The sequence below is a fragment of the Pseudomonas sp. Eth.TT006 genome (genome assembly GCF_054456575.1).
Genome location: NZ_JBTJEN010000015.1, coordinates 1 through 56,184, shown reverse-complemented (window position 1 = coordinate 56,184; position 56,184 = coordinate 1). Strand labels below are relative to the sequence as shown.

At 60.5% G+C, this 56,184-nt stretch carries 52 protein-coding genes and 1 riboswitch; of the genes, 39 read left to right on the top strand and 13 right to left on the bottom strand.

Annotation, left to right across the window (positions count from 1 at the left end; all coding sequences use genetic code 11):
- Positions 1-256: 256 nt before the first annotated feature.
- A complete protein-coding gene (gene gltA, locus ACXR0M_RS21765; RefSeq protein WP_003222994.1) occupies positions 257-1,546 on the bottom strand; it encodes a citrate synthase in 1,290 nt (429 codons plus the stop codon).
- A 363-nt stretch (positions 1,547-1,909) separates the two neighbouring features.
- Here gltA and sdhC point away from each other — a divergent pair, with 363 nt between their 5' ends.
- From sdhC to ACXR0M_RS21705, 12 genes are all read left to right on the top strand, one after another.
- Positions 1,910-2,284, top strand: a complete 375-nt coding sequence (gene sdhC, locus ACXR0M_RS21760) for a succinate dehydrogenase, cytochrome b556 subunit (protein WP_016773673.1) — start codon at positions 1,910-1,912, stop codon at positions 2,282-2,284.
- Positions 2,278-2,646, top strand: a complete 369-nt coding sequence (sdhD, locus tag ACXR0M_RS21755; RefSeq protein ID WP_003222999.1) for a succinate dehydrogenase, hydrophobic membrane anchor protein — start codon at positions 2,278-2,280, stop codon at positions 2,644-2,646. The genes sdhC and sdhD overlap by 7 nt, the downstream gene beginning before the upstream one ends.
- A 3-nt stretch (positions 2,647-2,649) precedes the next feature.
- Positions 2,650-4,422: a succinate dehydrogenase flavoprotein subunit gene (gene sdhA / locus ACXR0M_RS21750; protein WP_458833795.1), complete on the top strand. Its 1,773-nt coding sequence runs from the start codon at positions 2,650-2,652 to the stop codon at positions 4,420-4,422.
- An 11-nt stretch (positions 4,423-4,433) separates the two neighbouring features.
- Positions 4,434-5,138 (top strand): succinate dehydrogenase iron-sulfur subunit, encoded by a 705-nt coding sequence (locus tag ACXR0M_RS21745; RefSeq protein ID WP_003223007.1) that lies wholly within the window; start codon positions 4,434-4,436, stop codon positions 5,136-5,138.
- Between the two features lie 259 nt (positions 5,139-5,397).
- Complete coding sequence (locus ACXR0M_RS21740; protein ID WP_458833794.1) at positions 5,398-8,229, top strand: 2-oxoglutarate dehydrogenase E1 component; 2,832 nt, start codon at positions 5,398-5,400, stop codon at positions 8,227-8,229.
- A 44-nt stretch (positions 8,230-8,273) separates the two neighbouring features.
- Entirely contained in the window at positions 8,274-9,491 is a 1,218-nt protein-coding gene (gene odhB / locus ACXR0M_RS21735) for a 2-oxoglutarate dehydrogenase complex dihydrolipoyllysine-residue succinyltransferase (protein ID WP_458833793.1), read from the top strand.
- A gap of 103 nt (positions 9,492-9,594) precedes the next feature.
- Positions 9,595-11,031, top strand: coding sequence for a dihydrolipoyl dehydrogenase (gene lpdA / locus ACXR0M_RS21730; protein ID WP_041074385.1), 1,437 nt, complete (start codon positions 9,595-9,597; stop codon positions 11,029-11,031).
- A 181-nt stretch (positions 11,032-11,212) separates the two neighbouring features.
- A complete protein-coding gene (gene sucC, locus ACXR0M_RS21725) occupies positions 11,213-12,379 on the top strand; it encodes an ADP-forming succinate--CoA ligase subunit beta (protein WP_103521086.1) in 1,167 nt (388 codons plus the stop codon).
- Positions 12,379-13,260 (top strand): succinate--CoA ligase subunit alpha, encoded by an 882-nt coding sequence (sucD, locus tag ACXR0M_RS21720; protein WP_003223019.1) that lies wholly within the window; start codon positions 12,379-12,381, stop codon positions 13,258-13,260. The genes sucC and sucD overlap by 1 nt, the downstream gene beginning before the upstream one ends.
- A gap of 394 nt (positions 13,261-13,654) precedes the next feature.
- Positions 13,655-14,968 carry a branched-chain amino acid transport system II carrier protein gene (brnQ, locus tag ACXR0M_RS21715; RefSeq protein ID WP_458833792.1) on the top strand — a complete coding sequence of 438 codons (1,314 nt, stop codon included), beginning with the start codon at positions 13,655-13,657 and terminating at the stop codon, positions 14,966-14,968.
- A 263-nt stretch (positions 14,969-15,231) separates the two neighbouring features.
- Positions 15,232-15,969: a DUF599 domain-containing protein gene (locus ACXR0M_RS21710; protein WP_458833791.1), complete on the top strand. Its 738-nt coding sequence runs from the start codon at positions 15,232-15,234 to the stop codon at positions 15,967-15,969.
- Positions 15,969-16,370, top strand: coding sequence for an MAPEG family protein (locus ACXR0M_RS21705; protein WP_458833790.1), 402 nt, complete (start codon positions 15,969-15,971; stop codon positions 16,368-16,370). Before ACXR0M_RS21710 ends, ACXR0M_RS21705 begins: the two co-directional genes overlap by 1 nt.
- A gap of 89 nt (positions 16,371-16,459) precedes the next feature.
- Here ACXR0M_RS21705 and ACXR0M_RS21700 read toward each other — a convergent pair whose 3' ends face one another.
- Positions 16,460-16,696 (bottom strand): hypothetical protein, encoded by a 237-nt coding sequence (locus ACXR0M_RS21700; protein WP_007962865.1) that lies wholly within the window; start codon positions 16,694-16,696, stop codon positions 16,460-16,462.
- Between the two features lie 158 nt (positions 16,697-16,854).
- On the opposite strand from ACXR0M_RS21700, the gene ACXR0M_RS21695 reads away from it, so the two are divergent.
- The 4 genes from ACXR0M_RS21695 (at position 16,855) to ACXR0M_RS21680 (ending at position 20,563) form a co-directional block, all read left to right on the top strand.
- The gene (locus tag ACXR0M_RS21695; RefSeq protein WP_458833789.1) at positions 16,855-17,331 is read left to right on the top strand and encodes a PaaI family thioesterase; all 477 of its coding nucleotides are present in this window, start codon (positions 16,855-16,857) and stop codon (positions 17,329-17,331) included.
- On the top strand, positions 17,328-17,801 hold the full coding sequence (locus ACXR0M_RS21690) for a PaaI family thioesterase (protein ID WP_458833788.1): 474 nt from the start codon (positions 17,328-17,330) through the stop codon (positions 17,799-17,801). Before ACXR0M_RS21695 ends, ACXR0M_RS21690 begins: the two co-directional genes overlap by 4 nt.
- 60 nt (positions 17,802-17,861) lie before the next feature.
- Complete coding sequence (gene htpG, locus ACXR0M_RS21685; RefSeq protein ID WP_458833787.1) at positions 17,862-19,766, top strand: molecular chaperone HtpG; 1,905 nt, start codon at positions 17,862-17,864, stop codon at positions 19,764-19,766.
- 68 nt (positions 19,767-19,834) lie between these two features.
- A complete protein-coding gene (locus tag ACXR0M_RS21680) occupies positions 19,835-20,563 on the top strand; it encodes a dienelactone hydrolase family protein (protein WP_458833786.1) in 729 nt (242 codons plus the stop codon).
- A 382-nt stretch (positions 20,564-20,945) separates the two neighbouring features.
- On the opposite strand, the gene ACXR0M_RS21675 is transcribed toward ACXR0M_RS21680, so the two are convergent.
- On the bottom strand, positions 20,946-21,812 hold the full coding sequence (locus ACXR0M_RS21675) for a pirin family protein (RefSeq protein ID WP_458833785.1): 867 nt from the start codon (positions 21,810-21,812) through the stop codon (positions 20,946-20,948).
- A gap of 61 nt (positions 21,813-21,873) precedes the next feature.
- Positions 21,874-22,290 (bottom strand): OsmC family protein, encoded by a 417-nt coding sequence (locus ACXR0M_RS21670; protein WP_458833784.1) that lies wholly within the window; start codon positions 22,288-22,290, stop codon positions 21,874-21,876.
- Between the two features lie 128 nt (positions 22,291-22,418).
- Between ACXR0M_RS21670 and ACXR0M_RS21665 the strand changes: the two genes are divergently transcribed.
- The gene (locus ACXR0M_RS21665) at positions 22,419-23,474 is read left to right on the top strand and encodes an amidohydrolase family protein (RefSeq protein ID WP_458833783.1); all 1,056 of its coding nucleotides are present in this window, start codon (positions 22,419-22,421) and stop codon (positions 23,472-23,474) included.
- Positions 23,475-23,602: 128 nt separating this feature from the next.
- Positions 23,603-25,228, top strand: coding sequence for a methyl-accepting chemotaxis protein (locus ACXR0M_RS21660; RefSeq protein WP_458833782.1), 1,626 nt, complete (start codon positions 23,603-23,605; stop codon positions 25,226-25,228).
- Between the two features lie 154 nt (positions 25,229-25,382).
- Here the strand turns inward: ACXR0M_RS21660 and ACXR0M_RS21655 are convergent, their stop codons facing one another.
- From ACXR0M_RS21655 to purM, 3 genes are read right to left on the bottom strand one after another with little or no spacing between them, the layout of a single operon-like run.
- A complete protein-coding gene (locus tag ACXR0M_RS21655) occupies positions 25,383-26,096 on the bottom strand; it encodes a DUF3108 domain-containing protein (RefSeq protein ID WP_458833781.1) in 714 nt (237 codons plus the stop codon).
- An 8-nt stretch (positions 26,097-26,104) separates the two neighbouring features.
- Positions 26,105-26,755, bottom strand: a complete 651-nt coding sequence (gene purN / locus ACXR0M_RS21650) for a phosphoribosylglycinamide formyltransferase (protein WP_458833780.1) — start codon at positions 26,753-26,755, stop codon at positions 26,105-26,107.
- Positions 26,755-27,813 carry a phosphoribosylformylglycinamidine cyclo-ligase gene (gene purM, locus ACXR0M_RS21645; RefSeq protein ID WP_249484191.1) on the bottom strand — a complete coding sequence of 353 codons (1,059 nt, stop codon included), beginning with the start codon at positions 27,811-27,813 and terminating at the stop codon, positions 26,755-26,757. Before purM ends, purN begins: the two co-directional genes overlap by 1 nt.
- A 374-nt stretch (positions 27,814-28,187) precedes the next feature.
- On the opposite strand from purM, the gene ACXR0M_RS21640 reads away from it, so the two are divergent.
- The 5 genes from ACXR0M_RS21640 to ACXR0M_RS21620 all read left to right on the top strand — a co-directional run bounded on the left by ACXR0M_RS21640 (position 28,188) and on the right by ACXR0M_RS21620 (position 32,871).
- Positions 28,188-29,240 (top strand): DUF2066 domain-containing protein, encoded by a 1,053-nt coding sequence (locus ACXR0M_RS21640; protein ID WP_458833779.1) that lies wholly within the window; start codon positions 28,188-28,190, stop codon positions 29,238-29,240.
- Between the two features lie 34 nt (positions 29,241-29,274).
- On the top strand, positions 29,275-30,348 hold the full coding sequence (locus ACXR0M_RS21635; RefSeq protein WP_458833778.1) for an AI-2E family transporter: 1,074 nt from the start codon (positions 29,275-29,277) through the stop codon (positions 30,346-30,348).
- A gap of 220 nt (positions 30,349-30,568) precedes the next feature.
- On the top strand, positions 30,569-31,273 hold the full coding sequence (gene hda / locus ACXR0M_RS21630) for a DnaA regulatory inactivator Hda (RefSeq protein WP_025111852.1): 705 nt from the start codon (positions 30,569-30,571) through the stop codon (positions 31,271-31,273).
- Positions 31,274-31,500: 227 nt separating this feature from the next.
- Positions 31,501-32,118, top strand: a complete 618-nt coding sequence (locus ACXR0M_RS21625) for a C40 family peptidase (RefSeq protein ID WP_458833777.1) — start codon at positions 31,501-31,503, stop codon at positions 32,116-32,118.
- Positions 32,119-32,334: 216 nt separating this feature from the next.
- Complete coding sequence (locus tag ACXR0M_RS21620) at positions 32,335-32,871, top strand: C40 family peptidase (RefSeq protein ID WP_458833776.1); 537 nt, start codon at positions 32,335-32,337, stop codon at positions 32,869-32,871.
- Positions 32,872-33,030: 159 nt separating this feature from the next.
- Here the strand turns inward: ACXR0M_RS21620 and ACXR0M_RS21615 are convergent, their stop codons facing one another.
- Positions 33,031-34,344, bottom strand: coding sequence for a PQQ-dependent sugar dehydrogenase (locus ACXR0M_RS21615; RefSeq protein WP_458833775.1), 1,314 nt, complete (start codon positions 34,342-34,344; stop codon positions 33,031-33,033).
- 66 nt (positions 34,345-34,410) lie between these two features.
- Positions 34,411-34,995, bottom strand: coding sequence for a hypothetical protein (locus tag ACXR0M_RS21610; protein ID WP_458833774.1), 585 nt, complete (start codon positions 34,993-34,995; stop codon positions 34,411-34,413).
- A gap of 163 nt (positions 34,996-35,158) precedes the next feature.
- A riboswitch (cobalamin riboswitch) is annotated at positions 35,159-35,391 on the top strand.
- 81 nt (positions 35,392-35,472) lie between these two features.
- Between ACXR0M_RS21610 and cobO the strand changes: the two genes are divergently transcribed.
- The 14 genes from cobO to ACXR0M_RS21540 all read left to right on the top strand — a co-directional run bounded on the left by cobO (position 35,473) and on the right by ACXR0M_RS21540 (position 47,086).
- Complete coding sequence (gene cobO, locus ACXR0M_RS21605; RefSeq protein ID WP_458833773.1) at positions 35,473-36,084, top strand: cob(I)yrinic acid a,c-diamide adenosyltransferase; 612 nt, start codon at positions 35,473-35,475, stop codon at positions 36,082-36,084.
- Positions 36,081-37,481 (top strand): cobyrinate a,c-diamide synthase, encoded by a 1,401-nt coding sequence (locus ACXR0M_RS21600; RefSeq protein WP_458833772.1) that lies wholly within the window; start codon positions 36,081-36,083, stop codon positions 37,479-37,481. The genes cobO and ACXR0M_RS21600 overlap by 4 nt, the downstream gene beginning before the upstream one ends.
- Positions 37,478-38,128 (top strand): 5,6-dimethylbenzimidazole synthase, encoded by a 651-nt coding sequence (gene bluB, locus ACXR0M_RS21595; protein ID WP_458833771.1) that lies wholly within the window; start codon positions 37,478-37,480, stop codon positions 38,126-38,128. The genes ACXR0M_RS21600 and bluB overlap by 4 nt, the downstream gene beginning before the upstream one ends.
- Positions 38,125-39,033, top strand: a complete 909-nt coding sequence (gene cbiB, locus ACXR0M_RS21590) for an adenosylcobinamide-phosphate synthase CbiB (protein ID WP_458833770.1) — start codon at positions 38,125-38,127, stop codon at positions 39,031-39,033. The genes bluB and cbiB overlap by 4 nt, the downstream gene beginning before the upstream one ends.
- Complete coding sequence (gene cobD, locus ACXR0M_RS21585) at positions 39,026-40,018, top strand: threonine-phosphate decarboxylase CobD (RefSeq protein WP_458833769.1); 993 nt, start codon at positions 39,026-39,028, stop codon at positions 40,016-40,018. The genes cbiB and cobD overlap by 8 nt, the downstream gene beginning before the upstream one ends.
- On the top strand, positions 40,015-41,466 hold the full coding sequence (locus ACXR0M_RS21580) for a cobyric acid synthase (protein WP_458833768.1): 1,452 nt from the start codon (positions 40,015-40,017) through the stop codon (positions 41,464-41,466). The genes cobD and ACXR0M_RS21580 overlap by 4 nt, the downstream gene beginning before the upstream one ends.
- 137 nt (positions 41,467-41,603) lie before the next feature.
- Positions 41,604-42,125, top strand: a complete 522-nt coding sequence (gene cobU / locus ACXR0M_RS21575; protein ID WP_458833767.1) for a bifunctional adenosylcobinamide kinase/adenosylcobinamide-phosphate guanylyltransferase — start codon at positions 41,604-41,606, stop codon at positions 42,123-42,125.
- Complete coding sequence (cobT, locus tag ACXR0M_RS21570; protein WP_458833766.1) at positions 42,122-43,177, top strand: nicotinate-nucleotide--dimethylbenzimidazole phosphoribosyltransferase; 1,056 nt, start codon at positions 42,122-42,124, stop codon at positions 43,175-43,177. Before cobU ends, cobT begins: the two co-directional genes overlap by 4 nt.
- On the top strand, positions 43,174-43,749 hold the full coding sequence (gene cobC / locus ACXR0M_RS21565; protein ID WP_458833765.1) for an alpha-ribazole phosphatase family protein: 576 nt from the start codon (positions 43,174-43,176) through the stop codon (positions 43,747-43,749). Before cobT ends, cobC begins: the two co-directional genes overlap by 4 nt.
- 1 nt (position 43,750) lies before the next feature.
- Positions 43,751-44,482, top strand: coding sequence for an adenosylcobinamide-GDP ribazoletransferase (locus ACXR0M_RS21560; RefSeq protein WP_458833764.1), 732 nt, complete (start codon positions 43,751-43,753; stop codon positions 44,480-44,482).
- 201 nt (positions 44,483-44,683) lie between these two features.
- Positions 44,684-45,088 carry a MarR family winged helix-turn-helix transcriptional regulator gene (locus ACXR0M_RS21555; RefSeq protein WP_007950413.1) on the top strand — a complete coding sequence of 135 codons (405 nt, stop codon included), beginning with the start codon at positions 44,684-44,686 and terminating at the stop codon, positions 45,086-45,088.
- 53 nt (positions 45,089-45,141) lie between these two features.
- Complete coding sequence (locus tag ACXR0M_RS21550; RefSeq protein ID WP_458833763.1) at positions 45,142-46,350, top strand: MFS transporter; 1,209 nt, start codon at positions 45,142-45,144, stop codon at positions 46,348-46,350.
- Complete coding sequence (locus tag ACXR0M_RS21545; RefSeq protein ID WP_458833762.1) at positions 46,347-46,472, top strand: hypothetical protein; 126 nt, start codon at positions 46,347-46,349, stop codon at positions 46,470-46,472. The genes ACXR0M_RS21550 and ACXR0M_RS21545 overlap by 4 nt, the downstream gene beginning before the upstream one ends.
- A gap of 53 nt (positions 46,473-46,525) precedes the next feature.
- Positions 46,526-47,086: a glutathione peroxidase gene (locus tag ACXR0M_RS21540; RefSeq protein ID WP_458833761.1), complete on the top strand. Its 561-nt coding sequence runs from the start codon at positions 46,526-46,528 to the stop codon at positions 47,084-47,086.
- A gap of 178 nt (positions 47,087-47,264) precedes the next feature.
- Here ACXR0M_RS21540 and ACXR0M_RS21535 read toward each other — a convergent pair whose 3' ends face one another.
- The 3 genes from ACXR0M_RS21535 to ACXR0M_RS21525 all read right to left on the bottom strand — a co-directional run bounded on the left by ACXR0M_RS21535 (position 47,265) and on the right by ACXR0M_RS21525 (position 49,663).
- Positions 47,265-48,536: an OmpP1/FadL family transporter gene (locus tag ACXR0M_RS21535; RefSeq protein WP_458833760.1), complete on the bottom strand. Its 1,272-nt coding sequence runs from the start codon at positions 48,534-48,536 to the stop codon at positions 47,265-47,267.
- Between the two features lie 146 nt (positions 48,537-48,682).
- Positions 48,683-49,165: a hypothetical protein gene (locus ACXR0M_RS21530; RefSeq protein WP_025111983.1), complete on the bottom strand. Its 483-nt coding sequence runs from the start codon at positions 49,163-49,165 to the stop codon at positions 48,683-48,685.
- Positions 49,166-49,438: 273 nt separating this feature from the next.
- Positions 49,439-49,663, bottom strand: coding sequence for a hypothetical protein (locus tag ACXR0M_RS21525; protein WP_064586664.1), 225 nt, complete (start codon positions 49,661-49,663; stop codon positions 49,439-49,441).
- A 986-nt stretch (positions 49,664-50,649) separates the two neighbouring features.
- Here ACXR0M_RS21525 and ACXR0M_RS21520 point away from each other — a divergent pair.
- Together ACXR0M_RS21520 and ACXR0M_RS21515 are read left to right on the top strand one after the other, a co-directional pair.
- Positions 50,650-50,973 carry a sel1 repeat family protein gene (locus ACXR0M_RS21520; RefSeq protein ID WP_458833759.1) on the top strand — a complete coding sequence of 108 codons (324 nt, stop codon included), beginning with the start codon at positions 50,650-50,652 and terminating at the stop codon, positions 50,971-50,973.
- Between the two features lie 175 nt (positions 50,974-51,148).
- Complete coding sequence (locus ACXR0M_RS21515) at positions 51,149-52,513, top strand: DNA recombination protein RmuC (RefSeq protein WP_458833879.1); 1,365 nt, start codon at positions 51,149-51,151, stop codon at positions 52,511-52,513.
- A gap of 96 nt (positions 52,514-52,609) precedes the next feature.
- Here ACXR0M_RS21515 and ACXR0M_RS21510 read toward each other — a convergent pair whose 3' ends face one another.
- Complete coding sequence (locus ACXR0M_RS21510; protein ID WP_458833758.1) at positions 52,610-56,080, bottom strand: hybrid sensor histidine kinase/response regulator; 3,471 nt, start codon at positions 56,078-56,080, stop codon at positions 52,610-52,612.
- Positions 56,081-56,184 lie beyond the last annotated feature (104 nt).

Genomic DNA, 56,184 nt, shown 5'->3' with positions numbered 1-56,184 from the left:
GAGGGAACACTGAGCCTAAGCGAAGTGCCGTACGCCGGGGCATAGCCTTTTGGGTTACCTTTTCGGCGTTTGGAAAAGGTGACTCGCTGTAAGAGCGAAACCGCCAGCCGCAACACCCGAAGCAACGGATATGCCCCCAACCCCAAAACCCCAGTCGGCCCGAAGGCCGCTGCGACCAAGACCAAAACAAAAACGGCCCCTATATAAATAGGGGCCGTTCCCGATCCAGCCTCAAACCATCATCGCAATAAAAATCTTATTTGCGGTCTTCCAGCTTGGTGATATCACGCGACTCGTAACCCGTGTAAAGCTGGCGCGGACGGCCAATCTTGTACGGGCTGGAGAGCATTTCCTTCCAGTGCGAAATCCAGCCTACAGTACGTGCCAGGGCAAAAATCACGGTGAACATGCTGGTCGGAATGCCGATCGCCTTGAGGATGATCCCCGAGTAGAAGTCGACGTTCGGGTACAGCGAGCGTTCGATGAAGTACGGGTCGGTCAGGGCGATCTCTTCCAGGCGCATGGCCAGTTCGAGTTGCGGATCGTTGTTGATGCCCAGTTCCTTCAGCACTTCGTCGCAGGTCTGCTTCATTACAGTGGCGCGCGGGTCGCGGTTCTTGTAGACGCGGTGACCGAAGCCCATCAGCTTGAACGGATCGTTCTTGTCCTTGGCCTTGGCGATGAATTTGTCGATGTTCGACACATCGCCAATCTCGTCAAGCATGGTCAATACCGCTTCGTTCGCACCGCCGTGGGCAGGGCCCCACAGTGCGGCGATGCCGGCGGCGATACAGGCGAACGGGTTGGCACCCGAGGAGCCGGCCAGGCGCACGGTAGAGGTCGAAGCGTTCTGCTCGTGGTCGGCATGGAGGATGAAGATCCGGTCCATGGCCTTGGCGAGTACCGGGCTGATCGGTTTGATCTCGCACGGGGTGTTGAACATCATGTGCAGGAAGTTTTCCGCGTACGTCAGGTCGTTGCGCGGGTACATCATGGGTTGGCCCATGGAGTACTTGTAAACCATCGCTGCCAGGGTCGGCATCTTGGCAACCAGACGGATCGCGGAAATTTCGCGATGCTGCGGGTTATTGATGTCCAGGGAGTCGTGGTAGAAGGCCGAGAGGGCGCCGACTACACCGCACATGACGGCCATCGGGTGGGCGTCGCGGCGGAAGCCGTTGAAAAAGGTTTTCAGCTGCTCGTGAACCATGGTGTGGTTTTTCACGGTGCTGACGAACTGGGCCTTCTGTTCTGCGGTCGGCAGTTCGCCGTTGAGCAGCAGGTAGCAGGTTTCCAGGTAGTCCGACTTTTCAGCCAGCTGTTCGATCGGGTAGCCGCGGTGCAACAGAATGCCGTTGTCGCCGTCGATATAGGTAATCTTCGATTCGCACGAGGCGGTCGACATGAAACCCGGGTCGAAAGTGAAGCGGCCCGTGGCCGTCAGGCCCCGAACATCGATTACATCGGGACCAACGGTGCCGGTTAAAATGGGCAGCTCGACGGGGGCTGCGCCCTCGATGATCAACTGCGCTTTTTTGTCAGCCATGTGGCCTCCTATTTATGCTTGAACCATCAGACAGACCCCCCACGCAGGGCCCGCACCACTATAGTGAGATAAATTCGAATGTCAATTTGCCTAAAGTCTTGCTCCAGAAGGCTTTAAGCGCACTTTTTCCTCGAAATTGCCTGCCATTTACGCCTTTTATACGACTTGTGCAATCAGCTATTTGGGGTAGGTGATTGCGTTGTCATTAGTAGCCTAACTGTCTATACTCGGCCACCGACCGCCAAGGGCTTTTGGGCTTGCTTTCATTGGGGGTCGCATCCCTGGGTGGTGGTTACCTGACCAGTGCACTCCCCAACAACTTTGCCCTGATTGTTAGGGGCTCTTCAGTGTGAAAAAAAAGCCGTGAAAAGCCAACGACCTGTAAACCTAGACCTAAGGACCATCAAACTCCCAGTCACTGCTTACACGTCCATTCTTCACCGAATCTCCGGTGTCATCCTCTTTGTGTGCCTTGCCATCATGCTTTATGCATTGGACAAGTCGCTGAGCTCCGAGGAAGGCTTCGGTCAGGTGAAAGCGTGTCTGACCAGTCCGCTAGCCAAGCTAGTGATTTGGGGCATCCTGTCCGCTCTGCTGTATCACCTGGTTGCCGGTGTGCGCCACTTGATCATGGACATGGGCATCGGTGAGACGCTGGAAGGCGGCAAGCTGGGCTCGAAAATCGTTATCGCCGTTTCCGTGGTGGTAATCGTTCTGGCAGGAGTCTGGATATGGTAACTAACGTCACGAACCTCTCGCGTTCGGGCCTCTATGACTGGATGGCGCAACGTGTGTCTGCGGTCGTTCTCGCGGCTTACTTCATCTTTCTGATCGGATACGTCGTGGCCCACCCAGGCCTCGAGTATGCCCAGTGGCATGAACTGTTCGCCCACAACGGAATGCGTATTTTCAGCCTTCTGGCCCTGGTTGCCCTTGGCGCTCACGCCTGGGTCGGCATGTGGACCATCGCGACCGACTACCTGACGCCAATGGCGTTCGGCAAGTCCGCGACGGCTATACGTTTCCTTTTCCAGGCAGTATGCGGCGTTGCGATGTTCGCTTACTTCGTCTGGGGTGTGCAGATTCTCTGGGGTATCTGAGTCATGGCTAACATTCCAACGATTTCTTTCGACGCCATCATTATTGGTGGTGGCGGTGCCGGCATGCGCGCTGCGCTGCAGCTGGCACAGGGCGGTCACAAGACTGCGGTGATCACCAAGGTTTTCCCGACCCGTTCGCACACTGTATCCGCCCAGGGCGGTATCACCTGCGCAATCGCGTCCGCTGACCCGAACGATGACTGGCGCTGGCACATGTACGATACCGTCAAGGGTTCCGACTACATCGGTGACCAGGACGCTATCGAATACATGTGTCAGGAAGGCCCGGCTGCCGTGTTCGAGCTGGACCACATGGGTCTGCCGTTCTCGCGTACCGAGCAAGGCCGTATCTACCAGCGTCCGTTCGGCGGTCAGTCGAAAGATTACGGTAAAGGCGGGCAGGCTGCCCGTACCTGCGCCGCTTCCGACCGTACCGGTCACGCGCTGCTGCACACCCTTTATCAGGGCAACCTGAAAGCCGGTACCACGTTCCTGAACGAGTACTACGCTGTTGATCTGGTGAAAAACCAGGAAGGCGAATTTGTCGGTGTGATCGCGATCTGCATCGAAACCGGCGAAACTTCGTACATCCGCGCCAAGGCCACCGTACTGGCGACTGGCGGTGCCGGCCGTATCTACGCCTCCACCACCAACGCCCTTATCAACACCGGTGACGGCGTTGGTATGGCGCTGCGTGCCGGTGTGCCGGTGCAAGACATCGAAATGTGGCAGTTCCACCCGACCGGCATCGCCGGCGCCGGTGTACTGGTTACAGAAGGTTGCCGTGGTGAAGGTGGTTACCTGATCAACAAGCACGGCGAGCGTTTCATGGAGCGTTATGCTCCGAACGCGAAAGACCTGGCTGGTCGTGATGTGGTTGCCCGTTCGATGGTTAAAGAGATCATTGCCGGCAACGGTTGCGGTCCGAATGGCGACCACGTGATGCTCAAACTCGACCACCTGGGCGAGGAAGTGCTGCACAGCCGTCTGCCAGGCATCTGCGAACTGTCGAAGACGTTCGCACACGTTGACCCGGTGGTTGCTCCGGTTCCGGTTGTTCCGACCTGCCACTACATGATGGGCGGCGTTGCCACCAACATTCATGGTCAGGCAATCACCCAGAACGCCGAAGGCGTGGATCAGATCATTCCTGGTCTGTTCGCGGTCGGTGAAGTGGCTTGCGTATCGGTACACGGTGCCAACCGTCTGGGCGGCAACTCGCTGCTCGACCTGGTGGTATTCGGCCGCGCTGCCGGCCTGCACCTGGAAAAGGCGCTGAGCGACGGCATCGAATACGACGACGCGACCGAATCCGACATCGAAGCTGCCCTGGCACGTCTGAACGCGCTGAACGGCCGCACTGATGGCGAAGACGTGGCAACCCTGCGTCGCGAGCTGCAAAGCTGCATGCAGAACTACTTCGGTGTATTCCGTACTGGCGAATACATGCAGAAGGGTATCGCTCAGCTGGCCGATCTGCGCAAGCGCATCGCCAACGTGAAGATCAACGATAAGTCGCAGGCGTTCAACACCGCGCGTATCGAAGCTCTGGAACTGCAAAACCTGCTGGAAGTGGCTGAAGCTACCGCCATCGCGGCCGAAGTACGTAAAGAGTCCCGCGGCGCTCACGCCCGTGAAGACTTCGAAGACCGTGACGACGAAAACTGGCTGTGCCACACCCTGTACTTCCCGGGTGAGAAACGCGTCGCCAAGCGTGCCGTAAACTTCTCGCCGAAGACTGTTCCGACTTTCGAACCTAAAGTCCGGACTTATTAAGGGTGACCGCCATGTTGCAAGTCAGTGTTTATCGCTACAACCCTGATCAGGACGCTGCGCCGTTCATGCAGGAATTCCAGGTCGATACCGGTGGTAAAGACCTGATGGTGCTGGACGTGCTGGCCCTGATCAAAGAGCAGGACGAGGGTTTTTCCTATCGTCGCTCTTGCCGTGAAGGCGTCTGCGGCTCCGACGGCATGAACATCAACGGCAAGAACGGCCTGGCGTGCATCACGCCGCTGTCCGCTGTCGTCAAAGGCAACAAGCTGATCGTTCGTCCGCTGCCAGGTTTGCCGGTTATCCGTGACCTGGTCGTCGATATGAGCATCTTCTACAAGCAATACGAGAAGGTTAAGCCATACCTGCAGAACGACACGCCGGCTCCGGCCATCGAGCGTCTGCAGTCCCCTGAAGAGCGTGAAAAGCTCGACGGTCTGTACGAGTGCATCCTGTGCGCCTGCTGCTCGACTTCGTGCCCGTCCTTCTGGTGGAACCCGGACAAATTCCTGGGTCCAGCTGCGCTGCTGCAAGCCTACCGCTTCCTGGCAGACAGCCGTGACACCAAGACCTCCGAGCGTCTGGCTTCGCTCGATGACCCGTTCAGCGTGTTCCGCTGCCGGGGCATCATGAACTGCGTCAACGTATGTCCGAAAGGCCTGAACCCGACTAAGGCCATCGGTCACATCCGTAACATGTTGCTTTCGAGCGGCGTGTGATTCAGCTGCTGTAACCGTAGGACCGCTGTACCGAAGAGGCTGTGGCGCGGGCTTCAACCCGCGTCATGGTCATAACCAGAGCAGTAGCCACAAGCTGCCGCTCTTATTTTGAAGAAATGAGACAAGCAGGGGCATCCGGGCTGGTACCCGGACTATCAGCGTGATCCTAAGTGGCTTGTTTTGGTCGCTGCATTCGGACTTCTGCAAGTTTGCTCGGTATTGACGCCGATGGTGTTCCCCTAACCGAGGGTGACCAAGCATGCAAGAAAGCGTGATGCAGCGCATGTGGAACAGCGCCTACCTTTCAGGTGGAAACGCTGCCTATGTGGAAGAGCTCTACGAGCTCTACCTGCACGACCCTAACGCTGTGCCAGAAGAGTGGCGCACCTACTTTCAGAAGTTGCCTGCCGACGGCAACTCTGCCACTGATGTTTCGCACTCCACAATTCGCGATCATTTCGTGCTGCTGGCAAAGAACCAGCGCCGCGCCCAACCGGTTTCCGCCGGCAGCGTGAGCAGTGAGCACGAGAAGAAGCAAGTTGAAGTGCTGCGATTGATCCAGGCCTACCGTATGCGTGGCCACCAGGCAGCCCAGCTTGACCCGCTGGGGCTGTGGCAGCGTCCTGCACCTGCAGACCTGTCGATCAATCATTACGGCTTGACCAATGCCGATCTTGATACGACCTTCCGTGCCGGCGACCTGTTCATCGGCAAAGAGGAAGCGAGCCTACGCGAAATTCACGAAGCGTTGCAGCAGACATATTGCCGCACCATCGGCGCTGAGTTCACGCACATCACCGATTCCGAGCAGCGCCAGTGGTTCCAGCAGCGTCTGGAAAGCGTGCGCGGTCGTCCGACCTACTCGGCCGACATCAAGAGCCATCTGCTCGAGCGCGTGACCGCCGGTGAAGGCCTGGAAAAATACCTGGGCACCAAATACCCGGGCACCAAGCGTTTCGGTCTGGAAGGCGGCGAAAGCCTGATCCCGATGCTCGACGAGCTGATCCAGCGTTCCGGTTCCTACGGCACCAAGGAAGTCGTCATCGGCATGGCCCACCGTGGCCGTCTGAACGTGCTGGTCAACACCTTCGGCAAGAACCCGCGCGAGCTGTTCGACGAGTTCGAAGGCAAGAAGAAGGTCGAGCTGGGTTCCGGTGACGTGAAATACCACCAGGGCTTCTCGTCCAACGTGATGACCGCCGGCGGTGAAGTTCACCTGGCCATGGCGTTCAACCCGTCCCACCTGGAAATCGTTTCCCCGGTGGTCGAAGGTTCGGTGCGCGCCCGTCAGGATCGTCGTAACGATCCGACCGGTGAGAAGGTTCTGCCGATCTCCATCCACGGTGACGCTGCGTTCGCAGGTCAGGGTGTGGTCATGGAAACCTTCCAGATGTCGCAGACCCGCGGTTTCAAGACCGGCGGTACCGTGCACATCGTGATCAACAACCAGGTCGGTTTCACCATCAGCAACCCGCTGGACTCGCGTTCCACCGAGTACGCCACCGACGTTGCGAAGATGATCCAGGCGCCGATCCTCCATGTGAATGGTGATGATCCGGAAGCCGTGCTGTTCGTGACCCAGCTGGCCATCGACTACCGCATGCAGTTCAAGCGTGACGTGGTGATCGACCTGGTCTGCTACCGTCGTCGCGGCCACAACGAGGCCGACGAGCCGAGCGGCACCCAGCCTTTGATGTACCAGCAGATCACCAAGCAGCGCACCACTCGTGAGCTGTACGCTGATCGCCTGACTCAGGCCGGTGTACTGGACGCGGAACGTGTTCAGGCCAAGGTCGACGAGTACCGCAACGCGCTGGACAACGGTCTGCACGTCGTGAAGTCGCTGGTCAAAGAGCCGAACAAAGAGCTGTTTGTGGACTGGCGTCCGTATCTGGGCCACGCCTGGACTGCGCGTCACGACACGCGTTTCGATCTGAAGACCCTGCAGGAACTGTCCGCCAAGCTGCTGGAAATTCCGGAAGGCTTCGTGGTTCAGCGTCAGGTCGCGAAGATCTACGAAGACCGTCAGAAGATGCAAGCCGGCGGCCTGCCGATCAACTGGGGTTACGCCGAAACCATGGCGTACGCGACCCTGGCGTTCGAAGGTCACCCGATCCGCATGACTGGTCAGGACATCGGCCGCGGTACGTTCTCGCACCGTCACGCCGTGTTGCACAACCAGAAAGACGCGGGCACCTACATTCCGCTGCAGAACCTGTACGACGGTCAGCCACGCTTTGACCTGTACGACTCGTTCCTCTCGGAAGAAGCGGTACTGGCGTTCGAATACGGTTACTCGACCACCACGCCAAACGCGCTGGTGATCTGGGAAGCCCAGTTCGGCGACTTCGCCAACGGTGCACAGGTCGTGATTGACCAGTTCATCACCAGCGGCGAGCACAAGTGGGGCCGTCTCTGCGGTCTGACCATGCTGTTGCCACACGGTTACGAAGGCCAGGGCCCTGAGCACAGCTCGGCACGTCTTGAGCGTTACCTGCAGCTGTGCGCCGAGCACAACATTCAGGTGTGCATGCCGACCACCCCGGCCCAGATCTACCACTTGCTGCGCCGTCAGGTGATTCGCCCGCTGCGCAAACCGCTGGTAGTCCTGACACCGAAGTCGCTGCTGCGCCACAAGCTGGCCATCTCGACTCTGGAAGATCTGGCCGAAGGTTCGTTCCAGACCGTGATCCCGGAAATCGATGCCCTGGACCCGAAAAAGGTCGAGCGCGTGATTCTGTGCAGCGGCAAGGTCTACTATGACCTGCTGGAAAAACGTCGTGCCGAAGGTCGTGACGATATCGCCATCGTGCGTATCGAGCAGCTGTATCCGTTCCCTGAGGACGACTTGAAAGAAGTCCTGGCGCCTTACACCAACGTCAAGCATGCCGTCTGGTGTCAGGAAGAGCCGATGAACCAGGGCGCGTGGTACTGCAGCCAGCATCACCTGCGTCGCAGCATCGCCAACCTCGACAAGTCTCTGGTACTCGAGTACGCGGGCCGTGAGGCTTCTGCTGCACCTGCTTGTGGTTACGCATCGATGCACGCCGAGCAGCAGGAAAAACTGCTGCAAGATGCTTTCACTGTTTAACGCCTTCGCGCTGACTGAAACCGAATTTTAAGGACCTACAGATAATGGCTATCGAAATCAAAGCCCCGTCATTCCCGGAATCGGTTGCCGATGGCACCGTTGCCACCTGGCACAAGAAACCGGGTGAGGCCGTCAAGCGTGACGACCTGATCGTCGACATCGAAACCGACAAGGTCGTGCTCGAAGTGTTGGCTGAAGCGGACGGCGTGCTGGGCGCAATCGTTGCCGAAGAGGGCGCTACCGTTCTGTCGAACCAGGTCCTGGGCTCGATCGAAGAGGGCGGCGCTGCTGCCGCTGCTCCAGCCGCTGCTGCTCCGGCTGCTGCCGCTGCCCCGGCTGCTGCCGACGGCGAAGATGATCCTGTTGCTGCTCCGGCTGCGCGCAAGCTGGCTGAAGAAAACGGCATCAGCATCGCTTCCGTTGCCGGCACCGGCAAAGGCGGTCGTGTGACCAAGGAAGACGTGGTTGCTGCTGTGGCCGCGAAGAAAGCCGCTCCGGCTGCTGCGCCTGCCAAGGCTGCTGCTCCGGCCGCCGCGGCTCCTGTGTTCGCCGCTGGCGACCGCATCGAGAAGCGCGTGCCGATGACCCGCGTTCGCGCCACTGTGGCCAAACGTCTGGTTGAAGCGCAGTCGAACATGGCGATGCTGACCACGTTCAACGAAGTCGACATGACCGAAGTCATGGCCCTGCGTTCGAAGTACAAGGACCTGTTCGAGAAGTCCCACAACGGCGTACGCCTGGGCTTCATGTCGTTCTTCGTGAAAGCGGCCACCGAAGCGCTGAAACGCTTCCCGGCTGTGAACGCGTCGATCGACGGCGGCGACATCGTTTACCACGGCTACGCGGACATCGGCGTTGCCGTTTCCAGCGACCGTGGTCTGGTGGTACCGGTTCTGCGTAACGCCGAGCTGATGAGCCTGGCTGAAATCGAAGGCGGCATCGCCACTTTCGGCAAGAAAGCCCGTGACGGCAAACTGTCGATGGACGAGATGACCGGTGGTACCTTCACCATCACCAACGGTGGTACCTTCGGTTCGATGATGTCGACCCCGATCGTCAACCCGCCGCAGGCAGCGATTCTGGGCATGCACAACATCATCCAGCGTCCGATGGCCATCAACGGTCAGGTCGTGATCCGTCCGATGATGTACCTGGCCCTGTCCTACGATCACCGTCTGATCGATGGCAAAGAAGCTGTGACTTTCCTGGTGACCATCAAGAACCTGCTGGAAGATCCGGCTCGTCTGTTGCTCGATATTTAAAAAGCAGCGGCAAGCTGCAAGTGACAAGCCTCAAGCTAAAGCGAGGGGCTTCAAACTTGCAGCTTGCGGCTTGTAGCTTGTTGCTAAAAGAGGATTCTTTTACATGTCGCAGAAATTTGACGTAGTAGTGATCGGTGCCGGCCCTGGCGGCTATGTGGCTGCCATCAAGGCCGCGCAGCTGGGTCTCACCACTGCCTGCATCGAGAAGTACACCGACGCTGAAGGCAAGCAAGCCCTCGGCGGTACTTGCCTGAACGTCGGCTGCATTCCGTCCAAGGCGCTGCTGGACAGCTCCTGGAAGTACAAGGAAGCCAAAGAGAGCTTCAACGTTCACGGTATCTCGACCGGCGAAGTCAAAATGGACGTCGCTGCGATGGTTGGCCGCAAGGCTGGCATCGTCAAGAACCTGACCGGCGGCGTTGCCACCCTGTTCAAGGCCAACGGCGTGACTTCGATCCAGGGCCACGGCAAGCTGCTGGCTGGCAAGAAAGTCGAAGTGACCAAGCCGGACGGTTCGGTTGAAGTCATCGAAGCCGAAAACGTGATCCTGGCACCAGGCTCGCGCCCGATCGACATTCCACCGGCTCCGGTCGATCAGAAAGTCATCGTCGATTCGACTGGCGCTCTGGAATTCCAGGCCGTACCCAAGCGTCTGGGCGTGATCGGCGCTGGCGTGATCGGTCTGGAACTGGGTTCGGTATGGTCGCGTCTGGGTGCAGAAGTGACTGTCCTGGAAGCACTGGACACCTTCCTGATGGCCGCCGACACCGCGGTTTCCAAGGAAGCGCTGAAAACCCTGACCAAACAGGGTCTGGACATCAAGCTGGGCGCTCGCGTTACCGGTTCGAAAGTGAACGGCGACGAAGTCGTTGTGAACTACACCGATGCCAACGGCGAACAGACCATCACTTTCGACAAGCTGATCGTAGCCGTTGGTCGCCGCCCGGTGACCACTGATCTGCTGGCGGCCGACAGCGGCGTGACCCTCGACGAGCGCGGTTTCGTGCACGTTGACGATCACTGCGCCACCACCGTTCCGGGCGTTTACGCCATCGGTGACGTGGTTCGCGGCATGATGCTGGCGCACAAGGCCTCGGAAGAGGGCATCATGGTTGTCGAGCGCATCAAGGGCCACAAAGCCCAGATGAACTATGACCTGATCCCTTCGGTTATTTATACTCACCCGGAAATCGCGTGGGTTGGCAAAACCGAGCAGGCCTTGAAAGCCGAAGGCGTTGAAGTTAACGTCGGCACCTTCCCGTTCGCCGCTTCCGGCCGTGCCATGGCCGCCAACGATACCGGTGGTTTCGTCAAGGTCATCGCTGATGCCAAGACTGACCGCGTATTGGGCGTGCACGTGATTGGCCCGAGCGCTGCTGAACTGGTTCAACAGGGCGCGATCGGTATGGAATTCGGCACCAGCGCTGAAGACCTGGGCATGATGGTTTTCTCCCATCCGACCCTGTCTGAAGCCTTGCACGAAGCTGCTCTGGCAGTGAATGGCGGCGCCATCCACATTGCCAACCGCAAGAAGCGTTAAGACAATAAGAAACCACGGCGGTAACGGCCCGTCGTGAGCCTTGCGAGCAAGTCTCACCGCGGAATGTCCGCTGGACGCAGTCTTGCGTAGCTCAGCTACGCAAGCAGCAGTCACAGGTGGCGCGGCACTCATCAAGAGCGCAGCGCCGAATGCGCAGTACCTAACGAAGACGGTAAAAAGCATGAATCTTCACGAGTATCAGGGTAAGCAGCTGTTCGCTGAATACGGCCTGCCAGTTTCCACTGGTTACGCAGTAGACACCCCGGAAGCAGCAGCAGAAGCTTGCGACAAGATCGGCGGCAGCGAGTGGGTTGTCAAAGCCCAGGTCCACGCCGGTGGTCGCGGTAAAGCGGGCGGCGTCAAGCTGGTTCGCAACAGAGAAGACGCCAAGGCATTCGCTCAGCAGTGGCTGGGCAAGCGTCTGGTGACTTACCAGACTGACGCCAATGGTCAGCCAGTCACCAAGATCCTGGTTGAATCGTGCACTGATATCGCTAAAGAGCTGTACCTGGGCGCTGTCGTTGACCGTTCGAGCCGTCGCATCGTGTTCATGGCTTCCACCGAAGGTGGCGTGGACATCGAGAAAATCGCTCACGACACTCCAGAAAAAATTCTGAAGGCCACTATCGATCCACTGGTTGGCGCTCAGCCATTCCAGGGTCGCGAGCTGGCATTCCAACTGGGTCTGGAAGGCAAGCAAGTTGCCCAGTTCGCCAAGATCTTCGTAGGTCTGGCCAAACTGTTCCAGGATCACGATCTGGCCCTGCTGGAAGTGAACCCGCTGGTGATCAAGGCTGACGGCGATCTGCACTGCCTGGACGCCAAGATCAACATCGACGCCAACGCAATGTACCGTCAGCCTAAGCTGAAGACTTTCCACGATCCGTCGCAAGACGATCCGCGCGAAGCGCACGCTGCCAAGTTCGAACTGAACTACGTAGCTCTGGAAGGCAACATCGGTTGCATGGTCAACGGTGCCGGTCTGGCCATGGGTACCATGGACATCGTCAACCTGCACGGCGGCAAGCCAGCCAACTTCCTCGACGTAGGTGGTGGTGCAACCAAAGAGCGCGTAACCGAAGCGTTCAAGATCATCCTGTCCGACACCAACGTCGCTGCAGTACTGGTCAACATCTTCGGCGGCATCGTTCGCTGCGACATGATTGCCGAAGGCATCATCGGCGCCGTGAAAGAAGTCGGCGTGAAAATCCCGGTTGTTGTTCGCCTTGAAGGCAACAACGCTGAGCTGGGCGCTAAAGTACTGGCAGAAAGCGGTTTGAACATCATCGCTGCTACCAGCCTGACCGACGCTGCTCAACAAGTTGTCAAAGCTGCGGAGGGCAAATAATGAGCGTCCTGATCAATAAAGACACCAAAGTTATCTGCCAGGGTATTACCGGTTCGCAAGGTAGTTTCCACACCCAGCAAGCCATCGAATACGGCACCAAGATGGTGGGTGGCGTTACTCCGGGCAAAGGCGGCACCGAGCACCTGGGTCTGCCAGTGTTCAACACCGTTAAAGATGCAGTAGCCGCTACTGGCGCTACCGCCAGCGTGATCTACGTTCCGGCTCCTTTCTGCAAGGACTCGATCCTGGAAGCAGCTTTCGGCGGCATCAAGCTGATCGTCTGCATCACCGAAGGCATTCCTACCCTGGACATGCTGGACGCCAAAGTTAAGTGCGACGAGCTGGGTGTTACCCTGATCGGCCCTAACTGCCCAGGCGTGATCACCCCAGGCGAATGCAAGATCGGCATCATGCCAGGTCACATTCACTTGCCAGGCAAGGTCGGTATCGTTTCGCGCTCCGGCACCCTGACCTACGAAGCTGTGAAGCAGACCACTGACGCCGGTTTCGGTCAGTCGACTTGCGTCGGCATCGGCGGTGACCCGATCCCGGGTTCGAACTTCATCGACATCCTGAAGCTGTTCCAGGAAGACCCGAAGACCGAGGCGATCGTGATGATCGGCGAGATCGGCGGTTCGGCTGAAGAAGAAGCGGCTGCCTACATCAAGGCCCACGTGACCAAGCCGGTTGTTTCCTACATCGCTGGTGTGACTGCTCCTCCGGGCAAGCGCATGGGCCATGCTGGCGCAATCATCTCTGGCGGCAAAGGCACTGCAGACGAGAAATTCGCTGCGCTGCAAGACGCAGGCGTGAAAACCGTGCGTTCGCTGGCAGACATCGGCAAGGCCCTGGCCGAGCTGACCGGTTGGGCTGTCAAGTAAGCCTCGTGCTTGACTGACGCTTCACCAGACAAAGGCCACCTTCGGGTGGCCTTTGTTGTTTGTGCAGATCAAAAGATCGCAGCCAGCGGCAATTCCTACACCTGGAATGCATTTCCCTGTAGGAGCTGCCGCAGGCTGCGATCTTTTGATCGTGTTCTCTGTAGGAAAAATAGATGCGTAAACGCGACAAAGACACGTCGCGTATCGGATAGTTCGCCCTCAAACAGTGCGTTTGTCAGACAAATTCGTTAGGCTAGCAGCCATTTTTGCGTCTGCCGCCCACAAGGCATGCAGCGCGCCAAACGGGTCAGTCTCATACGGACGGACAGCATTTCCCTAACCCCACAGGGAAATCCCCCTCTAAATTCCGATTCAGTAGTGTGGTATTTCCTTAATGAAAGTTTTGAAAGGTCAGGACATCCTGGCACTTGGTTTTATGACCTTCGCCCTGTTCGTCGGGGCTGGCAACATCATCTTCCCGCCTATCGTCGGCTTGCAGTCCGGACCTAACGTCTGGATGGCGGCGCTGGGCTTTTTGATCACCGCGGTCGGTCTGCCGGTGATCACGGTCGTGGCCCTGGCCAAGGTCGGCGGCGCGATGGACTCGCTGAGCAGCCCGATCGGCAAGATCGCCGGCGGTGTCCTCGCTGCCGCGTGCTACCTGGCGGTCGGTCCGCTGTTCGCCACCCCGCGCACCGCGACCGTGTCGTTCGAAGTCGGCCTGGCGCCGCTGACCGGCGAAAGCCCGCTGGCGCTGTTCCTTTACAGCTCGGTGTACTTCCTGCTGGTGTTCTTCATCTCGCTATATCCGGGCCGCCTGCTGGATACCGTTGGCCGTTTCCTTGCGCCGCTGAAAATCATCGCCCTGGCGGTACTCGGTATCGCCGCGTTCGCCTTGCCCGCTGGTGACATCGGTCAGGCAACCCCTGAATACGTTGCGGCCCCGTTCTCGCAAGGCTTCATCAATGGCTATCTGACCATGGATACCCTTGGCGCCCTGGTGTTCGGCATTGTCATCGTCAACGCGATCCGCTCCCGTGGCGTTGAATCGCCGGTGCTGATCACCCGTTACGCGATCATTGCCGGCCTTATCGCCGGTGTCGGCCTGGCGCTGGTGTACATCAGCCTGTTCCGCCTCGGTTCCGGCAGCCATGAAGTCGCGGCTGGCGCCACCAATGGCGCAGCGGTGCTGCACGCTTATGTGCAACACACTTTCGGTTCGCTGGGCAGCGGTTTCCTCGCGGTGCTGATCTCCCTGGCCTGTCTGGTGACGGCGGTCGGTCTGACCTGTGCCTGCGCGGAATACTTCAGTCGCGTGCTGCCACTGTCCTACAAGACTCTGGTAATTATTCTGGCGGCATTCTCGCTGCTGGTGTCGAACCTGGGCCTGACCAAGCTGATCGCTTTCTCGATCCCGGTGCTGACCGCGATCTACCCGCCATGCATCGTCCTGGTGGCCCTGAGCTTCTGCAAAGACTTCTGGAATGAACACGGGCGCATTCTTGGCCCGGTGATGCTGGTGTCGTTCGTGTTCGGCACCATCGATGCGCTGAAGGGCGCCGGTCTGGCTGACTGGATGCCGTCGCAACTGGCTCATCTGCCGCTGAGCGAGCAAGGTCTGGCGTGGCTGGTGCCATGCGTCATGACTTTGGTGGTCGCGGTGATCTGCGATCGTCTGCTGGGCAAGCGCAGCGAAGCGGTTGCCTGAGGTTGGCTGACCCGCCACAAGCGGGTGTTCAACGCTTAAACAGAAATGCCCCGTATCAATCGATACGGGGCATTTTTTATGCGCGTGAGGCAGTGTCTTTTTTCCTGAGCTAACGTCGAAAGGTTGCCTGATTTCCCTGTGGGAGCGAGCTTGCTCGCGAAGGCAGGTTGTCAGTCACCATCAATGCCGACTGATACAGCGCTTTCGCGAGCAAGCTCGCTGCCACAGGTTTCGATTTACCGCTCGTCATCACAAGGATTTGCATGTCGTTCATCCAAGCCAACCTGATCCACCTGCTGGCCGCGCTCTGGTTTGTCATCTGCTGGGGCGGCTATACCCGTTATGCGTCGTGGAAGGCCCGGGACACCGCGTGTCTGGCCAGCGTTCTGCACCTGTACCGCGAGGACTGGATGCGCCGCATGCTGCTGCGCGACAACCGCATTGCCGATGCCAGTGTGATCGGCAATCTGGAGCGCAACGCCTCGTTCTTCGCCTCCAGCACCCTGATCATCCTCGCCGGTATTCTCACCGTGCTTGGTGCCTCCGAGCGCGCAGTGTCGCTGCTGGCGGACATTCCGATGGTGCAGCAGGCCTCGCAGGGCATGTCGGAGATCAAGTTGCTGTGCCTGGCGCTAGTGTTCGTTTACGCCTTCTTCACGTTCAGCTGGTGCATGCGCCAGTACAACTTCGCGGCGATATTGGTCGGCTCGGCGCCAATGATCGGTGAGCGCCAGGTGTCCGAGCAGGAGCGCAAGGCATTCGCGCTGCGTGCCGCGCGGGTTATTTCGATGGCCGCCAACCAGTTCAACTTCGGCCTGCGCTCTTACTACTTCGGCATGAGCATGCTGGCGTGGTTTGTCAGTCCGTGGCTGTTCATGTTGATGAGTGCCGGAGTGGTACTGGTGTTGTATCGCCGCGAGTTCCATTCCGACGTGCTGGATGTCATGGTCTATACCCCTACAGAGGCGCCGTTGCCCGAAACCCACAAAGAGGCTGCTTGATGAGTATTCCGTTCTGGTGTGTGTTTATCAGTGCGTTGTTGATTCATATCGCGCGTCTGCCGGTGGGCAAGGCGATGAAAGAGCAGGGCGGTTACAACAACCACCTGCCGCGCCAACAACAGGCGCAACTGACTGGCTATGGAGCACGCGCATTAGCGGCGCATCAGAACAGCATTGAAGCGTTCATTCTGTTTGCCGTGGGGGTGTTGATGGCGCACACCACGCAAACCCAGGGATGGTTGATCGATGCACTGGCGATCATCTTTGTGATCGCGCGAATTCTCTATCTTTGGCTGTACCTGGCGGATAAACCGTCGCTGCGCAGCCTGGTGTGGCTGGTGGGTCTGATCTGCAGTTTGTTGCTGATGATTAGTCCGACTTTCAGGACCGTGTTGCTCTAACAACAGCATCCGGGCCAAGTCTGACAAAAAATCACAGGCAAAAGAAAACCCGCACTTGGCGGGTTTTCTTTTTCTGCATCAAGTCGCAATTATTGCTTCTTGGCAGCTTCTTCCTGAGCAGCTTGATTCGATTCAGCCTGAGCTTTGGCAGCTTCGGCGTTTTCTTTCGCTGCGTCGTTCACTTTATCCTGAGCTTTGTTCATGTCTTGCTGAGCTTGTTCAGCATGCTGGTTGGCATCTTGAGCTTTGTCCTCGGATTTTTTATCGCAGGCAGCGAGACCGAGGGAAGCGGTCAACATCAAGGCAATAGCTAAAGTCTTACGCATGGGGTGTTTCTCCTTATGGAAAATAACTACTGGCCTTAAGAGCCTGGGTCTACAGGTTAAGTTCCTCATTTGTTTCAGATATATAAGATTGTTTTTATACGGAACTTTTGCTGATTGGCTCACTACTGGCAAAAGGCTCTAACGGGAGTAATTATCCAATGGCCGAAAACACCGTTTTTGAGCGTGCGACGCGATTTCTCTCGGCATTGCGTCACTGCCAGGTACTTGGTTTGACGCTGCACAGCGCCAGCCCCGAAGGGCTGACAGTGACGTTGCCGTACAGCGCGAAAATCGTTGGCAATCCGCAAACCGGAGTGATTCACGGCGGGGCAATTACCTCACTGATGGACACCGCCTGCGGCATGTCCACGTTGTGCGTGCTGCCGGAATTCGAAGTCTGCCCGACCCTGGATCTGCGCATTGACTACATGCACGCCGCAGAACCGCACAAGGCTGTTTACGGTTTCGCCCAGTGTTATCGGGTCACCACCGACGTGATTTTCGCCCGCGGTTTTGCCTATCAGGACGACCCGCAGCAGCCGATCGCTCACGTCGTCGGCACTTTCATGCGCATGGGCAAGGGCCTGAAGGGCGCTCAAGGCTTTGGCGGCAAGATCAAAGGAGAGCGGCCATGAGCGATGACTGGAAGCAACAGTTGCTGCAGGCCCACGCCCAGGGCGACTACGCGCCGCTGCTGCAGATGATTCCCTATGCCGGGCTGATCGGCGTCGAGTGCTCGCGAGTGGGTGACGAGTTGCTGTTCAGGTTGCCGGCCAACAAGGACAACATTGGTAACCCTTTATTGCCGGCGATTCATGGCGGGGTCATCGCCGGGTTCATGGAACTGGCGGCCGCCCTGCATTTGCTGATCTTCACAGAGGCGCCGGGGGTGCCGAAAATCATCGACTTCTCCCTGGATTACCTGCGTGCCGGGCAATTTCGCGACACCTGGGCCAAGTGTCAGGTCTGCCGCCAGGGTCGGCGCGTGGCCAATGTCGCGGTCACTGCCTGGCAAAGCACCGAGGGTGAACCGATCGCCACCGCCCGTGCACATTTCAAAATTGATGAGCCCTTGAAATCCTCAACGCTGCCCCCAACTCAGTGAACAACCCGCCGCCAACCTCCTGGGTTGCGGCCACTGCCATCTGATTGGAGTTTGATGACCATGAGTGTGGAAACTCAAAAGGAAACCCTGGGCTTCCAGACCGAGGTAAAGCAGCTGCTGCACCTCATGATCCATTCGCTGTATTCCAACAAGGAAATTTTCCTTCGCGAATTGATCTCGAACGCCTCTGACGCTGTCGACAAGCTGCGCTTCGAAGCGCTGGCCAAGCCTGAGCTGCTTGAAGGTGGCGCCGAGCTGAAAATCCGTGTGAGCTTCGACAAGGACGCCAAGACCGTCACCCTCGAAGATAACGGTATCGGCATGAACCGTGACGATGTGATCACCCACCTGGGAACCATCGCCAAATCCGGCACTGCCGATTTCATGAAGAATCTGTCCGGCGATCAGAAAAAGGATTCGCACCTGATCGGCCAGTTCGGTGTGGGCTTCTATTCCGCTTTCATCGTGGCTGACAAAGTCGACGTGTACAGCCGTCGCGCCGGTACTGCTGCCAGCGAAGGCGTGCACTGGTCGTCGAAAGGCGAGGGCGAGTTCGAAGTCGCCACCATCGACAAGCCAGAGCGCGGCACGCGTATCGTCCTGCACCTGAAATCCGGTGAAGACGAGTTCGCCGATGGCTGGCGTTTGCGCAACATCATCAAGAAGTACTCCGACCACATCGCGCTGCCGATCGAGCTGCCGAAAGAAGTGGCCGCTGCCGAAGGCGAAGAGAAGCCTGAAGTTGAATGGGAAACCGTCAACCGCGCCAGTGCCCTGTGGACCCGTCCGCGCACTGAAGTGAAGGACGAGGAATACCAGGAGTTCTACAAGCACATCGCCCACGACTTCGAAAACCCGCTGGCCTGGAGCCACAACAAGGTCGAAGGCAAGCTCGAGTACAGCTCGCTGCTGTACGTGCCGGCCCGCGCACCGTTTGACCTGTACCAGCGTGAAGCGCCGAAAGGCCTGAAGCTGTACGTGCAGCGCGTGTTCGTGATGGATCAGGCCGAGTCGTTCCTGCCGCTGTACCTGCGCTTCATCAAGGGTGTGGTCGACTCCAACGACCTGTCGCTGAACGTGTCGCGGGAAATCCTGCAGAAAGACCCGATCATCGACTCGATGAAATCGGCGCTGACCAAGCGCGTGCTGGACATGCTGGAAAAACTGGCGAAGAACGAGCCTGAGCAGTACAAGGGCTTCTGGAAAAACTTCGGTCAGGTCATGAAAGAAGGCCCGGCAGAAGATTTCGCCAACAAGGAAAAAATTGCCGGTCTGCTGCGTTTTGCATCGACCCAAGGCGATGACGGCGAGCAGATCGTCGGTCTGGCTGACTACCTGGCCCGCGCCAAGGAAGGTCAGGACAAGATCTACTACCTCACCGGCGAAACCTACGCGCAGGTCAAGAACAGCCCGCACCTGGAAGTCTTCCGCAAGAAAGGCATCGAAGTGCTGCTGCTGACCGACCGTATCGACGAGTGGCTGATGAGCTACCTCAGCGACTTCGACGGCAAGACATTTGTCGACGTCGCACGCGGTGACCTCGATCTGGGCAGCCTGGACTCGGAAGAGGACAAGAAGGCCGCAGAAGAAGTCGCCAAGTCCAAAGAAGGTCTGGTCGAGCGCCTGAAAACCGCGCTGGGCGATGCCGTTGCCGAGGTTCGCGTTTCCCACCGTCTGACCGACTCGCCAGCTATTCTGGCAATCGGCGAACAGGACCTGGGCCTGCAAATGCGCCAGATCCTCGAAGCCAGCGGGCAGAAGGTACCGGAATCGAAGCCGATCTTCGAATTCAACCCGAGCCACCCACTGATCGAGAAACTCGACGGCGAGCAGAACGAAGGGCGGTTTGGCGACCTGTCGCACATCCTCTTCGATCAGGCCGCGCTGGCGGCTGGCGAAAGCTTGAAGGATCCGGCCGCTTATGTGACCCGTCTGAACAAGCTGCTGGTTGAACTGTCAGCTTGATCACGTTGTAGAAAAACCCGCTTCGGCGGGTTTTTTCATTCTGGTGTTTTAACAGTCAGGAGTCAGAAATGAGCCAAGTCACTGTACGTTCCGTGGTCTATCAACTGGATGGCCAGCCTTATGAAGGTCGGCTGGCGTTCGACGCCGAGCACAAGGGCGCACGCCCGGGCCTGTTGATGGCGCCGAACTGGATGGGCGTCAGCGCCGGGGCCGAGGAGATCGCCAAGTCGGTCGCGGCCAAGGGCTACGTGGTGTTGATCGCTGACGTGTACGGTCAGACTGTGCGTCCGCAGAACGCCGATCAGGCAGGCGCGGCGATGATGCCGCTGAAAAATGATCGTGCGTTGTTGCGCAAGCGCATGCAGGCGGCGTTCGAGCAGTTGCAGAAACAGGGCGAAGCGGCGGTCGATACTTCGAAACTGGCGGTGTTCGGCTTCTGCTTCGGCGGTTGCTGTGCACTGGATCTGGCCCGCACGGGCGCACCGGTGAAGGCTGCGGTGTCGTTCCACGGCACCCTGGATTCACCGAATCCGGCGGACGCGAAGAACATCAAGGGCTCGGTGCTGGTGTTGCACGGCGCGTCGGATCCGTTAGTGCCGAAAGAACAGCTGCCGGCGTTCGAAGACGAGATGAACGCGGCGAATGTCGATTGGCAGTTGCTGAGCTACGGCGGCGCGGTGCATTCGTTCACCGATCCGCACGCCAATGTTCCGGGCAAGATGATGTACGACGCGAAGACCGCCAAGCGCGCCTTCAAGTCGATGCATGATTTGCTGGAAGAAGTGTTCAAGGGCTGAAAAGCGAAAAGCCCCTCACCCTAACCCTCTCCCACAGGGAGAGGGGACTGATTGGGGGATATTTCAGAGGTCCGCCGACCTGAAAATGCTTAGGTGAATCCGATGTCGTCTGCTGTGTTTAGCTGACCCATAATCGACGCTATATCTCAGGTCGATGGATGACTGAAGACAACTCGGTCGGCCCCCTCTCCCACAGGGAGAGGGGACTGATTGGGGGATATTTCAGAGGTCCGCCGACCTGAAAATGCTTAGGTGAATCCGATGTCGTCTGCTGTGTTTAGCTGACCCATAATCGACGCTATATCTCAGGTCGATGGATGATTGAAGACAACTCGGTCGGCCCCCTCTCCCTCCGGGAGAGGGCTGGGGTGAGGGTCGAGGTTTAACGCGGCAATTCAATCCGCTCAACTTCCCCCGGCACCGTCGGCCAGTCCCCGGCCGCCCATTTGCGCCGTGCCTCATCGATCGCCGCCGGATCGCTCGCGACAAAATTCCAGTTGATACGCCGTGGCCCGTCCAGTGGCGCGCCGCCAAACACCACCGCGTGCACATCACTCTCGGCGGACAGGCTCATCTCTTCCCCGGCCGGCAGCACCACCAGCGCATGCGGTTCAAGTGCTTCGCCATTTAACTGCGCGTCCCCGCTCAGCACATATACCGCACGTTCCTCGTGCTCGGTCGGGATCAGCAGGGTGGTCGCGGTCTGCATCTTCACTTCGGCGTACAGCGTAGGAGAAAGCACCGGCACCGGCGATTCCAGGCAGAAGCCTGACCCGGCAATCATCCGGATCTGCACGCCAAGGTTATCGCTGACCGGCAGGGTTGCGGCCGGGTGATGGCTGTAATGCCCAGGGCCTTGCTCGTGATCCTTGGGCGAGGCCAGCCAGATCTGCAATCCGTGCATCGTGAAGCTTTGCTCCCACAATGGCTCGGGCGTGCGCTCGACGTGAGCAATGGCGCTGCCCGCGGTCATCCAGCTGACATCACCGGCGCTGACCACTTGATCGGAGCCGAGGCTGTCCTTGTGCTGGAGTTGCCCTTCGAACAGGTAGGTCAAGGTCGACAGACCGATGTGCGGATGCTGTCGGATGTTCATGCCTTTGCCCGTCGGATAAACCGTCTCGAGCATGTGATCAAAAAACACGAAAGGCCCGACACTGCGGCATTTGGCTGACGGCAACGGGCGCAGAATTGGCTGGCCTTCGACGTTTTCGGCGCGCGGGCGAATGATCAGAGGTGGCGTGTGCATGGTGCATTCCAGGCTGAGCGGGTGATGCCAGAAGCATAACCCGCCGCTGGCAAGAGGGGTGTTACTGGCTGTCGAAGCCTTGCGGGGCGTGGGTTTCGATGCTGACTTCGGTGCTGGTCATCAGCTTGTGGATCGGGCAGCGATCAGCCACGCGCAGCAACTCTTCACGTTGCGCATCGGTCAGCACGCCTTTGAGTGTGAGGGTGACGTGCAGCGCGTACTTGCCTTTCTGCTCTTCGCTGTTGTCGCGTTTGACCTCGACCCCCACGCCGGTCAGCGGGATGTCCTTCTTCTTCGCGTACATTTTCAGGGTCAGGGCCTTGCAGGCGCCGAGGGCCGCATCGAAATAATCGTGCGGTTCCGGGGCGGTGCCTTCGCCGCCGGCAGACTTCGGCACGTCGGCAAACAATTCGTGGTCATCGATCTGTACGGTGTGACGATAGCCTTCGGCGGAGACGGTGTTGACGGTAACAGTCATGGCAACCTCACTGGCAGTAGGAAAAGTCGTGCGATCAAAAAAGACCTTGCAGTTATAGAGCATTCCCACAAGCACGCGTTCCACTTTCCTGCAGGATGAACCCTCAGTGGCGGCTCAAGGTCTAGGCTATGCCTACCTGCCGGAGATTACTTGTGTCCTTGTTTCGTATGAGTCTTGCCTGCCTGCTGGCATTCACCGCGACCGCCAGTGCCCGGGAATACACCTACAGCGATGCGCACCTGCATTACGTGGATTTTTTCCAGGAAACCGCTGGCATGGCGAAACTGCTCACGGCGATGAAGGACAATTCCATCAAGCATGTGATGATTTCCGGCATCCCCGTGGCGAAGAAATGGCATGAGGACGAACCCAAGCGCCCGCGCTATTACGCCGGCGATGACGCCGATGCCTACTGGTACAGCGCCACCGACATGATCGTCGCTGATGCCGTGCAGAAACTCACCGCGGAACAGCGTCATCACTTCCACCCGTTTCTCTCGGGATTCAACCCCAACGACAAGAATTCCGCCGCGCACATCCAGCGCTTGCTCGAGCTGTATCCGGGGCTGTGGCAAGGCATCGGCGAAGTGTTTACCCGGCATGATGACCTGACGGCGCTGACCGCCGGCGATACGCCACGGGCCAACAACGAGGCAATGACCCGCATCTATCACCTCGCGGCGGAGCACGACCTGCCGGTGATGCTGCATTCCAACATCACCTCCAAGCGTGAGAAAAATCCGCTGTACCTGAAGGAAGTCGAAGAGTCGCTGCGTAATCACCCGCACACCCGATTCATCTGGGCGCATGCCGGTACCAGTGCGGAGATTCATCGGCATCAGACGCAGCTGAAATTTCTCCTGCCCACCGTCAGCCGACTACTGGAGGCCTATTCGAATCTGTTCATCGATCTGTCGTGGAGCATGCTCACCCCGTATCTGCTGGACGAGCAGGGCAAGCCGCGCCCCGAATGGCTGGCCTTGGTGGAGAAATATCCGGAGCGCTTCATGATCGGCTCCGACGTTGTCGGGCGTTTCAACAAACTCGGTGAAGAAATGCACAGCTTCACGCCATTCCTTGATGCCTTGCCAGAAAACGTGGCGCGCAAGGTCGCTCGGGACAATTTCCTGTCGATTTTGCCGCGAACAGCGGCAAAGTCCGAGAAAACTTCGCTGAATCGTTAATGTGAAGGGTTCGAAGTAGTAAGGCGCTTTGATATCACCTTTTGGTCTTACGCAAATCTGCCCCGGGCCGATACCTTCTAGAACAGCCAGCTGCAGGTGATGCAGCGCATTTGGAAGGAACCAGAGCAATGAGTATCCGTAGTCTGAATATCGCACCGCGCGCGGGCATCGGGTTTGGGGTGTTGGCACTGATGGTTTTCGCGCTCGGGGCGTTCGCTCTGCTGCAAATGTCGAACATGCGCGCGCAATCCGATGAGATTGATAAAAACTGGCTGCCCAGCGTGATGGCGGTCGGCGAGATGAGTCAGGACATGCTGCGTTTGCGCGCGTTGACCATGCGCCTGCTGCTCAATCGCGATCCGCAGGCGCTGCAGCAGAATGTCGCCAAACTTGACGAGCTGCGTGGTGTCTTGAGCGAAGCCCAGCAACGCTATGACGTGCTGATTGCGTTGCCGGAGGAGCGCAATCTGTTCGATCGCTTCAAGGTCGCCGAACACCAGTACCTGGAGCTGCAGGCACAGGTCATGACGCTGTCGGCGCAGAATCGGGTCGAGGAGGCTTCGGCGATTCTCAATAACCAGATGAGCCCGCTTGCCGATGAGATCGCCGCGACTTTGCGCGACCTGGTCGAGATGAACAAACACAACGCCAACCTTGCCACCGAAGCGGCGCGCTCGGTGTTCATCAATTCGCGGGTGTGGGTCGGGGTGATGATCGGCATAACGGCGCTGATCACTATCAGTCTGGCGCTGCTGTTGACCCGCAGCATCGTCCTGCCGCTGGCGCAATCACTGGGTGTGGCAGAGGTGGTAGCCGGTGGCGATCTGACCGGGAATATCAGTATTTCCGGCAAAGACGAACCAGCGCGGCTGCTGCGCGCGCTGAAAAGCATGCAGCACAACCTGCGCGAGACTATCCGACAGATTTCCGAGTCGTCCAGCCAACTCGCGTCAGCCTCGGAAGAGTTGAGCTGCGTCACTGAAGATGCCACGCGTGGGTTGCATCAGCAGAGCCTGGAGATCGAGCAGGCCGCTACGGCGGTGAATCAGATGACTGCCGCGGTGGAAGAGGTGGCGAGCAATGCGGTGGCGACGTCCGAGGCGTCGCGCGAGTCCGACCGGATTGCCCAGCGTGGGCGCGAGCAGGTCAGGCAGACGGTGACCTCAATTGAATCCCTGGCTGAAGATGTCACCTCCAACGCCACGCAGGTCGAGGATCTGGCGCAGAAGGTCCATGGCATCAGCAAGGTGCTGGACGTGATTCGCTCGATTGCCGAGCAGACCAATCTGCTGGCGCTTAATGCGGCGATTGAAGCGGCGCGGGCGGGTGACGCCGGGCGTGGTTTTGCGGTGGTGGCCGATGAGGTGCGCGCGCTGGCGCATCGGACCCAGCAATCGACACAGGAAATCGAGCAGATGATCGGCGGGATTCAGCAGGGCACCGATTCGGCGGTGAGTTCGATGCAGCAGAGCAGTGTCCGCGCCATTTCGACGCTGGAGTTGGCGAAGGCAGCGGGCGAGGCACTGGAGGAAATCGCCTCGGCATTCACGGTGATCAACGAGCGCAATCTGGTGATCGCCAGCGCCTCGGAGGAACAGGCAGCGGTGGCGCGAGAGGTGGACCGCAACCTGATGAACATCCGCGATCTGGCGATGCAGACATCGGCGGGGGCCAATCAGACCAGTGCGGCGAGCCAGGAGCTGTCGCGGCTGGCGGTGGATCTGAACAGCATGGTCGCCAGATTCTCGGTCTGAACACGTTCCTTAGGAGCTGCGGCACGCTGCGATCTTTTGACTTTGATTTTTTAAAAACAAGATCAAAAGATCGCAGCGTGCCGCAGCTCCTACAGGGGGAAATAACAGGTACAAAAAAGCCCTGCATTTGCAGGGCTTTTCGTGGTGCGGTGGATCAGCTGCCTTTAACGGTTTTGCCGTTGACGGTGCCTTCCTGGAGCATGATGTTGTACTCCTTGCCGTCGGTTTCAACCTGCTGCAGGCGGACCAGCAGGTAATCCCAATCCTTGGCGAACCACAGCACGGTGATGCGCTTGCTTTGTGTCGGGTCGCGCACGCGCTCGACCTTGATCGCGTCGATCTGGCCAGCCTTGGTTTCGACCTTTTCCGAACCCAGGACGCGGAAGTCATAGGTATCGACTTCACCGTCATCGACCACCTGGTAGCTCATGGTCTTCTTGCCGGAAGCCACGTCATGCTGCAGCGCCAGCTGATAAGTCGATTTGTCGACCATGCCACGGTTCAGCGGGATCTTCACCGCGTCGCCACGGTCGGTGCCGGTGACCATCTTGCTGTTCCAGTCGAAGTCCAGATCAGCCTTTTTCGCTTTGCCCAGACCACCGCGTTCGAAGTGGTAGGACTGTGGCAGCAGGGTGTCCTTGTCCAGGGTCAGGGTACTTTCCTCAGTCAGGCTGGCGATCATCATCGATGCCTTGAAGCTGAGTTTCCACACGCCGTTGGCTTCCTTGGTCAGGCTGCGTTCGGCGGTGCCGCTCATGGGCAGCTGTTTCCAGTCGGCGGTGTAGCTGGCGGAGAACGGTTGAAGGTCTGCCGCCTGCGCGAAGGGCAGGGCGAGCAAGGCGCAAGCGAAGAGCAGGGCGCGACGCATAAAATCTCCTAGTGTCGAATCAAGTGGCCACTGGCCGCGAGTAACTGGCCGTCCAGTAAAGCACCTTGTTCACCGAGTGCCAGTCGGCCTTCGGCAAACCAGCGTACAGCCATCGGATAGATCAGGTGTTCCTGAGCATGAACTCGCTGCGCCAGACTGTGCGGCGTGTCGTGCAACTCTACCGGTATTACTGCCTGTACGACCAGTGGTCCACCATCGAGTTCCTCGGTGACGAAGTGCACGGAGCAGCCGTGCTCGGCGTCGCCAGCCTCCAGCGCGCGCTGATGAGTGTGTAACCCTTTGTATTTGGGCAGCAGCGACGGATGGATATTGAGCAGTCGACTCTGGTAGTGCCGCACGAAATCAGCGCTGAGAATGCGCATGAAGCCGGCCAGCACCACCAGTTTCGGATTGAATTCGTCGATCAGTTCGATCAGGGCGGCATCGAAGGCCTCGCGACCTTCGAAGGCCTTGTGATCCAGCGCGCGGGTGGCGATACCCGCGTCGCTGGCGCGTTGCAGGCCGTAGGCGTCGGCGCGGTTGGAAATCACCGCAGCGATGCGGACCGGGCTGTCGCCGGTCCGCGTGCTGTCGATCAGAGCCTGCAAGTTACTGCCGGTGCCGGACAACAGCACCACGACATCACAGGTTGCGGACATTAATGAGCCTTAAGGTTCTGCAGATCAACCTGGGCAGCGCCTTCGGCAGCGGCAGCGATCTGACCGATGACCCAAGGCTGCTCGCCGGCGTCGCGCAGGGTGTTCAGGGCGACTTCAACGTGCTCCTGAGCCACGCAGATCACCATGCCCACGCCGCAGTTCAGCACGCGGTGCATCTCGGTTTCGTCGACATTGCCTTGCTCTTGCAGCCAGTCGAAGACCGCCGGGCGAGTCCAGCTGGCCACGTCAACCACCGCCTGAGCGCCTTTTGGCAGCACGCGCGGGATGTTGTCGAGCAGGCCGCCACCGGTGATGTGGGCCATGGCTTTGACCGCGCCGGTGTCTTTGATCAGCTTGAGCAGCGGCTTGACGTAGATGCGGGTCGGAGCCATCAGCAGCTCGGTCAGCGGCTTGCCGTCGAGCTGAACGGTTTCGATGTCGGCGCCGGACACTTCGATGATCTTGCGGATCAGCGAGTAGCCGTTGGAGTGCGGGCCGGACGATGGCAGGGCGATCAGCGCGTCACCGGTGGCGACTTTCGAGCCGTCGATGATTTCGGCCTTTTCCACCACGCCGACGCAGAAGCCGGCCAGGTCGTAGTCTTCGCCTTCGTACATGCCAGGCATTTCCGCGGTTTCGCCGCCGACCAGCGAGCAGCCAGCGAGTTCGCAGCCGGCGCCGATGCCGGTAACCACGGTGGCGGCCACGTCAACGTTCAGCTTGCCGGTGGCGTAGTAGTCGAGGAAGAACAGCGGCTCGGCGCCGCACACCACCAGATCGTTGACGCACATGGCGACCAGATCCTGGCCGATGCTGTCGTGCTTGTTCAGGTTCAGCGCCAGACGCAGCTTGGTGCCAACGCCGTCGGTGCCGGAGACCAGCACAGGCTGTTTGTAGCCGGCCGGGATTTCGCAGAGGGCACCAAAACCGCCCAGGCCGCCCATGACTTCAGGGCGCGCAGTGCGCTTGGCGACGCTCTTGATGCGTTCGACCAATGCTTCACCGGCGTCGATGTCTACACCGGCGTCCTTGTAGCTCAGGGAGGGTTGCTTGCTCATGATCCAGGCCTTTAGGGGAGGGGATTCAGGGGTAACGACCGAGTTCAGCGGGAACGCCAAAAGCGGTGGGGCGATCGCCTCACGCGGATTTCGGGGTGCCCGGCTGTTGCCGGTCTGCGAAGGCGCGCGATTTTATCAGGCTTGAGGGGCAGCGGCCATCCTCGCGCCGACGGGCAGAGGCATAATCGACTGAAATTTTTTGCAATTGTGCCGGGTAGCTGCCTGTATAAGGTGTGGCGATTAACCGTCTATCGTTATCACTGTGCAAAAACTTAGCGCCAGCGTGTGAATGTTTTGCGATGGCAGATTGTCACAGCCTTGCTTAACCGGTTCACGCGGCCTGTTCCAGCCGCTCCTGTCGACAGGAATCTTCCATGCGTTTTTGTAAATTGTTGGTTGTGGGTTGTTTGTCCCTGGTCAGCCTGGCGAGCCATGCCGAAAATCTCAAAGGTCTTTATCAAGTGCGTCAGCCGGTCAGTAGCCAGGCACCGGAAGAGCGTGATCGCGCCACCCAGGCTGCGCTGGACACGCTGGTGCTGCGTCTGACCGGTGACCCGAAGGCCCCGCAGAATCCGGGACTGGCGGCGATTCGCAAGGATCCGCAACAGATCATCAGCCAGTTCGGTTTCGATGCCGGGCCACCGGAAGTGCTGAAAGTCGATTTCGACCCGGCTACCACCGAGCAGGCGCTGCGTCGCGCCGGGCTGGCGTTGTGGGGCGCGAGTCGGCCGTCGATTCTGAGCTGGTGGCTGAACGATTCGGCTGAAGGATCGAGTCTGGTCGGCGACGGTCAGGCCGCTGCAGCACCGCTGCGCAGCGCGGCCCAGCATCGCGGTTTGCCGCTGCGTCTGCCGCTGGCGGACCTGAGTGAGCAACTGGTGGCCACCGCACCGGTGCTGGACGGCACTGACCCCACGCCATTGCGCGGTGCGTCGGAGCGTTACGGCGCGGACGCCTTACTGGCGGTGCATGCCCACGAAGAGGGTGGGCAATGGCAGGCCAAATGGCACCTGTGGCTGGGCGATCAGAAAGAAGCCGGCAGCGTGCAGGGCGCCGATCAGGCCGCGGTGGCTGATGCGGTGATGCTGGCGGTGGCCGAGCGTCTGGCGCCACGCTTTGTTGCCAAGCCTGGGGTGTCGGGGCAGCAGACCCTGGAAGTCCAGGGCATGAATTTTGAGCATTACGCCGCGCTGCTGCGGTTACTCGAACCGTTTGGTGTGCGTCTGCAGAGTGTCGATGGCGATCGCATCGTGTATCGGGTCAACGGCAGTGCCGATCAATTGCGTGCGCAGTTGTCGCTGGCGAAGTTGCAGGAGTTGCCGGCGGAAGCACCGGCGCCGGCAGCACAACCGGCAGTGGCTGGCGCTGCGCCGGTTGCAGCCCCGATCCCGAGCCCTGCGGCCCCGTCGTTGCGGTTTCGCTGGTAAGTCTTTCCTTATATAGAAGCAACAGGAGTGGTACATGGCCGATACGCGGCGTTGGTTCTGGCTCGGTGGGGTAGTCCTGCTTTGCGCGTTTGTCTGGTTGCTGCATCCGATCCTCACGCCGTTTCTGGTGGCGTTGCTGCTGGCGTATCTGTTCGATCCGCTGGTGGATCGCCTGGAGCGCCTGGGTCTGTCGCGTACCTGGGGCGTGATCACCGTGTTTGCGCTGTTCACGTTGATCGTCACGACATTGATGCTGGTGCTGGTGCCGATGCTCGCCAAGCAGTTGCTGCGCTTGTATGAACTGGCGCCGCAAATGCTCGACTGGCTGCAACACACGGCGCTGCCGTGGGCGCAATCGAAACTGGGGCTGTCGGATGGCTTCTGGAAGTTCGACAAGGTCAAGGCTGCAATCAGCGAGCACATGGGCCAGACCACGGATATCGTCGGTGTGGTGCTGAGTCAGGCCACGGCTTCCAGTCTGGCGCTGATCGGCTGGCTGGCGAATCTGGTGCTGATTCCCGTTGTGAGCTTTTACCTGCTGCGCGACTGGGACGTGATGATGGCGAAGATCCGCAGCCTGCTGCCGCGTGATCGGGAACAGACCATTGTCTCGCTGGCCGGTGAATGCCATGAGGTGCTCGGTGCGTTCGTGCGCGGACAATTGCTGGTGATGCTGGCGCTGGGCGTGATCTACGCGGCGGGCCTGATGATTGTCGGTCTGGAGCTGGGGCTGTTGATCGGTCTGATCGCGGGGCTGGCGGCGATCGTGCCGTACATGGGGTTCGTGATCGGCATTGGCGCGGCGTTGATTGCCGGGTTGTTCCAGTTTGGTGGCGACCTGTACCCGATGATCGGCATCGTCGCGGTGTTCATGGTCGGTCAGGCTCTGGAAGGCATGGTGCTGACGCCATTGCTGGTCGGCGACCGGATCGGCCTGCACCCGGTGGCGGTGATCTTTGCGATTCTGGCCGGTGGCGAGCTGTTCGGTTTCACCGGCGTGCTGCTGGCGTTGCCGGTGGCGGCGGTGATCATGGTGTTGGTGCGTCACGTACACGATTTGTATAAAGACTCCGAGATCTACAGCGGGGCGGATGAGCCCGAGCTGTAGCGTCTGGTCGGGCCAGTCCGGTCGTACGCCGGGTTGGCCCGTGTTTTGCGGCGCTTCTGCTCGATGCCGCGTCAGAGAAACTGTCATAAAACCAGTGTGTTAACGCAAACCTTTGATTTTGCTTGGGGTCTGTCGCATTGTGCGCTCAGCTTCACGGGTATAAACTTCGCAAACTTTACACAGAGGCCACTAACGGTTCCTTGGGAACTGTTCAGTCAGCATGAAACCGATTCAGCTGCCCCTAGGTGTGCGTCTGCGTGATGACGCCACCTTCATCAACTACTACCCAGGCGCCAATGCCGCTGCACTCGGCTATGTCGAGCGCCTATGCGAAGCCGACGCCGGCTGGACCGAAAGCCTGATTTATCTGTGGGGCAAGCATGGGGTAGGGCGTACGCATCTGTTGCAGGCAGCATGCCTGCGGTTCGAGCAGATGGGGGAGCCGGCGGTGTACCTGCCGCTCGCCGAGTTGATGGATCGCGGCATCGAGATTCTCGATAACCTTGAACAGTACGAACTGGTCTGTCTCGACGACTTGCAGGTGATTGCCGGCAAGCCGGACTGGGAAGAGGCGATGTTTCATCTGTTCAACCGTCTGCGTGACAGCGGTCGGCGTTTGCTGATTGCTGCTTCTACCTCGCCACGCGAGCTGCCGGTCAAACTGGCCGACCTTAAATCGCGCCTGACCCTGGCGCTGATCTTCCAGATGCGTCCGCTTTCCGATGAAGACAAATTGCGTGCGCTGCAATTGCGCGCATCGCGTCGTGGTCTGCACCTGACCGATGAGGTCGGGCACTTTATTCTGACCCGTGGCACCCGCAGCATGAGCGCATTGTTCGACCTGCTCGAACAGCTGGATCAGGCCTCCTTGCAGGCCCAGCGCAAGCTGACAATTCCGTTTCTGAAAGAGACCCTCGGCTGGTAGCGCAGCCCTTGAGGTACGTGGCTTTCAGGCGCATTCGGCATATTTCAGGCGCCAGAAAACCCGCTTTTCTGCACTGGGTGCAGACCGCGTTTCGATACAAATGGGCTTAAGCGCTTAGATGTAAACAAGAAACCGGGAAGTCACAAAAGGTTCGATTGAATTTGCAAATGAGGCCGATAGCGGGCATAGTCTCGGCTTCTTTACAACTATCAGCCACGGTCGTGCCCATGCTAAATCGCTTCGCACCCCTCGTGCCTCTCGCACTCGTCACCCTGTTGTTCGGTTGCGCTGCTCATTCTCCAGTTCAAGAGCAGCCTCAACAGGTCAAAAATTCCGCCACTGCCCAGTCTTCCGTTATTTACCAGGAAGAGCTGGCCACCGAAAAAGAACTCGCCGATTTCAACGGCAAGAAGCCTTATGAGCTTCCGGTGCTGGCCGACAGCATTCTCGAACGCGGCATGTCGCTGATCGGTACCCGTTACCGTTTCGGTGGTACCTCTGAAGCCGGTTTCGACTGCAGTGGTTTCATCGGTTACCTGTTCCGCGAAGAGGCCGGCATGAACCTGCCGCGCTCGACCCGCGAAATGATCAACGTGGATGCCCCGCTGGTGGCGCGCAGCAATCTTGAGCCGGGCGATCTGTTGTTCTTCGCTACCAATGGTCGTCGCGGCCGTGTCAGTCACGCCGGGATCTACTTGGGTGACAACCAGTTCATTCACTCCAGCAGTCGTCGCAGTGGCGGTGTTCGCATCGACAGCCTGGGTGACAGCTACTGGAGCAAGACCTTTATCGAAGCCAAACGCGCTCTCGCGCTGGCCCCGACCGTGGTCACCGCTCGCAAGTAATTCCCCGTTGTCGCCACGTCCGTGGCGACAAATACGGCTCGGCAACGGAGTAGACCTAGACTTTACAAGGTGAAGTTAAAGTCTTACTTGAAGTTTGTCGTATAGCCGCTAGAATCCTGTATCTATATTGATGGCAAACCGCCTGCGTGCTCCGCAGGCGGTTTTGTTTCTGTCCATTTGGCAGAGAAAGCCGCAGCCAGATCAGGTGTTCTGCTTATGACGATGTCGGCCCGCCTTGTTTTGATCTTCTGCGCAGCGCTGCTCAGCGCCTGCGCCAGCCGGACACCGCCGCCTGCGCCCGTGGTGCGCGCGCCGGTCGTGTTCGGACCTTCCCAGGCATTCTCGCCAGCGGCTGAAGACGTGCTGTTTCGCGCGCTCGGTCTGGTGGGCACGCCTTATCGCTGGGGTGGCAACACGCCAGACTCCGGATTCGATTGCAGCGGCCTGATCGGTTTCGTTTACCGTGATGCGGCGGGTATCAGCCTGCCACGCTCGACGCGCGAGATGATCGTGATGCAGGCGCCCAATGTGGGCAAGGAAGGGCTGCAGACTGGCGACCTGATCTTCTTCGCCACCAATGGCGGCTCGCAGGTCAGTCATGCCGGGATCTACGTCGGCGAAGGGCGTTTCGTGCATGCGCCGGCCACCGGCGGCACGGTGAAGCTGGACAGCCTGTCGAAGGCTTACTGGCAGAAGGCGTATCTGAGTGCCAAGCGGGTGTTGCAACCGGAGCATCTGGCGCGTAACCCGTAATCGCTGAAGATTTAAGTGTGGGAGCGACGGTGCGACGATTCGACTTGCTCGCGAATGCGGTATGCCATTCAACTACGGTGTTGAATGAGCTGACGCTTTCGCGAGCAAGTCGAATCGTCGCACCGTCGCTCCCACATTTGTTATGTGTTGGACGCGGAATTACTTGGCGGACGACACCCGCCACACCTTGTTCCCCACATCATCCGCCACCAGCAAACCGCCTTGCTGATCGATCACCACGCCCACCGGGCGGCCCATGGCGTTTTCATCCTTGTCGAGGAAGCCGGTCAGCACATCCACCGGAGTGCCGTTCGGCTTGCCTGCGGCGAACGGCACGAAAATCACTTTGTAGCCACTGTGCGGTTTGCGGTTCCATGAGCCGTGCTGGCCAATGAACGCGCCTTCCTTGAATTGCGCCGGCAAGCTGTTGCCCTCGGCGAAGGTCAGGCCCAGCGAGGCAGTATGCGGGCCGACGGCATAATCCGGTGCGATGGCCTTGGCCACCAGGTCGAGGTTTTGCGGTTTCACCCGCACATCGACGTGCTGGCCGTAATAGCTGAAGGGCCAGCCATAGAAGCCGCCGTCCTTGACCGACGTGATGTAGTCCGGCACCAGGTCGCTGCCGATCTCGTCACGCTCATTGACCGCCGTCCACAGCGCGCCCGTGGTCGGCTCCCACGCCAGACCGTTGGGGTTGCGGATGCCCGAGGCGAAGATCCGGTGATTGCCGGTCGCCCGGTCCACTTCCCAGATCGCCGCGCGACCTTCTTCTTTGTCCAGACCGTTTTCGCCGACGTTGCTGTTTGAACCGACGGTGACGTACAGCTTGCTGCCGTCCTTGCTGGCGATGACGTTCTTGGTCCAATGGTGATTCAGTGTGCCACCCGGCAAGTCGGTGACTTTGATCGGCTGGGTCTTGATCTCGGTCGCACCCGGTTCGTAATGAAAGCGCAGCAGTCGATCGGTATCGGCGACATACAGATCGTTGCCGACCAAGGTCATGCCGAATGGCGAGTTGAGGTTCTGCAGGAACACCGTGCGCGTCTCGGCCACGCCATCGTGATCGGCATCGCGCAGCAGGGTAATGCGATTCGGGCTCGGTACGCCGGCGCCGGCCTTGCCCATGACTTTCTTCATTACCCAGCCACGCACGCCGCTGCTGTCGTCGGGCTTGGGCGGTGCGTTGGTTTCTGCCACCAGCACGTCACCGTTGGGCAACACGTAGAGCCAGCGCGGGTGATCGAGGTCTTCGGCAAACGCGGCCACTTGCGTGCCGGCTGCTGCGGTCGGTTTGCCGCCGGCCGGCCAGCCAACCGCCGGGGCGATGTTAACGGTCGGGATCAGGGTCTTGTTCGGCTCGGGCAGTTTCGGGGCCGGGCCGGTACCGTCGGAGACTTGCAGGCTGGAGGATTCACCGCAGGCGGTGAGCCCTCCGGCGAGGGCGATGACGAGAGCGAGTCGGGTTTTGCGCATTACTGATCTTCCCTATGAATGCATTCCTAATCATAGAGGAGCCTGCGCACCCGATGGTTCAACCGCTCAGCCGCGGGCCTCTTTGAACAGCACGGCGATCCCGGGGTGATAGTTGCCCGCTTCGCTGCGCAATTTGCGGTAGGCGTAGGGGAAATACCAGGCGACGGCGCAGGTGTGTTCCTTCTGCAGGTCGTCGACCATGTCCTGCAACTCTTCCGGGCTGGCGCTGTGCTGGGCCCTTTGCGGGGCGACGAACAGGCAGCCGAGCCTGATGTCGCTGGCGAAACTGATGCGTTTCGCCTCGCTGGTGATGTCCTGCAGTGCCTGGGTCAGATTCAGGTTGTTGACTCGCGGCCAGCGCTGGGTCGCCTGCAGGTAGGCGCGGTCTTCGGCTCCGGCGATAAACAGATCGGCGCGGGCATTGCGTTCGCCGTCCTCGTTCTGCTTGCGCGTGGCCGTGTCGCTCAGCGTGACCAGCTCAGCCATCCAGGCGGCAGCGGAGAGCAATCCGAGATTGGCTTTCTCGTCATGCCAGTAAGGGGGCTCGTTGTCGCCGCGCACCGCGTTGTAGCGATCGATACAGTCAAACCAGCGTTCAAGCATCGGGCGCATGAATTCCAGGCGCGGGTTGCTGATGATCATGCCTTGCATCGTCATCATCCTTATTGTTGTGAGTGCTTTTTCAGTCAAAAGCATGGCTCTTTGATATCACTTGTCTCAGCATGGCACAAGATTGGCGTCAGATAATTGATCGGCGGCAGTTATTCGCTCGACGGCCCCCTCTTTAATTGACGCTCCACCCCCAACCCTCTAACCTTCGCGGCTTGTTTCAGGTGCTCTGTGACGGGTGTCGACAGAGTGAAACAGGGAAGCCGGTGAGGGTTGTCTTCAGACGAAGAGCGATCACACGATCCCGGCGCTGCCCCCGCAACGGTAAATGAGTAAAAGCTGCGCCTTGAGCCACTGCCTCGACAGAAGCGGGAAGGCGCGCAGCCAGGCGATGCGCCGCTCATGAGCCCGGAGACCGGCCTGATCCATCCAGCGGCATCACGGTGGGCGATGCCAGGCTTTTTGCCGTCTATTCTTGTGCCTGCCCGCCGTTATTCAGCCTCAACGGAGAGCTCCCCCATGACCGATTCCCCCGAGCGCGACGCACGCCATCTGGCGCGCATGCAGCGCAAAAAAGCCGTGATCGACGAACGCATCGCCAATTCGCCCGACGAGTGCGGTCTGGTGCTGGTGCTGACCGGCAACGGCAAGGGCAAAAGCAGCTCGGCGTTCGGCATGCTCGCCCGCGCCATGGGCCACGGCATGCAGTGCGGCGTGGTGCAATTCATCAAGGGCCGCAACAGCACCGGCGAAGAGCTGTTCTTCCGCCGCTTCCCCGAGCAAGTGCGCTTCCACGTGATGGGCGAGGGCTTCACCTGGGAGACCCAGGACCGCCAGCGCGACATCGCCGCCGCCGAAGCGGCGTGGGCCGTGTCCCGTGAACTGTTGCGCGATCCGTCGATTGGCCTGGTGGTGCTGGATGAGCTGAACATTGCGCTCAAGCACGGCTACCTCGATCTGGATCAGGTACTCAGTGATCTGCAGGCGCGTCCGCCGATGCAGCACGTGATCGTCACCGGTCGCGGAGCCAAGCCGGAAATGATCGAGATGGGCGACACCGTGACCGAAATGGGCATGCTCAAGCACGCCTTCCAGGCCGGGATCAAAGCGCAGAAAGGCGTCGAACTTTGAATCAACCACGTCACTGCCCGGCGGTGTTGATCGCCGCGCCGGCCTCCGGTCAGGGCAAGACCACCGTTACCGCCGCCCTCGCGCGCCTGCATCGCAATCAGGGGCGCAAGGTGCGCGTGTTCAAATGCGGCCCGGACTTTCTCGATCCGATGATTCTCGAGCGCGCCAGCGGTGCGCCGGTGTATCAACTGGACATGTGGATGGTCGGCGAGCAGGAAAGTCGGCGCCTTTTATGGGAAGCCGCCGGCGAAGCCGATCTCATCCTGATCGAAGGTGTGATGGGCCTGTTCGATGGCACCCCGTCGAGCGCCGATCTGGCGCGGCATTTTGGCGTGCCGGTGCTCGGGGTGATCGACGGCACCGCCATGGCCCAGACCTTTGGCGCCCTGGCGCTGGGACTGGCGCGCTATCAGCCGGACCTGCCGTTCGCTGGCGTGCTGGCCAACCGCGTCGGCACATTGCGCCACGCGCAATTGCTCGAGGGCAGCCTCACTGAAGGCTTGCGCTGGTACGGCGCGCTGTCCCGCGAGACCGGGATCGAACTGCCGAGCCGCCACCTCGGTCTGGTGCAGGCCAGCGAACTGAATGATCTGGACCTGCGCCTCGACGCCGCTGCCGAAGCGTTGGCCAGCAGTTGCGAGGTCGCGCTGCCGCCGGCCGTGGAGTTTGCCGCGCCCACGGTGATCGACGCCGAACCGCTGCTCGAAGGCGTGCGCATTGCCGTAGCCCGCGATGAAGCCTTTGCCTTTACCTACGGCGCCAGTCTCGACCTGCTGCGAGCGATGGGCGCCGAGTTGAGCTTCTTCTCGCCAATCCGCGATACCCGATTGCCCGAGGCTGACAGTCTGTATCTGCCCGGCGGCTACCCGGAATTGCACCATGTCGCGCTGGCGCAAAACACCGCGATGCTCGCGGCGATTCGCGCGCACCACGCCGCCGGCAAACCGCTGCTCGCCGAGTGTGGCGGCATGCTCTATCTGCTCGACGCGTTGACCGATGTCGAAGGCACCCGCGCCGAACTGGTCGGGCTACTGCGCGGCGAGGCGGTGATGCAAAAACGTCTGGCGGCGCTTGCGCTGCAGGTGGTGGATCTGCCGGAAGGCTCACTGCGCGGCCACACCTATCACCACTCGCTGACCAGCACCGAACTGACGCCGATTGCCCGGGGCCTGAGCCCGAATGGCGGACGCGGCGCGGAGGCGGTGTATCGCGAGGGGCGGATGACCGCTTCGTACGTGCACTTTTATTTTCCGTCGAATCCGGGGGCGATTGCTGCGTTGTTTGCGCCAGACCTCAAGGCCGCCATCGCTGGCAAGCCAGCTCCCACAGTGGGCGGTGATTTGCCTGAAGAAATGCATTCCCCTGTGGGAGCTGGCTTGCCAGCGATGGGGCCATGACCGACAACGCCTATTCTGAAGCCGAGCGCGCAGCGGTCTATAAAGCCATCGCCGAACGCCGCGACATGCGCCACTTCACCGGCGGCACGCTCGAGCCTGAACTGCTGCGCCGTCTGCTCGAAGCCGCGCACCAGGCACCCAGCGTCGGCCTGATGCAACCGTGGCGCTTCATCCGTATCAGCGATCGCAAGTTGCGCGGGCAGATCCAGAACCTCGTCGAAGCCGAACGCATCCGCACCGCCGAAGCCCTTGGCGAGCGCAGTGACGAGTTCATGAAGCTCAAGGTCGAAGGCATCAACGACTGCGCCGAAGTGCTGGTCGCGGCGCTGATGGACGATCGGGAAAAGCACATCTTCGGTCGCCGCACATTGCCGGAAATGGACATGGCGTCGTTATCCTGCGCGATCCAGAACCTGTGGCTGGCATCACGCGCCGAAGGGCTGGGCATGGGCTGGGTCTCGCTGTTCGAACCGCAAGCTCTTGCCGATCTGCTGCAATTGCCGGCCGGGGCCAAGCCGTTGGCGGTGTTGTGCCTGGGCCCGGTCAAGGAATTCTATCCGGCGCCGATGCTGGTCCTCGAAGGGTGGGCGCAGGCGCGTCCGCTCCATGAGTTGCTGTATGAAAATTATTGGGGAGTGAGGCAATGAGTGTGGCGTTGTTGAGTGTCGCCGCGGTCGCGCTGGATGCGCTGCTGGGTGAACCGAAACGCTGGCATCCGCTGGTGGCCTTCGGCAATTTTGCCGGGCGCATCGAGCAACGTTTCAATGCGGGTGGGCGCGGCTGGCGCAGTCACGGGGTCACCGCGTGGGTGATCGCGGTGCTGCCGCTGACGCTGCTCGCCACCGCGTTTTCCTGGGCGCCTTACGTCGGCTGGATCGTCGAGATTCTTGCGTTGTATTGCGCGCTCGGCATGCGCAGTCTTGGCGAACACGTCGAACCGGTGGCCAAAGCCCTGCGCAGTGATGATCTGGAAGAGGCGCGTAAACGCGTCGGTTATCTGGTCAGTCGCCAGACCAGCGAACTGGACAGCACTGCGGTCGCGCGCGCCGCTACCGAATCGGTGCTGGAGAACGGCAGTGATGCGGTGTTCGCCGCACTGTTCTGGTTTGTCGTCGCCGGTGCGCCGGGGGTGGTGCTCTATCGTTTGAGCAACACGCTTGATGCGATGTGGGGTTATCGCAATGAACGCTTCGAACGGTTCGGCTGGTGCGCGGCAAAAATCGACGACGTACTCAATTACATTCCGGCACGGCTGGTGGCGCTGACCTACGCGCTGCTGGGCAACACCCGGCTGGCGTGGAAATGCTGGCGCAGTCAGGCGCCGAAATGGGACAGCCCCAACGCCGGTCCGGTGATGGCGGCCGGCGCCGGTGCGTTGAACGTTGAACTGGGCGGTCCGGCGATCTATCACGGCGAACTGCACGAGCGCCCGCAATTGGGCGAGGGCGCGCCGGCGGATGCCGATTCGATTGATCGCGGCTGGCAATTGGTCCAGCGCGGGGTATGGTTATGGCTGCTGATTCTCTGCGTGGGGGCTGAATTCTATGCTTGAACACGGTGGCCGGCTGCGCAAGGCCGCACGCGATTACGGCATCGCCGAGGCCGACTGGCTCGACCTGTCCAGCGGCCTCGCGCCGTGGCCGTTTGCAGTGCCGGAGATTCCGTTGCGCGCCTGGGCACGCTTGCCGGAAACCGACGACGGCCTGGAGCAGGCAGCCTGCGAATGCTACGGCGCGCCGCAGGTGCTGCCGGTGGCCGGTTCGCAGATGGCGATCCAGTTGCTGCCGCGTCTGCGCCGGGCGGGCAAGGTCGGCGTGCTGTCGCCGTGTTATGCCGAGCACGCTGAAGCCTGGCGCCGCAGCGGTTACATCGTGCGCGAAGTGCTGGAGCAGGAAGTCGATTTCTTTCTCGACAGCCTCGATGTGCTGGTGGTGGTCAATCCGAACAATCCAACCGGCCTGAGTCTGACCCCGGCGCGCCTGCTCGACTGGCACGCGCGACTGGCCCAGCGCGGTGGCTGGCTGGTGGTCGATGAAGCGTTCATGGACAACACGCCGCAATTGAGTCTGGCGTCGTACACCCATCTGGTCGGCCTGATCGTGTTGCGCTCGTTCGGCAAGTTCTTCGGCCTGGCCGGCGTACGGCTGGGCTTTGTCCTGGCCGAGCGCAAACTGCTCAAGTTGCTCGCCGAGCAGGTCGGGCCATGGGCAGTCAGCGGCCCGACCCGGGTGCTTGGACAAGCCTGCCTGCAGGACACCGAGGCGCAGACCCGGCAACGTATTCGCAGTGACGAGGCCAGCGAACGCCTGGCGCGGCTGCTCGAACGTTACGGCCTGAAACCGCAGGGCGGTTGCGCGCTGTTCCAGTGGCTGATCACCGAGCACGCGCCTGCGCTGCACGAATTCATGGCCCGACGCGGCATCCTCCTGCGCCTCTTCAGCTACAACAGCAGTCTGCGTTTCGGCCTGCCGGCCAACGCCGCTGAAGAAGCGCGCCTCGAACAGGCGCTGCAAGCCTTTGCCAAGGAATTGAAATGACCACCCTGATGGTGCAGGGCACCACGTCCGATGCCGGGAAAAGCACGCTGGTGACGGCGCTCTGCCGCTGGGCCGCCCGTCAGGGTGTGGCGGTGGTGCCGTTCAAGCCGCAGAACATGGCGCTCAACAGCGCGGTGACGGCCGACGGCGGCGAGATCGGCCGGGCGCAGGCGGTGCAGGCACAAGCCGCGCATCTGCAACCGCACACCGACATGAACCCGGTGCTGCTCAAACCCAACAGCGACACCGGCGCGCAGGTGATCATCCATGGCCGTGCCGTCACCAGCATGAATGCCGTGGCCTATCACGACTACAAAGCCATCGCCATGCAAGCGGTGCTGGCGTCGCACCAGCGGCTCAGCGCGGCGTATTCGCTGGTGATGGTCGAGGGCGCAGGCTCGCCGGCGGAGATCAATCTGCGCGCCGGCGATATCGCCAACATGGGCTTTGCCGAAGCGGTGGATTGCCCGGTGCTGCTGATCGCCGACATCAATCGCGGCGGGGTGTTTGCGCATCTGGTCGGCACCCTGGAACTGCTGGCGCCGAGTGAGCAGGCGCGGGTCAAAGGCTTCATCATCAACCGTTTTCGTGGCGACATCGCCTTGCTGCAACCGGGCCTCGACTGGCTGGAGCAGCGCACCGGCAAACCGGTGGTGGGCGTGCTGCCGTATGTGCTGGATCTGCATCTGGAGGCCGAGGACGGCATCGACCAGCGTCAGACCGACAAGGCCGAGCAAGTGCTGAAAGTGCTGGTGCCGGTGCTGCCGCGCATCAGCAACCACACCGACTTCGATCCGCTGCGTTTGCATCCGCAGGTTGACCTGCAATTCATCGGCCCGGGGCAAGCGATTCCAGCCGCCGACCTGATCATTTTGCCCGGCTCGAAAAGCGTGCGCAGCGACCTGGCGTATCTGCGCGCCAACGGCTGGGAAACGGCCATCAACCGGCATCTGCGTTACGGCGGCAAGTTGCTGGGGATCTGCGGCGGTCTGCAAATGCTCGGCGAGCAGGTGCATGACCCGCTGGGTCTGGAAGGTGCGCCGGGTTCGAGTGTCGGTCTGGGCTTGTTGGCGTTGGAAACCACGCTCGAAGCCGAAAAGCAATTGCGCAACGTGCGCGGGCATCTGGCGCTGGAAGAGGCCGAGGTCAGCGGGTATGAAATTCATGCCGGGGCGACGTCTGGTCCGGCGCTGGAAAACGCCGCGGTGCATCTGGATGACGGCCGTTGCGATGGCGCGCAGAGTCTGGACGGGCAGGTGTTCGGCACCTACCTGCACGGCCTGTTCGAATCGCCGCAAGCCAGCGCCACGTTGCTGCGCTGGGCCGGGTTGAACGATGTGCAGGACGTCGATTACCACGGCTTGCGCGAGCGTGATATCGAGCGGTTGGCGGATTTGGTGGAGAAGCATCTGGATACCGGTTTACTGCGTCAGTTCTGTGGGATTTAGGTTGCCTGTACTGACCTCATCGCGGGCAAGCCCGCTCCCACAGGGAAGTGAGGTGTTTGAACCACCGCGATTACTGTGGGAGCGGGCTTGCCCGCGATGAGGCCGGTCGCCCCGATACATAACTTTCAGGATGTCCCATGCTCCAACTGATCCTCGGCGGCGCCCGCTCCGGCAAAAGTCGCCTCGCGGAAAAACTCGCCAGCGACAGCCATCTGCCGGTCACCTACATCGCCACCAGCCAGCCGCTGGACGGCGAAATGAATGAGCGCGTCGCCCATCACCGCGCCCGGCGTCCGGCCGAATGGGCGCTGATCGAAGAGCCACTGGAACTGGCCCGCGTCCTGGCGGAAAACGCCAGCGCCGAGCGTTGCCTGCTGGTGGATTGCCTGACCCTGTGGCTGACCAATCTGCTGATGCTCGATGACGCCGAGCGTCTCGCCGCTGAGCGCGAAGCCCTGCTCGACTGCCTGGCGTCATTGCCGGGGCAGATCATTTTTGTCAGCAACGAGACCGGAATGGGTGTCGTGCCGCTGGGCGAATTGACTCGCCGCTACGTCGATGAAGCCGGTTGGCTGCATCAAGCTCTGGCTGAGCGCTGTCAGCGTGTCGTCCTGACCGTCGCCGGCCTGCCCCTGACCCTGAAAGGACCTGCGTTATGACCCAAGCGTGGTGGTTGAACCCGTGCCAATCGGTGAATACCGAGATCGTTGAACAAGCGGCGGCGCGCCAGCAGCAACTGACCAAGCCGGCCGGCTCCCTCGGTCGCCTCGAAAGCGTGGCGGTGCAACTGGCCGGATTGCAGGGGCAGATCAAACCGACGCTGCAGCAGGTGTGGATCACGATTTTTGCTGGCGATCACGGCGTGGTCGCGGAAGGCGTTTCGGCGTTCCCGCAGGAAGTCACCGGGCAGATGCTGCTCAACTTCGTCAGCGGTGGCGCGGCGATCAGCGTGCTGGCACGGCAGCTCGATGCGCAACTGGAAGTGGTCGATCTGGGCACCGTGACGCCTTCGTTGAATCTGCCGGGCGTGCTGCACCTGAATGTCGGCCCGGGCACGGCGAATTTCGCCAAAGGCGCGGCGATGACTCCAGCGCAGGGCGCGCTCGCCTTGCAGGCCGGTCGCGACAGCGTGCTGCGCGCCAAAGCGGCGGGTGCACAGTTGTTTATCGGTGGCGAGATGGGCATCGGCAATACCACCGCCGCCAGTGCACTGGCCTGCGCCTTGCTCGACTGCCCGGTGGCGCATCTGACCGGTCCCGGTACCGGGTTGAATGCCGAGGGCATCAGCCATAAAGCGCAAGTGATCGAACGCGCGCTGGCGCTGCACGCGGCGCAGCGTGGCGACGCGTTGCAAACCCTGTTCAACCTCGGCGGTTTTGAAATTGCTGCGCTGGTCGGCGCGTATCTGGCCTGTGCTCAGGAAGGCGTGGCGGTGCTGGTTGACGGTTTTATTTGTACAGTCGCCGCACTGGTTGCGGTGCGGCTGAACCCGGCTTGCCGCGACTGGCTGCTGTTCGGCCATCGGGGTGCCGAGCCGGGTCATCGCCATGTGCTCGAAGCGCTCAGCGCCGAACCATTGCTGGAACTTGGTCTGCGTCTGGGTGAGGGCAGCGGGGCGGCGTTGGCCGTGCCGCTGTTGCGCCTGGCCTGCGACCTGCACGGGCAGATGGCGACGTTCGCCGAAGCGGCGGTGGCGGATCGTCCGGCATGACTTTGCGTCTGGACCTGCTGCGCCACGGTGAGACGGAACTGGGCGGCGGTTTGCGCGGCAGTCTCGATGATGCGCTGACTGAAAAGGGTTGGGCGCAGATGCGTGCGGCGGTGGTTGGAGGCGGGCCGTGGGATCGCCTGGTCAGCTCGCCGCTGCAGCGTTGCGCGCGGTTTGCTGCAGAGCTGGGCGAGCAACTGAATCTCCCGGTGCATCTGGACAAGGCTCTGCAGGAGCTGCATTTCGGGGCTTGGGAAGGGCAGAGCGCTGCGGCGTTGATGGCGACCGACGCCGAGGCGTTGGGGCGGTTCTGGGCTGATCCCTACGCCTTCACGCCGCCGCAGGGTGAGCCGGTCAGCGAGTTTGCGTCGCGGGTGCTGGGCGCGGTGGCGCGGTTGCATCAGGCTTACGCTGGCGAGCGCGTGTTGCTGATCAGTCACGGCGGGGTGATGCGTCTGTTGCTGGCGCAGGCGCGTGGCTTGCCGCGTGAGCAATTGCTCAACGTCGAAGTCGCGCATGCTGCACTGTTTGCCCTGACCGTTGACGCCGATGGTTCGCTCAAGGAAGGTCACTGAGATGCTGCCACTGTGGATCGCCCTGCAATTTCTCAGCAGCTTGCCGATTCGCCTGCCGGGGATGCCCGAGCCGGAACAGCTCGGGCGTTCGTTGCTGTTTTATCCGCTGGTGGGGTTGCTGTTCGGGCTGCTCCTCTGGGCGCTGAACCTGGCATTGGCCGGCGCGCCGTTGCTGCTGCATGCGGCGCTGTTGCTGACGGTGTGGGTGCTGCTCAGCGGCGCGCTGCACCTCGACGGACTGGCCGACAGCGCCGACGCCTGGCTCGGCGGCTTCGGTGACCGCGAGCGCACCCTGACCATCATGAAGGACCCGCGCAGTGGACCGATTGCGGTGGTGACGCTGGTGCTGGTGTTGCTGCTCAAGTTCACCGCGTTGCTGGCGCTGATCGAGCAGGGACATGGGGCGGTATTGATCATCGTGCCGCTGCTCGGGCGCGCCTCGTTGCTCGGGTTGTTTTTGACGACGCCGTATGTGCGGGCCGGCGGGTTGGGGCAGGCGTTGGCTGATCATCTGCCGCGCCGGGTCGGATGGTGGGTGCTTGGGGGCAGTGCGCTGGTTTGTTTGCTGGTCGCCGGGATGAAGGCGTTAGTTGCGTTGCTGGTCGCGCTCGTTGGTTTCGTCTGGCTGCGGCAGGTGATGATGCGGCGGTTGGGCGGGACCACGGGTGATACGGCGGGGGCGTTGCTGGAATTGCTGGAGATGGTGGTGTTGGTTGGGGTGGTGCTGGTCTGACAGGTATCCGTTGCCTGTTCCGGCCTCTTCGCTGGCAAGCCAGCTCCCACAGGTATTGAGGGTGCTCCCAAATTTGGTGAACACTTGCTAAAACTGTGGGAGCGGGCTTGCTCGCGAAGAGGGCCGAACCGGCACCGCAAATGTTTTGGCTAAATTCATGTGTAACTTGATTTAACACAGTCGCGGGTATATACACGCATCATGCTTCCTTCTCAGTGTTTGTGCACCAACCTGCGTCGCGCCGCTCGTGGCGTCAGCAGGCATTACGACGGCGCTCTCGACGGCTTCGGAATCAACGTTGCCCAGTATTCTCTGCTGTGCAATCTGCAGCGACTGGATCAACCAAGCATTTCCGAGCTGGCCGAAGCCATGGGCCTGGATCGCAGCACGCTGGGGCGCAATCTGCGGGTGCTGGAAGGCGAGGGCCTGGTGGCGCTGGCCGAGGGCGAGGACATGCGCAATCGCATCGTCAGGCTCACCGAGACCGGTGCACAGCGTCTGGCGGCGGCGTTGCCGGCCTGGGAAGCGGCGCAACAGCGATTGATTGATCGTCTGGGTGCCGAGAAGCGTGAAACCTTGCTGCGACTGTTGGACGAACTGGCCTGAGCGCCGGTTTTTCCGGATCTAAGCGGGTATATACCCGCGAACGGAGAATAACAATGACATCGATGTGGCGTACGTGCGGTTGGGTGTTGCTGGGAAGTGCGCTGATTCTGGCGTTGTCATTGGGCGTGCGGCACGGCTTCGGCCTGTTCTTGTCGCCGATGAGCGCGCAATTCGGCTGGGGCCGCGAGGTGTTCGCTTTCGCCATCGCCCTGCAGAACCTGATCTGGGGCCTGGCGCAACCATTCACCGGAGCGCTGGCTGACCGTTTCGGTGCGGCGAAAGTGGTGCTGGTCGGCGGTGTGCTCTACGCCCTGGGCCTGGTGTTCATGGGCCTGTCGGATTCGGCGCTGACCCTGTCGTTGAGCGCGGGTCTGTTGATTGGTATCGGTCTGTCCGGCACTTCGTTCTCGGTGATCCTCGGGGTCGTAGGTCGCGCGGTGCCGCCGGAAAAACGCAGCATGGGCATGGGCATTGCCAGCGCCGCCGGTTCGTTCGGCCAGTTCGCCATGCTGCCGGGCACGTTGGGCCTGATCGGCTGGCTCGGCTGGTCGGCGGCGCTGCTGGTGCTCGGCCTGCTGGTGGCATTGATTGTGCCGTTGGTGAGCATGCTCAAGGACAAACCGCTGCCGGTGCTGGGGCATGAACAAACCCTGTCCGAAGCCCTGCGTGAAGCCTGTTCGCATTCCGGATTCTGGCTGCTCGCGTTCGGTTTTTTCGTCTGCGGTTTTCAGGTGGTGTTCATCGGCGTGCACCTGCCGGCGTATCTGGTCGATCAACATCTGCCGGCCACGGTCGGCACCACGGTGCTGGCGCTGATCGGATTGTTCAATATCTTCGGCACCTACACCGCCGGCTGGCTCGGCGGGCGCATGTCCAAGCCGCGTCTGCTGACCGCGCTGTACCTGCTGCGCGCGGTGGTGATCGTGTTGTTTCTGTGGCTGCCGGTGACCACCACGTCGGCTTATCTGTTCGGCATGGCCATGGGCTTCCTGTGGCTATCGACGGTGCCATTGACCAACGGTACGGTGGCGACCTTGTTTGGCGTGCGCAATCTGTCCATGCTCGGCGGGATCGTGTTCCTGTTCCATCAGCTCGGCTCGTTCCTCGGCGGCTGGCTGGGCGGGGTGGTGTATGACCGTACCGGGAGTTATGACTTGATCTGGCAAGTGGCGATTCTCCTGAGTCTGCTGGCGGCTGCGCTGAACTGGCCGGTGCGCGAGCGTCCGGTGGCGCGCCTGCAAGCGGGCGTGAGTGCGGCATGATGCGCTCCTGGCCGCGATTCGCCTTCGCTGCAGTCGGCGCCTTGTTACTGGCGCTGGCGTGGTGGGGCTGGCATCAGGGCGGTCTGGCGTTGATGCAGTTGGGCATGGGCGCTTGCCTGTAGGCTTTGATGGCGAGTAACGTCGGGGTCTGATGACTGCTCAAAGGATGCCCGACATGCTCATGCGCTGGTGTGCTGTACCCGCGTTGCTGATGGCGTTGACCGGACTGGCCCAGGCCGCTGATTGTCCGGAAGCGCTGCAAGGTTCGTTGCCCAAGCTGCGCGCCAAGGAATCCATCGATCTCTGTCAGCGCTACGCCGGCAAACCGTTGGTGGTGGTCAATACCGCCAGTTTCTGTGGCTTCGCCCCGCAGTTCGAAGGCCTCGAAGCGCTCAATCAACACTACAAGGCGCAGGGCCTGGAAATGCTTGGCGTGCCGTCCAATGACTTCAAGCAGGAGTCCAAGGACAGCGCCGAAACCGCCAAGGTCTGCTACGCCAACTACGGCGTGACGTTCGCCATGACCGAGCCGCAGAAGGTTCGTGGCGATGACGCGACCCCCCTGTTCAAGGTGCTGGCGCAGCAGAGCAGCGCGCCGAAGTGGAATTTCTACAAATACGTGATCGACCGCCAGGGCAAGGTGATCGCCAATTTCTCCAGCCTGACCAAGCCGGATGATCCGGAGTTTATTGCCGCGGTCGAGAAGGCGATCGCCTCAAAACCCCTGCAACCATGAATGTGCGCGCCGCCGACCCCTGTAGGAGCTGCGGCACGCTGCGATCTTTTGATCTTAAAGATCACGATCAAAAGATCGCAGCGTTCCGCAGCTCCTACAGGGGATACAAAAAAGCCCCGCTTTCTGCAAAGAGAGCGGGGCTTTTTTGTGGGCGAGGGATCAGCCTCGCCGTGCAGCATCAGAAGCGATAGGTCGCGCCGACACCGAAACCGTTTGCCGAGTTTTCATACTTGGCATCGTAGGTCTGGCCACGATCGTTTTCGTTGCGGATTTTGACCGATTCTTCCTTGAGGTACGAGTAAGCCACGTCGATGGTCAGGTCGTCGGTCGGGCTCCAGCCGGCACCGATGCTGAAGATCGTACGGTCGCCAGTCGGGATACGCGGCGAACGATCGACGTTGTTGGTCGGCGACTGGTCAAAGGTCAGACCGGTACGCAGTACCCATTCCTTGTTCAACTGGTACGAAGTACCCACAGCGTAAGCCCAGGAGTCGTGCCAGTTCTGGTCTTCGGTGATCTCGCCGAACTGACCCGCCAGCAGTGGCTGCACGCCGGAGTTCTTGACGGTGATCTTTTCCAACTGGCTCCAGCGGGTCCAGGTGCTACCGGCGTAGACGTTCCAGCGATCATTGATCGCCTGAGTCACCGAGAAGTCCACCGATTCCGGCGTGGTGATCTTCAGCGAGGCGTCGTACTTCTGCTGTGCGCCCAGGCCAACGGCGCCGAGTACGGCATAGTCGACCTTGGTGTTGCCTTCGAGCTTGTAGTCGACTTTCGAGTGGTAGGTCAGACCCAGGCGAGTGGTGTCGGTGGCCTGCACCAGCACACCGATGTTGTAGCCCAGCGCGGTGTCGTCACCCTTGATCTTGACCTTGCCGTCCGGCGCGGCCTGGGTGATCGACAGGTTGGATTCCAGGGTACCGTCGATACGGTTGATGGTCGGGCCGAAACCGACCGACACCACGTCGTTGAACTTGTAGCTGACGGTTGGCTGGAAGGTGATGACCTGCACTTCGGACTTGCTGCCGAAGTAACGGCCGGCGAAGCCTTTTTCGTAATCCGTGATCAGGCCGAACGGCACGTAGACGCCGAGGCCGAATGCCCAATGCTCATCGATCGGCTTGACGTAGAAGCCCATAGGTACGGAGGTGAAGGGCACCATGTCGCCTTTGTTGCTGCCGCCGTTAGGGCTGGAGCTGGCGTCGCTGATATCGGTGTGGGCATCGAGGAATGCAACACCGCCAGTCACTTGTTCGCGCGTGATGCGCGACATGCCGGCAGGGTTGCCATAAACAGTGCTTGCATCGTCGGCAGAAGAGGATCGCCCAGCGTAACCCGTGCCCATCCCGCTGATGCTGTGTTCGTTGATGGCAAAGCCCGCTGCGAAGATCTGGGTGGATGCCATGGCAACGGCGAGGCTAAGGGTGGTTTTGAGCATTACTTTTTTCATTATTAGAACTCCTGGTGATCACCGGGGCGAAAATTACCAACATTTTCGTCCCAGCGCTATAGTCCGTATAGCCTGAGTTAGAGCGGTTTTGTAGGACAATCCGACCAGATTCGCGACCTGTTGCGCGATCTTGTAAAACTCCCCGGTCAACACGCGACCTGATTCACCGGTGAAACACAGGTTTGCCAGGCGTAAGTGAAGTCGCGCAAACGTCCTTGCGGCTGGAAGGTCTGCCGCCAGATTCGCGCCATACCCAACAGATCATTGGGGTCGGGGAGGGTGGGGTTCTGTTCTTCGACCAGCAGCCAGGCAATGGCGGTGGCGTAACGCAGATTGACGGTCAGTTCGAGGTGCGGACCGCTAAGAAACGCATGCTGACTGGCGAGGCCGCGAACCAGGCTGGCGCGCTCCGGGTCCAGTGCCAGATAGTGGTCCCAAAGGGCTTGGTGGCGGTGCTCGGCAATGCGGTAAAGGCCGTGGCCACGGCGGTCATGCAGGGCGGAGCCGAGGGCGGACTGGCTGGCAGCGATACCCAGCAGCAGGGATTCGGCGGTTGCGCAGTGACGTCCCAGATAAATCAATGTGGGACGAATCACGTAGCGACACAGTTCGCTGGCAGCGATACCCATAATGCCCTCGATTCTTGTAATGGGCGGCGACACCTGGGGGCCTTGGCAGCGGTGGATCGGTTCAGGCTCGCCGCAAGCGGATCAAGCCGCTTGAGTTGAAGTGTAGTGTCATATTCACGACGTAAAGGCCTGTTTTTAAATTATTTCCGGCGAAGCCTTAAATGCGTTATATCCGCTGGTGCTTAAGCGCACCGGGCTAAAAGCGAAACATCGGGCAATAAAAAGCCCCGCATTTTTGTGCGGGGCTTTTTGCTTTTGCAGCCTGTTCGGCTTTCAGGCGACCAGCGCCTGACGAGTACGGTCGATCACGGCCTGCAGCGGTTCGGCGCTGGAGTATTGATCAGGGTACAGACGCTCGCTGTGGCGCGCGATCCCGTGTTCATTGACCACGGTGAAGCTGAAGCAGCCTTTGCGAGCAGCCATGATCAGGCAGTTCATTGGAGCAAAAGCGTTGGTTAGGGTGCGAATGGCATCCTGAGTATGGATTTGAGTCGACATAGTTATTAGGTGTTCCTACAAATGACACGGATAAGAACCGTGCAGCGTTAAAACGTTCCAGTGACGTCGACCACCATTGGCCGTACGAAGAACCCGACTGGAACAAAGCAGCCAGTTTGAAGCGCTAATAAGTTGGCGCGCTTGGGCTGGCAGGTAGGTACTTAGGAGGACAGGCGACACATCGAGGGCAAAGGTTCTGGGCCCGGGGTGAAGATCCTGATCAATTTGCAGGTTGGTTCGGTCAGAGTAAGTGCTCTTCGCAACACCCTTTGCATTCATTCAAAGGCAGTGCTGACGCAAGATTTACCTGGAAACCATCGAGGGGTCGTTCCCGCTGTTTTCGGTGAAGGGCTTCTTGGAAGAAGGTAGACCGTGGGGATGTGTTCGACCGGAATTGACTTTCAGCTTGGTACTAACGCCGCGGATAGTAATGGATCGTCCGGGGCAATGCAAATGTTGGGGTGAAAAAGATTTTGGGGGAAGCAGATTCGTCGGCTGGCAATGCCGGCCTCATCGCGAGCAGGCTCACTCCTACAGGGGAGTGTGCTTGGGAAGGCACCGTCCATCGCCACAAAAACGTGCAGCCAGCGCTCTCGCCAGCCCGCTTATCCCCAGCCCGAGGACGGAAACGACCCGAAAAAGCGCATCGATATAACCGGGTAACAGGTACTTGTGCACATTAGTTGCGCAAGCTGTCACCAGCCTGTCATATCGATCCTGACTCGCAGGGCTGCCTGTATCAAAAGTTTAAGTCAATGAAAAACATCGGTTTTTTTTGTTGGTGAAAAAATCGTCAGTTTGACTGGGAGCCCCATTCTACAAGGCTTTGCGGAGGTTGGAGGACGGTTGTCCACTGAGTTATCCACAGCTTCTGTGGATTGTCCCTAGCGCTTGCTCTAGGACGGGCGTGCCGGGTTTTTTTCGACTTTACCTGTGCGAAAAAAAGAGTAGAGTGGCGCGCCTTCCGATCTGTCCCACAGTGTTTTATGAAGTTTCGCTCAGTATCATCCTCTGTTACCTCCGAACACCCGCGTGTTACTTCCCCCAAGCGATTTTCCGTGCGTGTGGCCGAATGGCTGCTCGACAGTCCGCGTCTGGGTGACAGTCAAAATGCCAAACACCTGGCGGGACGCCTGCTCAAGCAACCGGCGCGCGAAGGCGTGGTCGCGGCGCAGAGTCGTCTGGGTCAGCTGATGTGCCGTGAATGCGGCAATGCCCGGGACCGGCGTATCGGTCAGGATCTGCTGCGGATGGCGGCGCGGGCCGGTGATCGGCGTGCGCAACAGGAACTCGGTCTGCTCGAAGACTAAGCTGTCCAACGTCCGGCGCCTTGGTTAACCTTCAGGCTTTATTGAATCGGCAGGAGTGGCTATGGCTATGGACTTGACCAGCGTGTTGCTCGGTCTGGCGGGCGCGGGTCTGCCGCTGCTGGCGCTGGCCTGGCAACTGCAGCGCCGGGCGAGCAACGCACAGGCCGAGGTCGCCTTGTTCGAAGAGCGACTGGCCATGGCGCAACTGGCGCAGGACGGGCTCAACGCCCAGCTCGAAGCCAGCCGTGACGAGGCGCTTGATCTGGTCCAGGCCAACGCCGCCAAACAGGCTGAACTGGCCGCCTTGCGCCGGGAAGTCGAGCTGCTGCAGATCGAGCGCGATGATGCCCGTGACGCGTCCCACGCCTGGAACATCGAGCGCGCCAACAAGGAAGCCGAACTGCGCCGCCTGGACGCCCAGGCCGCTTCGCTGAACGCCGAGTTGCGCGAACAACAGGAAAGCCATCAACAACGCCTCAACGACCTGCAAGGCTCGCGCGATGAGCTGCGGGCGCAGTTCGCCGAACTGGCCGGGAAGATCTTCGACGAGCGCGAGCAGCGTTTCGCCGAAACCAGCCAGCAACGCCTCGGGCAAATGCTCGATCCGTTGAAAGAGCGCATCCAGTCCTTCGAAAAACGCGTGGAAGAAAGCTATCAGGCCGAAGCCCGCGAGCGTTTCTCGCTGGCCAAGGAACTGGAGCGTCTGCAGCAGTTGAACCTGCGCCTGAGCGACGAAGCGACCAACCTGACCCGCGCCCTCAAAGGCCAGAAAACCCAAGGCAACTGGGGCGAACTGATCCTTGAGCGAGTGCTGGAACACGCTGGTCTGGAGAAGGGCCGCGAGTACCAGACCCAAGTCAATCTCAAAGGCCCGGATGGCGAGCGCTTTCAGCCCGATGTGATCATCTATCTGCCGGGCGACAAGCAGGTGGTGGTCGATTCCAAAGTCAGCCTGACTGCGTATCAGCAGTACGTCGCCGCCGAAGATGACACCATCGGCCAGATCGCCATCAAGCAGCACGTGCTGTCGTTGCGCAGTCACGTCAAAGGTCTTGCCGGCAAGGATTACAAGCGTCTGGAAGGCCTGCACAGCCTCGATTTCGTCTTGCTCTTCGTGCCGATCGAAGCGGCTTTTTCCGCCGCACTGCAGGCCGAGCCGACGCTGTTCCAGGAAGCGTTCGACCGCAATATCGTGATCGTCAGCCCGACCACGTTGCTGGCGACCTTGCGCGTGATCGACAGCCTGTGGAAGCAGGAGCGGCAAAGCCAGAACGCCCGGGAAATCGCCGAGCGCGCCGGCTGGCTGTACGACAAGTTTGTGCTGTTCATTCAGGATCTGGACGAGGTCGGCAATCGCCTGCAACAGCTGGACAAAGCCTACAGCTCGGCGCGCAACAAGCTCACGGAAGGACGCGGCAATCTGGTCAGCCGCAGCGAGCAGCTCAAGCTGCTAGGGGCGCGGGCGAGTAAGAGTCTGCCGGCGGATTTGCTGGAGCGGGCGATGACTGATGTCGATGGTCTTGTCGAATTACCGGAATAACTGCAAAAGCTTCGCGAGCAAGCCCGCTCCCACATTGGAATGCATTTCAAACTGTGGGAGCGGGCTTGCTCGCGAAGGCGTCACTGAAGTCACCAGCTACAGCGGCACATACCGACTCAACAACGCCCGCAACGCCGCCGGTTTCACCGGTTTTGCCAGATAATCCAGCCCGGCGGCATGCACCTGCGCCACGGTTTCCGGGCGCCCGTCGGCACTGATCACCACCCCCGGCACCGGCTCTCCCAGCGTGGTGCGCAGCCATGCCATCAGCTCGGTGCCGGTATCGCCGTGATCCAGGTGATAGTCGACCAAGGCCAGTTGCGGCCGCACGCCGTCGCTCAGCAGCGCCGCGCATTCCTCGCGATTGCGCGCCGTCCACACCTGACAACCCCAGCGGCTCAGCAGGCTGTTCATGCCAATCAGAATGCTGTCTTCATTGTCGATGCACAGCACTTGCGCGCCGCTGAGTAACTTGCCATTCGGTTCAATGGCAGCGTTGGTCGGCGCCGCTTGTGTCAGGGCCAGCGGCACACTGACGCTGAACACGCTGCCGCGTCCCGGCCATGAGCGCACGCTCAACTTATGACCCAAGACCCGGCACAAACCATCGGCAATCGCCAGACCGAGGCCGAGGCCTTTTTCGGCGCGGGTCTGATGGCTGTCGAGGCGTTTGAATTCCTCGAAAATCACCTGTTGCTTGTCTTCCGGAATCCCCGGCCCGCGATCCCACACCTCCAGGCACAGTTCGCCGCCGCGCCGACGTACGCCCAGCAGCACCGGGCCCTTGGCATAACGGAAAGCGTTGGTGAGGAAGTTCTGCAGAATCCGCCGCAGCAATTTGCTGTCGCTGTCGATGCGCACCTTGCTGCCACGCACCCGGAAACTCAGACCTTGTTCCTGCGCCAGTGCCTTGAATTCGGCGCCGAGGGTGTCGAACAGCTCATTGACTGCGAACGGCTTGCGATCGGGGTTGATCTTGCCGTTTTCCAGACGGGAAATATCCAGCAGGTCGCTGATCAGGTCTTCCGCCGATCGCAGCGAGCTGTCGAGGTGCTGCACCAGTTGCTGCGCCTCGCTGCTCAAGCCTTCGTTCTGGTGGGAGAGGGCGGCGGAGAACAGGCGCGCGGCGTTCAGCGGTTGCATCAGGTCATGGCTGACCGCCGCGAGAAAGCGGGTTTTCGACTGGTTAGCCGCCTCGGCATGGCCCTTGGCTTCGGTCAGCGCGAGGTTGAGTTGCGACAGTTCCTGGGTGCGCTCGCTGACCCGTTGCTCCAGGCCCTCGTTGGCCTCGGTCAGCGCCTGCTCGGCTTCGCGGAACGCGGTGATGTCGGTGAAACTCATGACGAAACCGCCGCCGGGCATCGGGTTGCCGATCAGCTCAATCACCCGGCCATTGGGGAATAAACGTTCCGAGGTGTGCGCACGGCCCTGACGCATCCAGTGCAGGCGTCGGGCGACGTGGACTTCCGCCTCACCGGGGCCGCACAAGCCGCGTTCAGCGTTGTAGCGAATGATGTCGGCAATCGGCCGGCCGACGCTGATCAAACCGTCCGGGTAGTTGAACAGCTCCAGATAGCGGCGGTTCCACGCCACCAGTTTCAGCGACTGGTCGACCACGCTGATGCCCTGGGTGATGTTTTCGATTGCGCCTTGAAGCAGGGCGCGGTTGAACTGCAGGACTTCCGAAGCTTCGTCAGCGATACGCACGACGTCTTCCAGCTGCATTTCCCGACCTTCGATCGCCGCTTTCACCACCGCCCGCGTCGAAGAGGCGCCCAGTACACCGGCGAGCAAACGTTCGGTGTGGGCGATCCATTCGCCGTCGGCGTTCTGGTTCGGATTGAAGGCTTTGCCCTGGCGGTAGGCGAAACGGATGAAGCTCTGGCGCGCCCGTTCTTCGCCGACAAACCGTGCGGCCAGTTGCAACAGATCGTCGATCTGCACCGCGAGCAGCGAGCGCGCATTCGGGCGCGCGCTGATCTCCTGACCGATAAAGCGCCCAGCCTGCCAGTGTTCCGAAACCCGCGTGCGCGACAGCACCGAGACCCAGGCGAATAGCGTGAAGTTGCCCGCCAGCGACAGCACCACGCCCTGGGTCAGCGGGGTGATCGGCAGGTTCAGCGGGTTGCTGTGCAGCCACGCCAGCCCGGGGAACGTGTTCAGTGACCAGCCGAGGCTGTGGGCGGCAATCGGCAGGACCAGCGTGTAGAACCAGAGAAACGTGCCGGCGGCCAGACCGGCGAACACCCCACGACGGTTGGCCTGTTTCCAGTACAGCGCGCCGAGCATCGCCGGGGCCAGTTGGGTCACGGCGGCGAAGGCGATCTGGCCGATGGTCGCCAGGCTCGCGGTGGAGCCGAGCAGGCGGTAACTGACGTAGGCCAGCAGCAGAATCAGCACGATGCTCACGCGGCGCACCGAGAGCATCCACTGGCGGAACACCTCGAACGGGCGCTCGGCATTGTTGCGCCGCAGCAGCCACGGCAACAGCATGTCGTTGGAGACCATGGTCGACAGCGCCACGCTGGCGACGATCACCATCCCGGTGGCGGCCGAGGCGCCGCCGATAAACGCCAGCAGCGCCAAGGCCGGATGGGCTTGGGCCAATGGCAGGCTGATCACGAATGAGTCGGGTAGCACATGACTCGGCAGCAGCATCTGCCCGGCGAGGGCGATTGGCACCACGAACAACGCGGCCAGCGCCAGATACGCCGGGAATACCCACTTGGCCAGGCGCAGGTCCTGCGGGTCGATGTTCTCCACCACCGTGACGTGGAACTGCCGTGGCAGACAGATGATCGCCATCATCGCCACCCCGGTCTGCACCACCATCGACGGCCAGTTGATGGTTTCTTTCCAGTATTCCTCCAGGCGCGGCGCGAGCATGGCCTGATTGAACAGGTCGTCGAAACCGTCGTAGAGGCCAAAGGTGACGAAGGCGCCGACCGCGAGAAAGGCGAACAGCTTGACCAGCGATTCGAACGCGATCGCCAGCACCATGCCCCGGTGGTGCTCGGTGGCGTCGAGGTTGCGCGTGCCGAAGACGATGGTGAACAGCGCCAGCACCAGCGACACGATCAGCGCGGTGTCCTGGGCGCGGGTGCCCATGGCATCAGCGCCGGCACCGATCAACAGGTTCACGCCGAGGACGATGCCTTTGAGTTGCAGGGCGATATAAGGCAGCACGCCGACCAGACAGATCAGCGCCACCACCACCGCCAGCGACTGCGATTTGCCGTAGCGCGCGGCGATGAAGTCGGCAATCGAGGTGATGTTTTCCTGCTTGCTGATCATCACCATTTTCTGCAGGACCCACGGCGCGCCCAGCAGCAACAGGATCGGCCCGAGGTAGATCGGCAGGAAGGACCACAGCTGTTCGGCGGCCTGGCCGACCGCGCCGAAGAATGTCCAGCTGGTGCAATAAACCGCCAGCGACAGGCTGTACACCCACGCGCGCATCCGTGGCGGCAACGGCGTGCTGCGACGATCGCCGTAGAAGGCAATGGCGAACATGATGGCCATATAGGCCAGGGCGACGGCGGCGATCAGCCCGGTGGACAACGACATGCAACACTCCCGACAAATGACTCCCCGGCAGTCCTGCCCGGGCGGACAGTCTCGCATGAGTGCGGCGGTTAGTCAGTGTCGACCAAGGTCGTGGCGTGGCGGGG

What these genes read in the sequence shown, in the direction of transcription:
- gltA (WP_003222994.1), bottom strand. Translation starts at nt 1,546, where the DNA reads ATGGCTGACAAAAAAGCGCAGTTGATCATCGAGGGCGCAGCCCCCGTC.
- sdhD (WP_003222999.1), top strand. Translation starts at nt 2,278, where the DNA reads ATGGTAACTAACGTCACGAACCTCTCGCGTTCGGGCCTCTATGACTGG.
- sdhA (WP_458833795.1), top strand. Translation starts at nt 2,650, where the DNA reads ATGGCTAACATTCCAACGATTTCTTTCGACGCCATCATTATTGGTGGT.
- ACXR0M_RS21745 (WP_003223007.1), top strand. Translation starts at nt 4,434, where the DNA reads ATGTTGCAAGTCAGTGTTTATCGCTACAACCCTGATCAGGACGCTGCG.
- ACXR0M_RS21740 (WP_458833794.1), top strand. Translation starts at nt 5,398, where the DNA reads ATGCAAGAAAGCGTGATGCAGCGCATGTGGAACAGCGCCTACCTTTCA.
- odhB (WP_458833793.1), top strand. Translation starts at nt 8,274, where the DNA reads ATGGCTATCGAAATCAAAGCCCCGTCATTCCCGGAATCGGTTGCCGAT.
- lpdA (WP_041074385.1), top strand. Translation starts at nt 9,595, where the DNA reads ATGTCGCAGAAATTTGACGTAGTAGTGATCGGTGCCGGCCCTGGCGGC.
- sucC (WP_103521086.1), top strand. Translation starts at nt 11,213, where the DNA reads ATGAATCTTCACGAGTATCAGGGTAAGCAGCTGTTCGCTGAATACGGC.
- sucD (WP_003223019.1), top strand. Translation starts at nt 12,379, where the DNA reads ATGAGCGTCCTGATCAATAAAGACACCAAAGTTATCTGCCAGGGTATT.
- brnQ (WP_458833792.1), top strand. Translation starts at nt 13,655, where the DNA reads ATGAAAGTTTTGAAAGGTCAGGACATCCTGGCACTTGGTTTTATGACC.
- ACXR0M_RS21710 (WP_458833791.1), top strand. Translation starts at nt 15,232, where the DNA reads ATGTCGTTCATCCAAGCCAACCTGATCCACCTGCTGGCCGCGCTCTGG.
- ACXR0M_RS21705 (WP_458833790.1), top strand. Translation starts at nt 15,969, where the DNA reads ATGAGTATTCCGTTCTGGTGTGTGTTTATCAGTGCGTTGTTGATTCAT.
- ACXR0M_RS21700 (WP_007962865.1), bottom strand. Translation starts at nt 16,696, where the DNA reads ATGCGTAAGACTTTAGCTATTGCCTTGATGTTGACCGCTTCCCTCGGT.
- ACXR0M_RS21695 (WP_458833789.1), top strand. Translation starts at nt 16,855, where the DNA reads ATGGCCGAAAACACCGTTTTTGAGCGTGCGACGCGATTTCTCTCGGCA.
- ACXR0M_RS21690 (WP_458833788.1), top strand. Translation starts at nt 17,328, where the DNA reads ATGAGCGATGACTGGAAGCAACAGTTGCTGCAGGCCCACGCCCAGGGC.
- htpG (WP_458833787.1), top strand. Translation starts at nt 17,862, where the DNA reads ATGAGTGTGGAAACTCAAAAGGAAACCCTGGGCTTCCAGACCGAGGTA.
- ACXR0M_RS21680 (WP_458833786.1), top strand. Translation starts at nt 19,835, where the DNA reads ATGAGCCAAGTCACTGTACGTTCCGTGGTCTATCAACTGGATGGCCAG.
- ACXR0M_RS21675 (WP_458833785.1), bottom strand. Translation starts at nt 21,812, where the DNA reads ATGCACACGCCACCTCTGATCATTCGCCCGCGCGCCGAAAACGTCGAA.
- ACXR0M_RS21670 (WP_458833784.1), bottom strand. Translation starts at nt 22,290, where the DNA reads ATGACTGTTACCGTCAACACCGTCTCCGCCGAAGGCTATCGTCACACC.
- ACXR0M_RS21665 (WP_458833783.1), top strand. Translation starts at nt 22,419, where the DNA reads ATGCCTACCTGCCGGAGATTACTTGTGTCCTTGTTTCGTATGAGTCTT.
- ACXR0M_RS21660 (WP_458833782.1), top strand. Translation starts at nt 23,603, where the DNA reads ATGAGTATCCGTAGTCTGAATATCGCACCGCGCGCGGGCATCGGGTTT.
- ACXR0M_RS21655 (WP_458833781.1), bottom strand. Translation starts at nt 26,096, where the DNA reads ATGCGTCGCGCCCTGCTCTTCGCTTGCGCCTTGCTCGCCCTGCCCTTC.
- purN (WP_458833780.1), bottom strand. Translation starts at nt 26,755, where the DNA reads ATGTCCGCAACCTGTGATGTCGTGGTGCTGTTGTCCGGCACCGGCAGT.
- purM (WP_249484191.1), bottom strand. Translation starts at nt 27,813, where the DNA reads ATGAGCAAGCAACCCTCCCTGAGCTACAAGGACGCCGGTGTAGACATC.
- ACXR0M_RS21640 (WP_458833779.1), top strand. Translation starts at nt 28,188, where the DNA reads ATGCGTTTTTGTAAATTGTTGGTTGTGGGTTGTTTGTCCCTGGTCAGC.
- ACXR0M_RS21635 (WP_458833778.1), top strand. Translation starts at nt 29,275, where the DNA reads ATGGCCGATACGCGGCGTTGGTTCTGGCTCGGTGGGGTAGTCCTGCTT.
- hda (WP_025111852.1), top strand. Translation starts at nt 30,569, where the DNA reads ATGAAACCGATTCAGCTGCCCCTAGGTGTGCGTCTGCGTGATGACGCC.
- ACXR0M_RS21625 (WP_458833777.1), top strand. Translation starts at nt 31,501, where the DNA reads ATGCTAAATCGCTTCGCACCCCTCGTGCCTCTCGCACTCGTCACCCTG.
- ACXR0M_RS21620 (WP_458833776.1), top strand. Translation starts at nt 32,335, where the DNA reads ATGACGATGTCGGCCCGCCTTGTTTTGATCTTCTGCGCAGCGCTGCTC.
- ACXR0M_RS21615 (WP_458833775.1), bottom strand. Translation starts at nt 34,344, where the DNA reads ATGCGCAAAACCCGACTCGCTCTCGTCATCGCCCTCGCCGGAGGGCTC.
- ACXR0M_RS21610 (WP_458833774.1), bottom strand. Translation starts at nt 34,995, where the DNA reads ATGCAAGGCATGATCATCAGCAACCCGCGCCTGGAATTCATGCGCCCG.
- cobO (WP_458833773.1), top strand. Translation starts at nt 35,473, where the DNA reads ATGACCGATTCCCCCGAGCGCGACGCACGCCATCTGGCGCGCATGCAG.
- bluB (WP_458833771.1), top strand. Translation starts at nt 37,478, where the DNA reads ATGACCGACAACGCCTATTCTGAAGCCGAGCGCGCAGCGGTCTATAAA.
- cbiB (WP_458833770.1), top strand. Translation starts at nt 38,125, where the DNA reads ATGAGTGTGGCGTTGTTGAGTGTCGCCGCGGTCGCGCTGGATGCGCTG.
- cobD (WP_458833769.1), top strand. Translation starts at nt 39,026, where the DNA reads ATGCTTGAACACGGTGGCCGGCTGCGCAAGGCCGCACGCGATTACGGC.
- ACXR0M_RS21580 (WP_458833768.1), top strand. Translation starts at nt 40,015, where the DNA reads ATGACCACCCTGATGGTGCAGGGCACCACGTCCGATGCCGGGAAAAGC.
- cobU (WP_458833767.1), top strand. Translation starts at nt 41,604, where the DNA reads ATGCTCCAACTGATCCTCGGCGGCGCCCGCTCCGGCAAAAGTCGCCTC.
- cobT (WP_458833766.1), top strand. Translation starts at nt 42,122, where the DNA reads ATGACCCAAGCGTGGTGGTTGAACCCGTGCCAATCGGTGAATACCGAG.
- cobC (WP_458833765.1), top strand. Translation starts at nt 43,174, where the DNA reads ATGACTTTGCGTCTGGACCTGCTGCGCCACGGTGAGACGGAACTGGGC.
- ACXR0M_RS21560 (WP_458833764.1), top strand. Translation starts at nt 43,751, where the DNA reads ATGCTGCCACTGTGGATCGCCCTGCAATTTCTCAGCAGCTTGCCGATT.
- ACXR0M_RS21555 (WP_007950413.1), top strand. Translation starts at nt 44,684, where the DNA reads ATGCTTCCTTCTCAGTGTTTGTGCACCAACCTGCGTCGCGCCGCTCGT.
- ACXR0M_RS21550 (WP_458833763.1), top strand. Translation starts at nt 45,142, where the DNA reads ATGACATCGATGTGGCGTACGTGCGGTTGGGTGTTGCTGGGAAGTGCG.
- ACXR0M_RS21545 (WP_458833762.1), top strand. Translation starts at nt 46,347, where the DNA reads ATGATGCGCTCCTGGCCGCGATTCGCCTTCGCTGCAGTCGGCGCCTTG.
- ACXR0M_RS21540 (WP_458833761.1), top strand. Translation starts at nt 46,526, where the DNA reads ATGCTCATGCGCTGGTGTGCTGTACCCGCGTTGCTGATGGCGTTGACC.
- ACXR0M_RS21535 (WP_458833760.1), bottom strand. Translation starts at nt 48,536, where the DNA reads ATGAAAAAAGTAATGCTCAAAACCACCCTTAGCCTCGCCGTTGCCATG.
- ACXR0M_RS21530 (WP_025111983.1), bottom strand. Translation starts at nt 49,165, where the DNA reads ATGGGTATCGCTGCCAGCGAACTGTGTCGCTACGTGATTCGTCCCACA.
- ACXR0M_RS21525 (WP_064586664.1), bottom strand. Translation starts at nt 49,663, where the DNA reads ATGTCGACTCAAATCCATACTCAGGATGCCATTCGCACCCTAACCAAC.
- ACXR0M_RS21520 (WP_458833759.1), top strand. Translation starts at nt 50,650, where the DNA reads ATGAAGTTTCGCTCAGTATCATCCTCTGTTACCTCCGAACACCCGCGT.
- ACXR0M_RS21510 (WP_458833758.1), bottom strand. Translation starts at nt 56,080, where the DNA reads ATGTCGTTGTCCACCGGGCTGATCGCCGCCGTCGCCCTGGCCTATATG.